Genomic DNA, 42,874 nt, shown 5'->3' on the forward strand with positions numbered 1-42,874 from the left:
CGCCGGGGCCCCCCGTTCGGGCCCGCGGGCCTCCCCCCCCGGCATACGGTGCGGCCCGCCCCACCGGTTCGGTGGGGCGGGCCGCGGACCGCGTGCTCAGGAGTGCCCGAGCTCCTCCGCCGGGGCGTCCGGCTCGACCGAGCCGGAGGCCCGGTCCGGGTGCAGCTGCAGCGGCTCGACCACCAGCTCGTCCAGGATCAGCTCGGACGGCGCCGGCGGGGCCGGGATGACGGCCGCCTCGGAGTGCCCGCCGCAGCCGTAGGCGAAGGAGACGATCTGGCCGTCGGCCGGGCCGAACTCGTTGCCGCACACGCCGAAGGCCTGACCGAGCGAGCCGCCGATCGGGATCAGGAAGCCGCAGCTGCCGCACGCGGCGGGCGCGGCCTGCGCCATCGGGGTCTGCGGGCCGTGGGCCTTCTCCCAGCGGTCGGCGGCCAGGTGCAGCCCCAGCCGGGAGAGCACCCGGCTGCGGCCCATGCCGAGCTCCTCGGCGACGGAGTTGATCTGCGCGCGGGCCGGCGCGGGCTGGATGCCCGGGTCGGTGACGACCAGGTCCTCCTCGGCCGCCAGGACGACCGCGGAGTTCGGCGCGGGCTCGTCCTCGCCGCTCCAGCCGGGCTCCAGACGGGCGTCGTCGGCGCCGGTCGGCAGCAGGTCGCCGGGGCCCATGTCGCCGGGGCGCAGCCGCTCGCTCCACGGCACCCACTCGGGGGCGAGGACGGCATCGGGGCCGGGCAGCAGCACGACCTCGTCGAGCGTGACGTTCTTGGCGCGCGGGGCGCGGGCGACGGTCACCGCCCAGTGCCAGCCGCGGTAGGCCGCGTCGAGGCACTCGAAGGTGTGGGTGACGACGCGCTCGGCGTCCGCCTGGGCACCGAGGTGCGGCCCGACGGTCTCCGGTCCGACGGCCTCCTCGGCTGCCTGACGGGCGAGTTCGACGGCGTCGGCACAGAGCCGGTCGGGGGTACGGCTTCGCATCGCAGCACTCACGGCGTCGATTCTCTCCCAGTTCTTCTGTCGCCCACGGCGTGTTGCCTGTCCCGTCGCGGCTCGGTAGTCCCTCGTCCATTCTGCGCGACCGGAGGCCGCCGCGGGTACCGGCCGCGCCGCCCGTCCGGGCCTGCAGGGGCCCTGGCGCCCGATGACCGGACCCTGGGCAGGCTACCCGTCGGTCGGTGCCGCGGCACAGTCCGGGGCGGTACCGGCCGTTCCGGAGAGCGTGCCGGGCCGCGCCGAACGGGGTCGAATCCCGCGTCACCACGGCGATTCTGGGGCAGGATGGGCAATGTGGCGGACGAGAACCCGTCGCAGCACCCACTGCGCGCCTCGCAGGCCGGCAGCCCCGACGAGGCGACCGCCGTGCCGCGACAGCAGCCCCAGGTCCTCGCTGCGGGCGAACCGCAGCCGGGGGGCCGTCCCGCGCCGCCCACCGCCGTCGTGAGCCTCCTGAAGACCGCTCCCGACCCCGGCCCCGGCCGGGGCGACGGGCCCGCCGGACACCCCGCGGACGACGCGGACGACACGGCGGTGCACACCCGGCACCTCACCGCCCTCGACGAGGACCTCGCCGAGGAGGCCGCCGAGCCGCACCGCAACCTGCTGGTCCGCACCGCCTCCGCGGCCGGCGCGCGCACCGGCCGGGTGGTGCACGGCACCGGCCGCCGGATCCGCAAGGCGACCTCCGCCGAGGGCGCCGGCGAGTCCGGCCTGGCGAAGCTGATCGAGCTGCACGCGCTGAACTCCTTCGGCGACATGCTGATCACCATCGCGCTGGCCTCGACCATCTTCTTCTCCGTGCCGACCGGCGAGGCCCGCGGCCGGGTCGCGCTCTACCTGCTGATCACGATGGCCCCGTTCGCAATCCTCGCCCCGGTGATCGGCCCGCTGCTGGACCGGCTGCCGCACGGCCGCCGGGCGGCGATGGCGATGTCGATGCTGGCCCGGGCGGTGCTGGCCTGGACGATGGCGGGGGTGATCGCGGGCGGCGGCCTGGCGCTGTACCCGGAGGCCCTGGGCGTGCTGGTGGCGTCCAAGGCCTACGGGGTGGTGCGCAGCGTCGTGGTGCCCCGGCTGCTGCCGAAGCAGCTGTCGCTCGTGAAGGCGAACTCCCGGGTCACCCTGGCCGGGCTGCTGGCCACCGGGGTGGCCGCCGGAGTGGGCGGCCTGCTGCACCTGATCGGGCCGGGCTGGCCGCTGCGCGGGGCCTTCCTGGTCTTCGTGATCGGCACCCTGATGGCCTTCCACCTGCCGCACGAGGTGGACTCGGCGAAGGGCGAGCAGCGGGCCGTCCTGCACGCCGAGGTCCACGGCGAGCACGCCCGGCCGGGAGCCAAGGCCCCGAAGGCCTCGCTGCGCACGGTCGGCCCGTCGGTGATCCTGGCGCTGCGGGCGATGTCGGCGCTGCGCTGGCTGGTCGGCTTCCTGGTGATGTTCCTGGCGTTCCTGCTGCGGGACGAGCCGATCGGCGGCCTGCAGCCGACGCTGGCGCTCGGCCTGGTGGCGCTCGCCGCGGGGACGGGCAACGCGCTGGGCTCGGTGCTGGGCTCCTGGCTGCGCACCCGCGGCCCGGAGGCGACGGTCACCGCGATGCTGCTGCTGGCGACCTGCGCCACCGCGGCGGCCGCGCTCTGGTACGGCGCGGTGACGGTGATCCTGGTCGCCGGCGTCGCCGGGGTGGCGGCCTCGCTGGGCAAGCTGGCGCTGGACGCGCTGATCCAGCGGGACGTCCCGGAGGCGGTGCGGACCTCGGCCTTCGCCCGTTCGGAGACGGTCCTGCAGCTGTCCTGGGTGGCGGGCGGCGCGGTCGGCATCGTGCTGCCGCTGAACGGGACGCTGGGGCTGTCGGTGGCCGCCGGGGTGGTCGGCCTGATGCTGCTGTGGACGGTCCACTCGCTCTTCCGGGTGGGCCTGCGCCGGCGCCCGGCGGCACCCCGGGTGGCGTGACCGGGCTCCGGGCAACACGCGGTGGCCGACCCCCGCGTAGCGTGATCGGCGAAGCCCGGTAGATTCTGACGCATGAGCCTCAATACCCGTGTCATCGCCGCCCTCGGCGCCGTCGTCGTGGTCGGTGTCGCCACGGTCGGCACCTCCGTCGCCATCGCGAGCGACCAGACCGAGCACAGCTCCCACCGCGCGACCATCACGGTCGGCAACTCCTCGATCGCCGCGGACCCGCTCTGCTTCAACGGCGGCAGCCCGATCACCGAGGACCTGCAGCAGGAGTGCCAGGACAAGGCCACCCAGGCCCTCAAGGACGGCACCCTGCCGACCTCCGACGTCGTGGTCAGCGACAACGTGGGCGTCGGCGTCTCCCCGAACGTGGCCGACCGCGGCTGGTGGGCCTTCACCAACGGCGGCTCGCAGGGCCAGGGCGGGCGCTACAGCCTGTTCTCGTACGCCAAGGGCGCGACCTACTCCGGCTCCCAGCAGGCCGCCAAGCTGCTGAACGCCTCCGGCAAGACCCTGGTCACCGTCGTCGAGGGCGACAAGAACTCGGACAACCCGGTCGCCGTCTGGTACTTCCAGCTGAACACCCAGGACAACTGACGGTCCTGCGATGACCGCGCACGCGCCCGCCGACGGGCGGAACGAGCAGTCGGGCCCCGGGCGGGCCCGGCTGCTCGTCGTCGTCGCGGTGCCCGCCGAGGCCGAGGCCGTCCTGCGCGGGCTGGGCGGCACGGCCGCCGCGCTGCCGCTGCCCGGCGGGGGCCTGCACCGCGCCCAGGACGCCCCGGTCGACGTGCTGGCCGGCGGGGTCGGCCCGGCGGCCTCCGCGGCCGCCACCGCCGCCGCGCTGGGGGCGCACGACTTCGCCCTGGTCGTCTCCGCCGGCATCGCCGGCGGCTTCGCCCCGCACGCCCCGGTCGGCGCCACCGTGCTGGCTTCGGCGATCGTCGCCGCCGACCTCGGAGCCGAGACCGGGGACGGCTTCGCCGACGTCACCGAGCTCGGCTTCGGCACCGTCCGGCACACCCCTCCCGCGGCGGCCGTCGCCCGCGCCGCCGGGGCGCTCGGCGCCCTCACCGGCCCGGTGCTGACCGTCTCCACCGTCACCGGCAGCGCGCGGCGGGCCGCCGAACTGGCCGCCCGCCACCCGGGCGCCCTCGCCGAGGCGATGGAGGGCTTCGGCGTGGCCGAGGCCGCCGCCCGGCACGGCGTGCCGGTGCTGGAGCTGCGGACCGTCTCCAACCCGGTGGGCCCGCGCGACCGGGCCGCCTGGCGGATCGGCCAGGCCCTGGGCGCCCTGGAGGCGGCCTTCGCCGCGCTGCCCGTCACCGAACTGATCGAGGAGGCCGGCCGTGGCTGAACGGCTGAGCATCGCGTACTCGCCCTGCCCGAACGACACCTTCGTCTTCCACGCGTGGGCGCACGGCCTGGTGGCCGGCGCGGACGCCCCCGAGGTGACCTTCGCGGACATCGACGTCACCAACGGCCTGGCCGAACGCGGCGAACTGGACGTGCTGAAGATCAGCTACGGCGCGCTGCCCTGGGTCCTCGACGAGTACGCCCTGCTGCCCTGCGGCGGCGCGCTGGGGCGCGGCTGCGGCCCGCTGGTGCTCACCCGGCCCGGGACCGCCGCGCCGGCGGACCTCACCGGGAGGACCGTGGCGGTGCCGTCCGAGCGGTCCACCGCCTACCTGCTGTTCCGGCTCTGGGCGGCCGGGGCGGTGCCCGGCGGGTTCGGCGAGATCGTCGTCCTGCCGTTCCACGAGATCATGCCCGCCGTCCGGGACGGCCGGGTGGACGCCGGCCTGGTGATCCACGAGGCCCGCTTCACCTACCGGCAGTACGGGCTGCACAGCCTGGCCGACATGGGCGAGGCCTGGGAGCGGGAGACCGGGCTGCCGATCCCGCTCGGCGCGATCGTCGCGCGGCGCTCGCTGGGCGCCGAACGGCTGCGCGAGCTGGCCGGGACGATCCGCGCCTCCGTCCGGCAGGCCTGGGACGACCCGGCGGCCAGCCGCGGGTACGTGCTGGCGCACGCCCAGGAGATGGACCCGGCCGTCGCGGACCAGCACATCGGCCTCTACGTGAACGAGTTCACCGCGGACCTCGGCGAGGAGGGCTACGCGGCCGTGCGCGCGCTGCTCACCCGGGCCGCCGCGGAGGGGCTGGTGCCCCCGCTCGACCCGGGTGCGCTGGCGTTCTGAACCCGGCCGCCACGGCCGGGGCCCGCGGGCCTCAGACGTCGAACTGGTCGGCCACCGCGCGCAGCAGGCCGGCCAGCTTCTGGCCCGTCGGCTTGGCCGGGTAGCGGCCGTGCTGCAGGCCCGGCAGCACCGCGTCCAGCGTGGTGATCAGGTCCTGGACGATCGGCGCCATGTCGTCGGCGCTCTTGCGCTGGGCGGCGGCCACCGACGGCAGCGCCTCCAGCAGCTGCACGGCCATCGCCTGGTCGCCGCGGTGGCCGGCGACCACACCGAACTCGACCCGCTGGCCGGGCTTGAGCACGGTGACACCGGCGGGCAGCGCCTTGGTGTGGACGAAGACGTCGCCGCCGTCGTCGCGCGACAGGAAGCCGAAGCCCTTCGTCTCGTTGAACCACTTGACCTGGCCGGTGGGCATCTCGAACAGTCCTCGAATGGGTGTGAGGGATCCCGGCCCTGGCCGGGGATCACTGGGTGGTGGGAAAGGCGGACGACCTCGGCTCGGCGCCCGCGGGCGCTCACGGTCGGCACGCTGTCAGGAGCAGACTAACGGTCCGTCACTGCCTCATCCGCGTTCCGCGGAAGATCCGCGACCGGGGCCCGGAGCGGGCGGTGCGGACGCGGCGATCTCGCTGTCGCGGGCGACCCGGCCCTGGCACGGCCGCGGCGCGACTCGGCGCGGTCCATCGGCTCACACCCCCGGGTCTGAGGACACGGGGCGCACCTGTCGCACCCCTCGGCACCCCCTGCATACCCCCGCTCAGCAGGGATCAAAACGTTCAGCTTCCGAGAAACTGCGCAACGTGACCGGACCGCTCCGGTGGGCGGGCCCGGCCGCCGCTCTGCCAGACTGGACGCCCCGCCGGGCACCGCGCCCGCCAGCCCCGAGGAGCGAGCAGACGTGAGCAGCCAGAGCGCCGACCCCGGCGACGTGTACGTCAAGGCCGGCACCGTGGTGTTCGGCCTGGGCGCGCTCGCCACCCTGGTCACCTTCGTCCCGCTGTTCCTGCACCTGACGCCGCTGCCGACGGCCGCGTACTGGCTGAGCATGCTGATGCCGGCCGGGTTCCTGTCCGCGCTGGTCGGGCTGCTGCGCAACGCGCGGGCCCAGCGCCGGCGGGCGGAGTCCGCCGCCTAGCGCGTTCCCGCGAGGTGGGCGGCGAGCCAGGCCGGGAACCCGGTGAGGTCCGCCAGGACCACGTCCGCGCCCGCCGCGCGCAGCTCGTCCGCGCCGTAGGGGCCGGTGGCCACGCCGACCGCGACGGCGTCCGCGTGCCGGGCGCCCCGGATGTCGCCGAGGTGGTCGCCGACGTAGACGCTCGCGCCGTGCTCGCGCAGCGCGTCGCCCTTGGTCTCCGCCCACAGGTCGCCGACCAGCGCGTCCGCGTGCAGGCCGGCGTGCTCCAGGTGGAGCCGGGCGTTCGGCTCGTACTTGCCGGTGATCACCGCGACCCGGCCGCCGTGGCTGCGGACCGCCTCGACGGCGGCGTGCGCGCCGGGCAGGGCGACGGTCGGGGCGAAGGCGTGGTCGCGGTAGAGCTCGCGGTAGCGGGCGGCGACGCGCTCCACCTCCTCCTCCGGGAACCAGTTGCGGATCTCGTCCAGCAGCGGCGGGCCGAGCCGGGTGACCACGAGGTCGGCGTCGATGGGGGTGCCGGTCTCGGCCGAGAGCGCCAGATAGGTGGCGTGGATACCCGGCCGGGTGTCCAGCAGCGTCATGTCGAGGTCGAAACCGACGGTGAGCGGGGCGGCGGAGGTCTCGGGCATGCCGCCAGGCTATCCAACCGCCGGCGCCCCCGACGAGGGGATTTGCCCCGGCTTCGCGACGGAACTTAGGTTTGCCTGAGTTGTCTGCGGAGAGGCCTCATGACCGACACCACCGACACCACCGACACCACCGCGCCGCCCGGCGCAGGACGGACGCCGCCCCGGCGAATACCGTGGCTCGCCGCCGCACTGGCGCTGCTGGCCGTCGCGGTGCTGCTGAGCCTGGCGGTCGGCAGCCGCACCGTCCCGCTCGGTGACACCGTCGACGCCCTGCTGCACGGCGGCGGCACGGCGGACGCCGTCGTCGTGCGCGAACTGCGGCTGCCGCGCACCGTCGTCGGACTGGCCGTCGGCGCCGCGCTCGGCCTCGCCGGCGCCGTCATGCAGGGCCTCACCCGCAATCCGATCGCCGACCCCGGCATCCTCGGGGTCTCCCAGGGCGCGGCCGCCGGCGTGGTCGTCGCCATCTCCGGGTTCGGCGTCTCCACCCTGACCGGGTACGTGTGGTTCGGCTTCGCCGGGGCCGTCGTCGCCACCGTGCTGGTGTACGGCCTGGCCGGGCGCGGCCGGGGCGGGGCCACCCCGGTCAAACTGGCGCTGGCCGGCTCGGCGGCGTCCGCCTTCATCGCCTCGCTCAACACCCTGGTGCTGACCACCGACGCCGCCACCATGGACCGGTTCCGCTTCTGGCACGTCGGCTCGCTCTCCGGGCGGACCTCGGACGTCGCCTGGCAGCTGCTGCCGTTCCTGGCGGTCGGCACGGTGCTGGTGGTCGCGGTCGCGCGCGGTCTGGACGCGCTGGCGCTCGGCGAGGACACCGCCAAGGGGCTGGGCGCCAGGACCGGCCTGGTCCGGGCGGTCGGCGCGCTCGGGGCGACGGTGCTGACCGGCTCGGCCGTCGCCGCGGCCGGGCCGATCGCCTTCGTCGGCCTCGCCGTCCCGCACGCGGCCCGGGCCGTCGCCGGGGCGGACCACCGCTGGGTCCTCGCCTTCTCGGCCGTGCTCGGCCCGGCCCTGCTGCTGCTCGCGGACACGCTCGGGCGGGTGCTCTTCCCGCCGTCCGAGGTCCCGGCCGGCGTGATGACGGCGCTTGTCGGCGTACCCGTCCTGGTGGCCCTGGTCCGGCGGCGGAAGGTGGTCGCCGCATGAGCTCCGTCTCCCTGCCGGGGTACACCGCGCTGCGGGCCGGACGGGCCTCCGTCCTGCTGCACCGCCGCTCGGCGGCGGTGGCGCTGGGCCTGCTGGTCGCCCTGGCGGCGGCCGCGGTGGCCTCGCTCTGCCTCGGCGAGTCCGCCGTGTCGCCGGTCGAGGTGGTGAAGGTGGTGCTGGGCCGGCCGAGTCCGCACGAGCTGGTGGTGGGCGAGTTCCGGCTGCCGCGGGTGGTGGTCGGGCTGCTGGTCGGCACGGCGTTCGGGCTGGCCGGGGCGCTGATCCAGACCGTCGCCCGGAACCCGCTGGCCAGCCCCGACGTGGTGGGCGTGACCTGGGGCGCGACCGCCACCGTGGTCGGCCTGACGGCCTACGGCGTGGTCGGCTCGACCGGGCAGGCGCCGTACGCGGCGGTGGCCGGCGGCCTGGCGGCCGGCTCCCTGGTCTACGCGCTGGCCTGGCGGCGCGGCCTGCACGCGCAGCGGCTCGTCCTGATCGGCATCGGGATCAGCGTGGCGCTCTCCTCGCTCACCTCGGTCTTCCTGACCAAGGGCGACGCCTTCCAGGCACAGGCCGCGAAGGTCTGGATGACGGGCAGTCTGAACGGCGCCGGCTACGACCAGGCCGGCTGGCTGGCGCGGGTGCTGCTGGCGGCCGTCCCGGTCGCCCTGTGGGCGGCGCGCGCCCAGCGCTCGATCTCCTTCGACGACGCGACGGCTGTCGGCCTGGGCCTGCGGCTGGACCGGATCCGGCTCGGCACGGCACTGCTGGGCGTCGTGCTGGCCTCCTGCGCGGCGGGCGCCGCCGGCCCGGTCGACTTCGTGGCCCTGATGGCGCCGCAGATCGCGCTGCGGCTGGCCCGGTCCGCGCGGGTCCCGCTGTTCTGCTCGGCGCTGACCGGCGCGCTGGTGGTGGTGCTGGCCGACCTGATCGCCCGGCGGCTGCTGGCACCCACCGAACTGCCGGTGGGCGTGGTGACCGGGCTGGTCGGCGCGCCCTACCTGATGTGGCTGCTGATCCGATCCCGTCGTGGAGGTTCCTGATGACCGCACACCGCCTGGAGGCCCGGGGCCTCACCCTGGCCTACGAGGCGCGCACGGTCGTCGACGGCCTGGACGTGAGGATCCCGGACGGCCGGGTGACCGTGATCGTCGGCCCGAACGCCTGCGGCAAGTCGACCCTGCTGCGCGCGCTGGGCCGGCTGCTCAAGCCGGTCCGGGGTGCGGTGCTGCTGGACGGCGAGGAGCTGGCGCGGATCTCGACCAAGCGGATCGCCCAGCGGCTCGGCCTGCTGCCGCAGTCGCCGACCGCCCCGGAGGGCATCTCGGTGGCGGACCTGGTCGCCCGCGGCCGGCAACCGCACCAGAGCTGGTGGCGACAGTGGTCGGCCGAGGACGAGGCGGCCGTCGCGGAGGCGCTGGAGCGGACGTCGACGGCGGACCTGGCCGCGCGCAGCATGGACGAGCTCTCCGGCGGCCAGCGCCAGCGCGCCTGGATCGCGATGGCACTGGCCCAGGGCACCGACATCCTGCTCCTCGACGAGCCGACCACCTACCTGGACATCGCGCACCAGGTGGAGGTGCTGGACCTGGTCCGCCGGCTGAACGTCGAACGCGGCCGGACGGTGGTGGCGGTGCTGCACGACCTCAACCAGGCCGCGCGGTACGCGGACCACCTGGTGGCGATGCGGGACGGCCGGGTGGTGGCGCAGGGCCCGCCCGGGGAGGTGGTGACGGCCGGGCTGGTGCGGGAGGTCTTCGGGCTGGACTCGGTGGTGGTGCCGGATCCGGTGACGGGCACGCCGCTGGTCGTCCCGGGCGCCCCCTGGGCGGCGACGGTGGACGCCTGACCGACCGGCGCAGGGCCCGGGGGCGGTCGGGCGGCCCGTTCGTGGCGGGGGGACGGCGGGGGACACGGCGGGGGGACGGCGGGCACGCCATCGGCACGGCGCGGGTACTTAACGGAAATCCAGCCATCAACCCGGACATAATCGACGCGCCCCCGAAGTCCGACCGTCCGAGGACCGCCGATGCACCGGATCACCCGCCGTTCGTTCCTCACCGGCCTCGGCGGGGCCGCCGTCGGCGCGACCGGCCTGACGGCCTGCACGACGGGCCGGCCGGCCCCGCCCACCACCGACAGCGTCGGCACCGACCCCTCCGCCTCCCCGACCCCGCCGCCACCCGTCACGGTGAACACCGCCACCGGCCCGGTGGTGGTGCCGGGCGCTCCGCTGCGGGTGGTCGTCCTGGACACGGACGCACTGGACTCGGCGCTGACCCTCGGCATCACCCCGGTCGGCGCCGCGCTCCCCGCCGCCGACACCCGGTTCCCGGAGTACTGGCCGGACTCCCGGGTCGCCGGGATCCGCCTGATCGGCCCGGCCGGCGCACCGGACCTGACCGCGGTCCGGGCGCTGCGGCCGGACCTCCTGCTGTCCAACCAGACCCGTGACGGCGACCGGTACGACCGGCTGCGGGAGATCGCACCGACCGTCCTCACCCAGACCAGCGGCGCGCCGTGGAAGGCGAACGTCCAGCTGCACGCCCAGGCGCTGAGCCGGGAGGACGCGGCGGCGGCCTTCGCCGGCGCCTACCAGAAGCACGCCGGGCAGGTGGCGCAGTCGCTGTCGGCGGCGAAGCTGTCGGGCCGCCGGGTGAGCCTGGTGCGGTTCGTCGAGGGCGGCGGGATCCGGATGTTCGGGAGGCAGAGCTTCCCCGGGACGGTGCTGGCCGACGCCCAGGTGGCGCGACCGGACGCCCAGAACGTCGACCAGTCCGACGTCGAGGTCCCGCTGGACCAGATCGGGCGGGCGGACGGCGACCTGCTGCTCTACGCCACGTACGGCGACCCGGAGCGGGCGGGCACCGCCGCGGCGCTGGCCAGCCCCGGCTGGCAGGCGCTCGGGGCGGTGCGGGCGCACCGGGCCTTCCCGGTGGACGACCAGCTGTGGTTCCAGGGCATCGGCTACACCGGCGCCAACTTCGTGCTGGACGAGCTGCAGCGCTTCCTGGGGGCCTGAGCCGCGCCCTGGCGCGGGGCGGCGGCGAGCGGCGGTCCAGCGCCGCGGTCGAGTGCGGCCGTTCAGCGCGGCGGTTCCCCGGCGGGGCCGGCCAGCGCCGCGCGCAGCCTCGCGTACAGCAGCCGGACGGCCGGCGAGTGCTGGTCGGGGCGGGCGGCCAGGCCGAGGCGGGAGCGCGTCGCCGCGTCGACGACGGGGACGGCCCGCAGGCCCTCGCCGTCCATGGACGACGGGCTCAGGACGGCGACGCCCGCGCCGCGCCGGGCGAGCAGGAGCAGGGTGGCCGGGGAACTGGCGTCGATGTCCACCCGCGGCTCCAGGCCGAGCAGTCCGCAGGAGTGCTCGTAGGCGGCACGGATGCCGGTGCCCGGGGAGAGGCAGAGGATCTTCTCGTCGCGCAGGTCGGCGAGCGTCAGCCCGTCCCGGTCCAGGCGGTGGCCGACCGGGACGACGGCGGCGACCGGCTCGTCGAGGACGACGGTGACGTCCAGGCCGGGGGCGGGGTCGCCGGCGAAGCCGATCAGGGCCAGGTCGAGGGCGCCGGCCAGCACCTGCGCCTGGAGGCGCTCCGAGTGGCCCTCGTGCAGGCTCAGTTCGATGCCGGGATGGGTGCGGCCGAGGTCGGCGACGACGTCGAGGAACGGCGGGATCGAGCAGCCCATGATCATCCCGAGCCGGACCCGGCCGCGGACGGCGTCGGCGAACTCGGCGGCGGTGTGCCGGATGGCGTCCAGGGTGGCGAGCGCGTCCTTGGCCAGCGGGAGGACCGCCTCCCCGGCCGGGGTGAGACGGACGCGACCCCGCCCGGAGCGGTCGACGAGCTGCTGGCCCAGCTCGCGTTCGAGCTTGGCGACCTGGGTGCTGACCCCGGACTGGCTGACGTGCAGACGCGTCGCGGCGGCCGTGAACGATCCCTCGTCGACGACGGCGGCGAAGTAGCGCAGCTGATGCATCTCCATAATCAGGAACGATAGTCGGCATCTGATCCATCTGTTGGACGGATCGATCGGGCGGGCAGAGGATGGATCCATGACGACGACGAGGACTGCACGCGAGATTTCCGAGACCTACTTCGCGGCCTGGGAGGCGGGCGACTTCGAGACGCTGCGCGGGCTGCTGGCGGAGGACGTCGACTTCGTGGGGACACTGGGCACCGCCTCCGGGGCGGAGGAGGCGCTGAACGGGCTGCGGCGGCTCGGACAGGTGCTGGAGCGGATCGAGGTGCACGGCCGGGTGGCGGAGGGCGACGACGTGATCACCTGGTTCGACCTGCACACCTCCGTCGCGGACCCGACGACGACGGCGAACTGGACGCACGTGGAGAACGGGCGGATCGCCCGGATCCGCGTCACCTTCGACCCGCGCGGACTGCTGGCGGGCTTCGACCGCTGACCGGGCCGCGGCGGCGGGCGGAGCGGCAGGCGGAGGCCGGTGCCCCACGGGGGCGGGCACCGGCCTCCGCGGTGCGGGCCCGGGATCGCGACCCCGGCAGTGATCCACAGAGCACTACCGGCTAGGCGACCGACCGGCCGGTCCGCCACAATGGGCGCGCTCCATCCGCACCACCTCGGGGGAATCAACAGAGTGTCAACTTCCATCGCCCCGGCCGCTCCCGCGCGCAAGGGCAAGGCCGCCGCGCTCGGTTGGCTGGTCAGCCTCACCTTCAACGTCGCGGCGCCGATCCTCATCTACAACCAGCTGCACGACCACGGCTACAGCGAGTCCGCCGCCATCCTGCTCTCGGGCCTCGGACCGGTGCTGGACACCGTCATCTACCTCGCCTGGCACCGCCGGATCGACGAGTTCGCCGTGGTCTCGCTGGTCTTCGTCGGGCTCTCGCTCGTCGTCGCGCTGATCGGGCCGCAGGACCCGAAGATGCTGCTGGCCAAGGACTCGTTCGTCTCGGGCCTGCTCGGGGTGTTCTACCTCGCCTCGCTCGCCGCGCCCCGGCCGATCATGTTCTACTTCGGCCGCAAGTTCGCCACCGACGGCACCCCGGAGATGGTCTCCTGGTGGAACGGCATGTGGCAGTACCCGGGCTTCCGCCGCGTCCAGCGCAACCTGACCATCGTGTGGGGCACCGCCTTCGTCCTGGAGGCGGTCCTGCGGATCGCGCTCGTCTACACGATGTCGCACGGCACCGTGGTGACCGTCAACAGCATCCTCCCGTACGCGGTGCTCGGCGGCCTGGTCTACTTCACGATCGCCTACGCCAAGCGGGCCGGCGCCCGCGGCCGGGCCCAGGCCGAGGCCGAGGCCCAGGCCCGGGCGGCCGCAGCCCCCGCCGCGGCCTGATCACGACGGACGACCCGCAGCGCCTCCCCGGCCCGCGCCGGGCGGGGCGCTGCGCGCATCGGGCGGTCCGGGCGCGGGCGTCCGGCCCGGAGCCGGACGGCCGGGCTAGAGCCGGCCGCCGGGCGCGGACGGGCGGAAGAGCTCGTCCAGGTGGTGGGTGAGGACGGCCAGCGCGGCGCGGCCGTCGCGCTGACCGCCGAGCACGCTCGACCCCAGGCCGTTGACCATCGCCAGCAGTCCGGCGGCCGTCATCCCGGCGTCCCGCTCCCGGTCGATCCCGCCGCTCTCCTGCGCCGCCCGGAGCTGCCGGGCGAGGAAGCCCTCCAGCAGGTCGGGCTGACCGGCCCCGGTACGGCCCATCACCTCGGGGTCGTCGAGCACCAGCGCGTAGTAGGCGGTGTAGGTCCGGGTGATCCGGCGGCTCTCCTCGTCCGTCGGCAGGATGCTCGACAGGATCGCCGTCACCACCTCCCGCGGGGCGCGCGCGTCGCCGATCCACCGCTGCATGCGGGCCTGGAGCTGGGTGCCGAGCCGGGCGAAGGCGTCGAGCAGCAGCCCCTCCTTCGTCGTGAAGTAGTACTGCACGAGGCGCAGCGAGACGCCGGCCTCCGTCGCGACGGCCCGCATGCTGGCCGACTTCAGGCCGTCGGTGGCCGCGATCCGCAGCAGCGCCTCGGCGATCTGCCGCCGGCGCTCCTCGTGGTCGGGCTTCGTGGTCATGGTGCGGCCTCCGCTCACCGACTCCTGGTACATCCGTATCATGCCTGTGATACATCTGTACCATGCGAATCAGCGAGTTCCGGAACACCAAGACCGAAGACCGCTTCCGCGCCGCCTACGAACGCGCCCTGGCCCAGCTCTGGCCGGGCCACCGCACGACCCTCGACCTGCCGACCGCCTTCGGCACCACCCGCGTCTACCGCACCGGCCCCGACCGCGGACGGCCGCTCGTGCTGCTCCCCGGCTCCGGCGGCAACGCCCTGATGTGGCACCGCTACGTCGCGCCGCTCGCCGAGCACCACCCCGTCATCGCCGTCGACACCGTCGGCGAACCCGGCGCCAGCATCCAGACCGCCCCGGTCCGCGACGGCCGCGACGGAGCCGCCTGGCTCGACGAACTCCTCACCGCCCTGGGGCTGTCCGACCCCCACCTGGTCGGCTGCTCCTACGGCGGCTGGCTGGCGCTCCAGCACCGGCTCCACCACCCCGGCCGCACCGCCGGCCTCACCCTCGTCGACCCGGCCGGCCTCGCCGACCCCGGCCGACGCTTCTACACCTGGCTGATCGCCGGCGGCCTCGCCGCCACCGCCCCGCGGCCCCTGCGCCCCCGACTGGCCCGCCTCGTCGACAACAGCACCATCCTGGAGACCGAGCTGATGACCCTCGTCCGCGCCTCCCTCGGCTTCCGCCGCGCACTCCCCCCGGCCACCACCCTCGACGACCGGGAGCTCGCCCGGCTCGCCGGCCTCCCGACCCTCGTCCTGCTCGGCGAACGCAGCGCCCTGCACGACGCCCACCGGGCGGCCGCCCGGCTCGCCCCGCACGCGCGGGTCGAGATCGTCCCCGGCGCCGGCCACGCCCTCCCCACCGACGCGCCCGGGCTCGTCGTCTCCCGGATCCTCACCTCGGCCGCCGGGCAGGCCGCCTGACCCCGCGCCGTCCCCGCCTCAGCCCTCCCCCGGACCGTCACCGCCTCGCTCGTCGGGTTCCTCGTCGGGGCCCTCGTCACCGTCCTCCGCGTCGTCGTCCTCCGGCGGCGGCGCGAGGACGATCGGCCGGTCGTCCCCGGCGGCGAGCGCCTCCTCGACCGGGGTGCCGGCCGCGGCCCTGACCACCAGCGTGCCCTCCCAGAGCCGGGCGGCGAGCTCCGGCCCGACGGCCGCCTCGGCGCGCAGCACCACGACGGCCCGCGGGTCGACGGCCGACCGGACGGGGAAGCCGGCCGGATCGACACCCACCTGCTCCAGCGCGAACGGGTACACCGCGACGTCCACGGCCAACCGGCCCCCCGCCCACGCGTGCTCGGCCCAGCCGTCGGTCTGCACCAGGTGGAACACCCCGTCGCCCTCGTGGCAGTACGACCCCAGCCGGTTCAGGGCGCGCTCGCCGGGGCCGCTCTCCGGGTCGACGAGCAGCACGGCCACCGGCACCAGCGGTGCGTCGGGGTACAGGCCGGAACGGACGGACAGTCGGGCCATCGGCCACCTCCACGGCACGGGAGCGGTTCGGACCGGTGCGGGCCACCGTCGGCACGGGCGGGTGCCGACACCGGTGCGGAGCCAGTACACACCGGCCCGCCGACACCCCGGCCGGCCCCGCGTCACGACTGCGCATCGGCAGCGCCGACGGGCCGCCCGGCGCACGCCCGGGCTGCGAGGATCGGTCGGGAACACGACCGGGGAGGGGACGGTGGCCGCACCGAACGGAACGCCGGCGGACGCCGACCGGTGGTCGGCCGCCGAGGCGGAGATCACCCGCCTGAACACCGCCGGGCTCTGGATGCCCGGCCCCACCACCGTGCTGGACGTCCTGGGGACCGACCGCAGGGAACGCTCGCACCAGCTGCTGATCGGCTGGCTGCTCGACCCCCGCCGCCCGCACGGCCTCGGCACCGCCGTCCTCGCCGGGCTGCTCGCCACCGCGGGACGCGCGGACCTCGCCGCCGCCGACGGGCTCCACCGGGCCCGGGTCGAGCTGGAGGTGGTGCGGGCGCGGTCGCGCGCGGACATCGTCGTCACCGCGCCCGCGTTCAAGCTGGTGATCGAGCTGAAGGTGGACGCCGCCGAGGGCCCCCGGCAGACCGAACGCCTCGCCGACGACCACGCCCAACCGCAGCCGCTCGTCCTGCTGTTCCTCACGCTCGACGGCGACGCTCCCGCCGACGGCCGCTTCACCGCGGTGTCGCTGCGCACCTTCGCGCGGGTGCTCCGCCGCGCCCTCGCCGACACCCCGCGCCCCGCGCACGCCCACCGCGGCCGGGAGACCGCCGCGGACCTCCTGGAGACCTTGGAGAGGATGACCGGCATGACTCCGGCGAACCAGGCGGCAGCCCGGCTCTGGCTCGGTCACGGCGAGCACCTGCTCGACGCCCGGGCGGCGGCCCGCGACGTGCTCACCCGGCTGCCCGCCGCCGTCGGCACCGCGCTCGGCGGGCTCGGCCTGGCCGGGCCGGTGCGGGTCGTCGCCCCGTTCGACTACCGGGCCGAGGGCCGCACCAGGACCGGCGGCGAGCCCGAGACCTACCCCGAACGCGCCGTCCTGCTGACCAGACCCACCTGGTGCACCGCCGACGGGAGGCCGCGCGCGGGCATCGGCCTCGGCTCCCGGGCCAAGCCCGACCCCTTCGAGAAGCGGGGGCAGTTGCGCCCGTTCCTGGGGATCCGGGCGACGGATCCGGCCGTCTACGACCACCTGGACGAAGCCTGCGAGCCCCTCGTGGGGGAGGCGCCCTGGGACTGGTGGCCGCGCTGGGAGTACCTCGACCTCGCGCTGCCGGCGGACGACGAGGACCTGGTCGAGGCCTACGCGATGCGGGCGGCCGTCCGCATCGCGGACTGGTGGGAACGCCACCACGCGCTGGTGGACCGGGCGCTGCGGGCGGCGGGGCCGGCGTAGCGCCCGGTCGGGTCGTGGTCGGTCGGGCCGCGTCGCGCTGGGGCGCAGCGCGCTCTGTCAGGCCGCGTCGTGCTCGGCCAGGTCGGCCGTCCGGTCCGCCTTCGGGCGGGTGACCAGGCCGCGGGCGGCGTGGACCGCCGCGGCGAGCGCGAAGCCGTAGACCGCCACCAGGCCGTGGCCGTTGTCCTGGGCGAGCCACATGGCCAGGCCGAGCACCGGGACGCCGACCGCCAGGGCGCGCTCCTTGGCGAGGCCCGTGCGGGTGAGCAGCGCGAGGGCGAGGGTGGCGCCGAGGAAGTAGGTGGCACCGGAGCTGCCGGCGAAGTTGCGCGGGTCGGTGCTGGGGCCGTCGCCGAAGCCGAGCAGGTCGTCGATCCGGCCGGGCAGCAGGATGCCGGCGAGGAAGAAGGAGAGGGTGAGCGGGCCGCCCCAGTACCACTGGGCGAGCGCGGCGACGGCGGCGAGGGTGGCGAGGTTCCAGAGGCCGCCGCCGAGGCCGCCGTTCTGCATGAACACCGAGGTGAACTCGCGCCACCAGCCGGACTTGGCGGGGTCCGCGTCGAGCGCGTCCATGGCACCGGACCAGAGCAGCTGGAGCAGGACGCCGCCGACGGCGATCGCCGTCAGCGCGACGGCCGCCCAGGGGACGGGCCGCCCGCGCAGGGTGTCGCGGCCGACGACGCCGAGCCCGCAGTTGACCATCATGACCATCAGTGCGGCCGTGGTCACGTTGAAGACGATCGCCTCCATGTCCTGGCCCTCCCCCCGGTTGCGGCGTTTTCCAACACCGTTCGAAACCTGCTGGCGCAAAGCTAGCACAGTTTTCGAACGGTGTTGGAAAAGGCTGTACGGTGGTCCCCATGAAGCTCACCAAGGAGCGCATCGTCGCCGCGGGCATGGCCGTCTTCGCCGAGGTCGGGTACCACAACCTGTCCATGCGTCAGGTCGCCGACCGCCTCGACGCCCACGCCGGAAGCCTCTACTACCACGTGCGCGGCAAGGACGAACTGCTCGCGCTGATGGCCGACCGGGTCTGCCGACAGGCCTACGACGCCGGCACCGAGGCCCTGACCTCCCTCCCGCCCACCGCCACCTGGCAGGACCGGATCGAGGCCCAGGCCACCACCCTGCGCCACGCCATCCGCCGGCACCCGGGCGGCGCGCTGCTGCTCGCCGAGAGCCCCGGCGTCCTCAGCACCGGCGGCCTGTCCCTGATGGAGCGCCTGCTGCGCACCCTCCTCGACGCCGGCCTGCCCGAAGCCCACTGCGGCATCGCCGCCGACACCCTGCTCAGCCACGCGACCGGCTTCGTCCTCCAGGAGCAGAACCAGCCGGCCTCGCCGCCCGCCGTCACCGCCGAGCGCTACGCCGACCTGTGCGCGCGGTTCCCGCTGATCATGGGCGGGGCGATGCCCCGGCTGACCCAGGACGAGAAGTTCACCCGGAGCATCCGCCAGCTCTGCACCGGCTTCGCCGCCCTCGTACCGAAGGACGGCACGGCCGACGGGTGACCGCCGGGCCCCCGGCTGACGAGCCAGCCTGCGGACGGCTGCCCGTCAGCCCTGCTGCGGCGGCCGGCGCCGCAGGCTGAGCAGCAGCAGGACCACCGCCGACAGCACCGCCGCCAGCCGCAGCACTCCCGGCGCCGCCGACCAGCTGATCTGCGTCAGCTGGGAGCCCGCCTGCACACCGGCACCGCCCTGGGCGCCCTGCTTGGCCTGCATGGCGTGCAGGGTGGCCGCGCTCATGGTGATCAGCGGCACCCCGAGGATGGCGAACTTGCGCATCAGATCCGAGAGTTGCCTGGACAGGTAACCCAGCGCCCACCCCACCAGCATGGCCGGGAAGAAGCTCGACACCGCACCGCCGACCAGCATCCCGCAGGAGAGCAGGATCAGCAGCGACGGCCGGCGCACCCCCGCCGCGGCGCCCGCACCCGGCTGGTCGGCGGGTGCCGGGCCCGCGGCCGGCTTGGCCTTGGCCTGCTCCGCGGCGGCCGCCTTCGCCCGGGCCTTCCGCTGCTTCCGCCCCTTCCCCGCGGCCGCGTCGGCCGTCCCGGCGGCCGCCCCGGCCCCCGCCGCGGGCTCGGCGCCGGCCCGCTGCTCGGGGACGGCCTTCGGCGGAGCCGGCGGCGCGTCCGAGAAGTTGAGCAGCACCAGGTCCCAGCCGTTGGCCCCCGAGCTGTACACCTGCGGTGGCGGGAGGGCGTCCGGGTCCTGCTCGGCCGCCGCCTCGAAGCGGGGCTTGTCCATCGACACCGGGGAGCTCGCGGCCGTCCGCGGCGGGTCCAGCGGCACCGACGGGGTCGCGCCGCCCGCGCCCCCGGTGGCCGGCACGTCGTAGACGCCGTCCCCGTCGGACGCCGCGGCGGCTCCCCCGGCGGCACCGGCGCCGTCAGCCGGCCCGGGCACGGCCGGGCCGCTCCCGGCCCCGCCCCCCGAACGGTCGCTCCACGGCCCGCTCTTGCGCCACCACTCGCCGTCCGTCATCACCGACACCCCGCCTCGCGCCCGAACCCCGGCCCACCGGACCACCCTCGGCCGTGACGCTACCCACCCCGCCCCCGACCACGCGAGTCCCCGCGACCGGAACCCCGCCCCGAGCCCCCGAGCGGAACCCCGGACCGGAGCACCCGGCCGACCCCCCGACCGGACCGGCGGCCCGCAACGCCCGGCCGGATGCCCGGCAGCCCCCGGCCTGACCCACCGAACAACCCCGGCTCCGCGGCCGCCGGACGGACACCCCGCCGCCCGCCCGCCCGACTAACCTAGGTCGAATGACCACACAGCAGGGACCTCAACGCCAGGGGCGGTCCGCCGCCGGCCCCCGCACCCTCGCCGAGGAGCTGCGCGCCCGCCCCGACGACGCGCTCGCCACCCTGCTCCGCTCCCGCCCCGACCTGCTCAACCCCGTCCCCGGCGACCTCACCCAGCTGTCCGCCCGGCTCTCCTCCCGGGCCTCGGCCCTGCGCGCCCTGGAGCGCCTGGACCGCTTCACCCTGCAGGTCGCCGAGGCCCTGGCCACCGCACCGGACGGCACCGGCCTGGCCGCCGTGCGCACCCTGCTGACCGGCCCGGCGAAGGTCCGGCCGCACCCCGGCGCGACCCCGCTGACCCCCGCCGACCGGTCCGCGGTGGCCGCCGCCCTGCCCCGGGCGGTCGCCACCCTGCGCGACCGGGCCCTGCTCTGGGGCCCGGACAACGGCCTGCGGCTGGTCCTCGCGGTGCGCGAGGCGCTCGCCCCGACCGCCGCCAACCCCGGCCGCACCGGCCTCGGCCCGACCCTCGCCGACGCCACGATCGGCATGTCCCCGGCCCGGCTGCAGCAGTTGCTCGCCTCCGCCGGGCAGCCCGCCACGCCGGACCCGGTCACCGCCGTCGCCGCGCTCACCGCGCTGCTGAGCGACCGGGCCCGCTGCTCGGCGCTGCTGGAGACCGCCCCCGAACCCGCACTGCGGCTGCTGGAACGGCTGGTCTGGGGCCCGCCGACCGGCACCGTCCCGGACGCCACCCGCCCGGTCACCGCGGCGGACGCCCAGAGCCCGGTCGAATGGCTGCTGGCCCGCGGCCTGCTGCTGCCCAGCGGCCCCGGCAGCGTGGTGCTGCCGCGCGAGCTGGCCCTGCACCTGCGCGGCGGCCGCACCCACCGCACCGTCGAACCGGTCCAGCCCGAGCCCGCGCCGGCCGCCCCCGCGCGCGATCCACAGGCTGTGGACAACGCCGCCGCCGGCCAGGCCCACACCGCCGTCAGAACCGTCGAGGAGCTGCTCGACGGCTGGGGCCTCACCCCGCCGCCCACCCTGCGCGCCGGCGGCCTCGGCGTCCGCGACCTCAAGCGGACCGCCCAGACCCTGGAGACCACCGAGCAGCAGGCCGCCTTCTGGCTCGAACTCGCCTACACCGCCGGGCTGCTGGCCCCCGACGGCGACGCCGACGAACGCTGGGCCCCGACCCCGGCCTACGACACCTGGCTCCAGCAGGACACCGCCGAGCGCTGGTCCCTGCTCGCCGGAGCCTGGCTCGCCGCCACCCGCGTCCCCGCCCTGACCGGCACCCCCGACGGCAAGGGCAAGCCCCGGGCCGCGCTCGGCCCCGAACTCGACCGCACGCTCGCCCCCTCCGTCCGCCGCGCCGCCCTCGCCCTGCTCGCCGAACTCCCGCCCGGCACCCCCGCCACCGCGGCCGACCTGCTGCCCACCCTGCGCTGGCAGCGGCCGCTGCGCGGCGGACCGACCGGCCCGGACGGCCACGAGCTGCGCGAGGACCTCACCACCTGGACCCTCGCCGAGGCCGAACTCCTCGGCATCACCGGCCGCGGCGCGCTCGCCGCCCCGGCCCGTGCGCTGCTCACGGCCGAGTCCGACCCGGCCGAGGTGCTCGCCCCGCTGCTGCCGCGCCCGCTCGACCACGTGATCCTCCAGCCGGACCTCACCGCGATCGCCCCCGGCCCGCTGCTGACCCCGCTCGCGCAGGCGCTCGCCCTCTGCGCCGACATCGAGTCCAAGGGCGGCGCCACCGTCTACCGGTTCACCCCGGTCTCGGTGCGCCGCGCCCTGGACGCCGGCCGCACCGCCGCCGACCTGCGGGCCTTCCTGGAGCAGCACAGCCGCACGCCCGTCCCGCAGCCGCTCGGCTACCTGATCGACGACGTCGCCCGCCGGCACGGCGTCCTGCGCGTCGGCGCCGCCTCGTCCTACCTGCGCTGCGACGACCCGTCCCTGCTGAACGAGGTCCTCGCCGACCGCCGCTCCGCCGACCTGCGCCTGCGGCTGCTCGCGCCCACCGTCCTGGCCGCCCAGGCCGCCCCGGACGTCCTGCTCGCCGCACTGCGGACGATGGGCTACGCCCCGGCCGCCGAGTCCGCGGAGGGAGACGTCCTGATCACCCGCCCGGACAGCCACCGCACGCCGCCGCGCGCCGCCCCGACCCCCGTCCCGGACGGCCCGCCCACCCCGGACGACGTGCTGCTCGCCGCCGCCATCAAGGCCGTCCGGGCCGGCGACCGGGCCGCCACCGCCAACCGTCGCGAACCCGCCCCCGACCCGCGCCAGCTGCCGCGCACCGCCGCCGCCGAGACGCTGGCCGCCCTGCAGACCGCCGTCCTGCTCGGCGAGCGGATGTGGATCGGCTACCTCAACGCCGAGGGCATCGCGAGCCAGCGCATCATCGACCCGGTCAAGGTCGAGGGCGGCTTCGTCACCGCCTTCGACCACCACGCCGACGAGCTCCGCACCTTCGCCCTCCACCGCATCACCGGCGTCGCCGAGCTGGACGAGTAGGCCCGGCGGGCGCCCCACGCTAGGGCGTGTCTTTCGGATCACGTCGGATCAGCGGGCGTCGTTGGGGTGCGTGCATCGGCGGCGCCGAGGAGGGAGTCCATGCGGAGCATCGGCGACTGACGAGAAGCCGGCGAGGTGCGTGCCCCGGCGGCGATCGCCTGGCGTGATCCGAAAGACACGCCCTAGTGCCCCTTCGCCTCCTTCACCTTCTCCTTGACGGCCTGGTCCGCCAGGGTGCCGATCTGCCCCTGCCCGACCGGCAGCTCCCCGCCGCTGACCACGTCCGCGAGCAGGAAGCCGGGCGCCGCCAACGGCCCGCCGGGCCCCTCCCCGATCCCCGCGAGGGCGTGCGCGGAGCCGGCGGAGGAGGCGGTGGCCGCGAGGGCTGAGCCCATCAGGGCGAGGGCGGTGAGGACACGCTTCGACTTGTTCATGACCGGCTCAACGAGCGATGCGCGGGCGGGTCACCCGGCGCGATTGCCCACCGCGCACACCCGGCGCAGGCTGGAACCGGGGGATGGCGAGAGGAGGCATCATGCTCGGCGAGCAGATAGCGGAGTTGACCACCACCGAGACCGGCCGGCGCGTCCTGGCGACCGTCGGCGGCCCCGCCGTCGAGGTCTCGATGACCGGCACGGGACAGCTGCTGGGCGTCCCGGTCCGGGAGTTCGTCACCTACGAGTCGGAACTGCGGCCGGACGGCTCGCTGTTCGGCGAGGGCCAGGGCGTCGGCATGACCGAGAAGGGCGAGACCTACAGCTGGCACGGCAACGGCATCGGCCACTTCACCGAGGGCGGCGCCGTCAGGTGGCGCGGCAGCATCTACTTCGAGAGCGGCGCCGACACCTTCCAGCGCCTCAACGACCTCGTCGGCGTCTTCGAGTTCGAGAACGACCCCACCGGCGCGGGCCGGTCCGTGCTGTACGAGTGGAAGTAGCCCGTCCCCGTTCCGCGCGGAATGCGCGACACTGGAGGGTCTGCGTCAGTCCAGCCTGTCAGCCAGTGGAGGGCACCCCCGCGTGAACGACGGACCGCTCATCGTCCAGAGCGACAAAACTCTTCTCCTGGAGATCGACCACCCCAGGGCCGCCGACTGCCGCCGTGCGATCGCGCCGTTCGCCGAGCTGGAGCGCGCGCCCGAGCACGTGCACACCTACCGGGTGACGCCGCTCGGGCTGTGGAACGCCCGCGCGGCGGGGCACGACGCCGAGCAGGTGGTGGACGCCCTGGTGACGTACTCGCGCTACCCGGTGCCGCACGCGCTGCTGGTGGACGTGGCCGACACGATGGGGCGGTACGGGCGGCTCCAGCTGCTCAAGCACCCGACGCACGGGCTGGTGCTCGCCACCACCGACCGGCCGGTGCTGGAGGAGGTGCTGCGCTCGAAGAAGATCGCCCCGCTGGTGGGGGCCCGGGTGGACCCGGACACCGTGGTGGTGCACCCGTCCGAGCGCGGCCAGATCAAGCAGGTGCTGCTCAAACTCGGCTGGCCCGCCGAGGACTTCGCCGGCTACGTGGACGGTGAGGCGCACCCGATCGACCTGGACGAGGACGGCTGGCAGCTGCGCCCGTACCAGGCGCAGGCCGTCGAGGGCTTCTGGCACGGCGGTTCGGGCGTCGTGGTGCTGCCCTGCGGCGCCGGCAAGACGCTGGTCGGCGCGGCCGCGATGGCGCACGCCAAGTCGACCACGCTGATCCTGGTGACCAACACGGTGTCGGCCCGGCAGTGGAAGCACGAGCTGGTCAAGCGCACCTCGCTCACCGAGGACGAGATCGGCGAGTACAGCGGCACGCGGAAGGAGATCCGCCCGGTCACCATCGCCACGTACCAGGTGATGACGACCAAGCGGAAGGGCGTCTACGCGCACCTGGAGCTGTTCGACGCCCGCAACTGGGGCCTGGTGGTCTACGACGAGGTGCACCTGCTGCCGGCGCCGGTGTTCAAGTTCACCGCCGACCTGCAGGCCCGCCGCAGGCTCGGCCTGACCGCGACGCTGGTGCGCGAGGACGGCCGCGAGGGCGACGTGTTCAGCCTGATCGGCCCCAAGCGCTTCGACGCGCCGTGGAAGGAGATCGAGGCGCAGGGCTACATCGCGCCCGCCGACTGCTGCGAGGTGCGGGTCACCCTGACCGACTCGGAGCGGCTGGCCTACGCGACCGCCGAGCCCGAGGAGCGGTACCGCTTCTGCGCCACCACGGCGACCAAGCGCCGGGTGGTGGAGGCGCTGGTGAAGAAGCACGAGAAGGACCAGACGCTGATCATCGGCCAGTACATCGACCAGCTGGACGAGCTCGGCGAGGTCCTGGACGCGCCGGTGATCAAGGGCGAGACCAGCAACGCCCAGCGCGAGAAGCTGTTCGACGCGTTCCGCAACAAGGAGATCGGCGTGCTGGTGGTCTCCAAGGTCGCCAACTTCTCGATCGACCTGCCGGAGGCCACGGTGGCCATCCAGGTCTCCGGGACGTTCGGCTCCCGCCAGGAGGAGGCCCAGCGGCTGGGCCGGGTGCTGCGCCCCAAGGCGGACGGCCACGCGGCGCACTTCTACTCGGTGGTCGCCCGGGACACCGTGGACCAGGACTTCGCGGCCCACCGGCAGCGCTTCCTGGCCGAGCAGGGCTACGCGTACCGCATCATCGACGCGGACGACGTGCTGTAGTCGGGGCCCCTCGGGGCCCGCGGGACTCAGTAACGGACACCGTCGCGCCCGAGGAAGACCACGCGCGCGGCGGTGTCCAGGGCGATGCCGAGGTTGCGGACGGCGGTGGCCAGCGGGTTGCGGTGCCGGCCGGGGACGGCGGTCGCGCCGGCGGGGGAGGCGGGGGTTCGGTTCGCTGTGCTCATGTGTTCCACGGTAGGCACCCGAACGGCCGAGGTCATCACTCCAAAGGCCGCATCCGCCGGGTCACGGGTCGTCCTGCGGGTGTACGGCCGCCCCCGAGACCTGCGGGGGCGGACCCCTGAGACCCGGCGGGGTCGCCCCCCCGGGTACCGCCGGTCCGGGGCCCCTGGGACCCCCGGGACCTGCGGGGCTGGAACCCCGGGGCGCGCGGGTCTAAGATCGTCCGTCTGCCCCCTCCCGAACCGTGGTACCTGCTGAAGTCGCGCAGGCAGCCGGGGGAGGCGCCGACCGGACGAAGGGCCCCTCCTGCCCGTCGCCGGGCAGGAGGGACGGTCGGCTGTCCCCACCGTGAGCTCCATCGATCCGCTGTGCCCGTCCGGGGCCAGCCGGGAAGGTTCGCCGTGCCCGCCACCCCCACCACCGACCCCCTCCAGCGCGAACGCGACCACCTGGCCGCGTCCCGGTCCGCGCTGCGCGCGATGCGCGAGGACGTCCAGGCACTGGACCTGCGCGACGTGACCGGCACCTGGGTGTCCGCCGTCGTCCTCCAGAACCAGATCGAGGCCCGGATCGCCGCCCTGGCCGACCTCGCGCACACCCCGCTGTTCTTCGGCCGCCTGGACTACCTGCACGCGATCAGCGAGGAGCTGAGCGAGGGCGGCGGCGGGGAGAGCTTCTACATCGGCCGCCGGCACGTCCACGACGCCGACGGCGACCCGATGGTGATCGACTGGCGCGCGCCGGTCTCCCAGCCGTTCTACCGGGCCAGCCGCACGGAGCCCCTGGACGTCGAGCGCCGCCGCCGCTTCGGCTACACCGGCGGCGAGCTCACCGCGTACGAGGACGAGCACCTGAGCGACCCGGCCGAGACGGACACGGCCTCCGCCCTGCTCGCGGCCGAGATCGAGAAGCCCCGCGTGGGCCCGATGCGCGACATCGTGGCCACCATCCAGCCGGAGCAGGACGAGATCGTCCGCTCGGACGTCACGGGCACCATCTGCGTCCAGGGCGCCCCGGGCACCGGGAAGACGGCCGTCGGCCTGCACCGCGTCGCGTTCCTGCTGTACGCGCACCGCGAGCGGCTGGCCCGCACCGGCACGCTGGTGATCGGGCCGAACAACGCGTTCCTCTCCTACATCGAGCAGGTGCTGCCGGCGCTGGGCGAGCTGGACGTCGCCCAGGCCACCGTGCAGCAGCTGGTCGGGCACGTCGAGGTCCGGGGCGAGGACACCCCGGAGGCGGCCCGGCTCAAGGGCGACGCGCGGCTGGCCGAGGTGCTGCGCCGGGCGGTGCGGGCCGGGATCACGCTGCCCACCGAGCCCTGCGTGGTGGTCCGCGGCTCCCGCCGCTGGCGCGTCCCGGCGTACGAACTCGTTGAGATCATCGAGGAGTTGAAGGGCCGCGAGATCCGCTACGGCGCCGCCAGGGACGCCCTGCCGCAGCGGATCGCGCACGCGGTGCTGCTGAAGATGGAGCAGGGCGGCGAGGCGCCGGACGACCGGGTGCAGGACGCGGTGGCCCGCAACGCCGCGGTCAAGGCGGTGGTGAAGGAGTGCTGGCCGGCGGTCGACCCGGCCAAGCTGGTGCTGCGGCTCCTCTCCGAGCCGGCGTTCCTGGCCGAGTGCGCGGAGGGCCTGCTGACCCCCGAGGAGCAGCTGGCGGTGCTCTGGCCCAAGCCGGGCCGCTCGGTGCGGACCGCCCGCTGGACGCCGGCCGACGCCGTCCTGGTCGACGAGGCGACGGACCTGGTGCAGCGCACGCCCTCGCTCGGCCACGTGGTGCTGGACGAGGCGCAGGACCTCTCCCCGATGCAGTACCGCGCGGTCGGCCGCCGCTGCACCACCGGCTCGGCGACCGTCCTCGGCGACCTCGCCCAGGGCACCACCCCGTGGGCGACGGCGAGCTGGCCGGACGCGCTGCGCCACCTGGGCAAGCCGGACGCCCACGTCGAGGAGCTGACCAAGGGCTTCCGGGTGCCCGAGGAGGTCATCGCGTACGCCTCGCGGCTGCTCCCGGCGATCGCCCCGGGGCTGGCCCCGGCGTCCTCCGTCCGCGAGGCTCCGGGCTCCCTCGTGGTGCGCCGCGTCGAGGAGGACGGCTCGACGGAGGCCGTGCTCGCGGCCTGCCGGGAGGCGCTGGAGCACGAGGGCTCGACCGGGCTGATCGCCGCCGACGCCCGGATCCCGCGGCTGGCCGAGGCGCTGACCGCGGCCGGGCTGCCGCACCTCTCCCCCGGTGAGGAGACCAGCGAGCAGGCCCGGCTGACCCTCGTGCCGGCCTCGCTCGCCAAGGGTCTGGAGTACGACTACGTGGTGCTGGACGAACCGGCCGCGGTGGTCGCCGGCGAGCCGGACGAGCGGACCGGACTGCGCCGGCTGTACGTGGCGCTGACCCGTGCCGTCTCCGGCCTGACGGTGCTGCACAGCGAGCCGCTGCCCGAGCAGCTGCGCTGACGGGGCGGGGTCGGCCCCGCCGGGGCCGACCCCGGTGCCCGCTCAGGCGTCGATCAGCGCCCGCCACTCGGCCACCTTGGCGGCGTCGACCGGCGTGTCCCAGCCGGCGACCCGTACCGCGCCGCCGACGTGGAAGGCGTCGAAGCCCTCGGCCCGCAGGCCCTTGAGGTGCTCGGCGCGCAGGCCGCCGCCGATCAGGATCCGCTGCCCGTACCCGGGCTCGCCGGCCCGGGCGGCTTCGGCCCGCAGCACCTCCCGCCCGGCGTCCACCCCGGCGGCCGCGCCGGAGGTCAGGAAGGTGTCCAGTCCGGGCAGCGAGCCGACGGCGGCCCGCAGGGCGGCCCGGTCGGCGCTGTGGTCGATCGCCCGGTGGAAGGTCCAGCGGCAACCGGCGACGGCCTCCGCGACGGCCTCGGTGGCAGCCCGGTCGACGGTGCCGTCGGCGTCGAGGAAGCCGAAGACGAACTCCTCGGCTCCCTCGGCGCGCAGTGCGGCGGCCCGGGCGGCCAGCGCGTCGAGGTCGCCCGGGGCGAAGCCGTCCCTGATCCGGAGCATGACCCGCAGCGGGATGCCGACCGCGGCCCGGATCCGGGCGAAGTCCTCGACGGACGGGGTGAGCCCGTCCGCGGCCATGTCGGTGACCAGTTCGAGGCGGTCGGCGCCGCCCGACTCGGCGGCCTGGGCGTCCTGGGGCGTCAGCGCGATGACTTCGAAAATTGGTCTAGACATGCCGGACAGCCTGCCACATCGCCCGGCCCCCGGCGAGACCCGGGCGCCCTCCCTGCGACGGGACCGGGGCGCCCCCTCAAGGGGCCGCCCGGCCCCCGGTGGTCACGCCAGGCCGGGCCGCTCCTCGACCCCGTCGCCACCACCCACGCCGCCACCCTCGCCGTCACCGGGGCCGGCGCCCCGGCCACCACCACGGCCGGCCGCACGCACGGCCACCGCCACCAGCACCAGCAGGCCCGCCGCCGGCGCCACGACCGGCAGCACCTGCGAGATCCCGCGGCCCTCGCGCCAGATGTTGAACAGGCCCGCGAAGGTGGTCAGCGACAGCACCGCGACCCCGATCGCGGCCGGCACCACCCGGCCGCGCAGCACGGTGAACGTCAGCAGCAGCGGCACGAGCAGCAGCAGCACGAACCACTGGACGTCCAGCGGGAAGTTCGTGTCGTCCCAGCGCTGCAGCGCGACCAGCAGCCCTCCCCCGGCCACCGAGGCCAGCACCACGCCCCGGGTGCGCCAGTCGGGTGCGGGCAGCAGCGCGGTCGGCGCCGCCAGCAGCAGCACCGCGGCCACCGCGGCCGGCAGGGTCGCCATCCCGACGTACCCGGCCCACCAGAGGTCGAACGCCGGCCGGACGAGCGCCTGCGCCAGGACGCCCAGCCCCATGACGGCCTGCACCACCGCGATGACCCGCACCGCCGTCCAGCGCCCCAGCAGCGCCGCCACCGCGAGCAGCAGCGCGACCACCGGAGGCGCGATCGTCTGGGCGTAGGTGCCGTACGAGTGGTCCCAGGTCAGCTTCCAGGCGGCCCGGTCCGGGTCGAGCACCCACGGCACCAGCCCGGCCCCGGCCAGCGCGCCGGCGACCATCGGCGCGGCCAGCGCGAGCACCCGCCCCAGCACCGAGGAGCCGGTCAGCCCGAGCCGCACCCGCAGTCCGTACAGCGCGAGGTCGAACACCTCGCGGGCGACGGCGGAGCGGCCGGCCTCCGCCGTGGTGTCGGCGAAGACCGCGGCCATCTCCTCGCCGCGCTCCCGGCGGTAGTGCGCCGGGTAGAGCTGCAGCGCGGCCCGCAGCGCCGCCGAGGGCGCCCCCAGGATCGGTGTGGTCATGCGAAACGCCCCCTCTTCGTGGACCTCCCCGGCGACTCCGCCGGCTTCCCCTGCAGCATCGAGCGGACCGCCGAGAGCCGGCGCTCCGCCTCGGTGGCCACCGCCCGCAGCCGCTCGGCCTCGGTGGCGAGCGCGGTCCGACCGGCGGCGGTCAGGGCGTAGCTGCGCCGGGCCCGGCCGTCCACCACCTCCTCGGCCGCGACCTCGATGAGCCCCTGCTGCAGCAGGCGGTCGAGCGCGCCGTAGAGCGTGCCGGTGCGCATCGTGACCCGGCCGCCCGAGATGGCGGCGATCTCCTGGATGAGCGCGTAGCCGTGTCTGGGGGCGTCGGCGAGTGCGGTGAGCAGCAGCAGCGTGGGCTCCTGCATCGAGCGTTCAGTCATGTGACTACATATATCGTCGATCTACCTATCGGTCCAGTGCGACGGCACCGCGAGAATGGCCCCCATGCCCATCACCGAGGAACGCGCCGGGGACCACACCGACGACCGCGCGGACGCCCTGCTCGCCGACTGGACCGCGCTGCTGCACCGCTGTGCCGCCACCGAGGACCCCGAGCCGTACGGCCGGGAGCTGCTGCGCCGCTGGGCCGAACCGCAGCGCCGCTACCACACCCCCGAGCACCTGCGGGCCGTGCTGCGGCACGTCAACGAGCTCGCCGGGCACGCCGCCGACCCGGACGCCGTCCGGCTCGCGGCCTGGTTCCACGACGCCGTCTACCGGCCCGACCGCTCCGAGAACGAGGAGCGCAGCGCCGCCCTGGCGGTCCGCGCGCTCACCGCCGCCGGCCTGCCCGCCGCGCGGGTGGCCGAGGTCGAACGGCTGGTCCTGCTCACCGTCACGCACCGCCCCGAGCCGGGCGACCGCGACGGCGAGGTGCTCTGCGACGCGGACCTCGCCGTGCTCGGCGGCAGCCCCGGGGCGTACGCCGCGTACGCGGCCGCCGTCCGGGAGGAGTACGCCTTCGTCCCGGAGCCCGACTTCCGCGCCGGCCGGGCGGACGTCCTGCGCCGGCTCCTCGCGCTGCCCGCGCTCTACCGCACCCCGGCCGCCCTGGCCCGCTTCGACGCCCCGGCCCGCGCCAACCTGGCGGCCGAACTGGACCGGCTGGCGTCCGGCGGGGCCTGAGAACGGCACCCGGCCACGGCGTGTCCGACAAGACACGCCCCAGGGCGTGTCTTTCGGATCACGTCGGATCAGCGGGCGTCGTTGGGGTGCGTGCATCGGCGGCGCCGAGGAGGGAGTCCATGCGGAGCATCGGCGACTGACGAGAAGCCGGCGTGGGGGTACCCCCGGCCGAAGGCTGGGGGAGTGCGTGCCCCGGCGGCGACCGCCTGGCGTGATCCGAAAGACACGCCCTAGGCGAGTCCCCCGACCGGCGCGACCACCGCACCGTGCTTGCCGCACACCCAGTGCGGCTCCGGCCCCAGCTCGGGCTCCACGCTGAGCGCGTGCGGGTCGCCGTCGGCGGCGCAGTCGGCGCACAGCGGCCAGCGGCCGTAGGCCTCCAGCAGCGCGTCCTGGACGTCCTGGGCGACCAGCCCGAGCACGTACTCGGTGCCGTCCGGCCACTGCTCGAGCCACCAGCGGCGGTGGGTCACGGCCTGTTCCACCAGGGAGACGACGGCGGCGTCCGCCACGTCCCGCGCGGTGAGGTCGGCCAGGATCAGGGCCCGCGCGTTGTGCAGGGCGGTCTCGATGTCGTCGGAAGCCATCTGTCCATTCTCCGGTAGTGCGCCGCTGGAACGCCGTGTGGGCGGCCCCCCGAAGGGGACCGCCCACACGATCGGGATTCGACCGATCCGATCTCAGGAGATCAGGATCAGAAGTCCATGTCACCGCCCGGCATGCCGCCGCCGGCGGCCGCGGCGGCCTTCTCCGGCTTGTCGGCGATGACGGCCTCGGTGGTGAGGAACAGCGCCGCGATGGAGGCGGCGTTCTGCAGCGCGGAGCGGGTGACCTTGGCCGGGTCGATGATGCCCGCGGCGACCAGGTCGACGTACTCGTTGGTGGCGGCGTTCAGGCCGTGACCGGCGGGGAGGTTGCGCACCTTCTCCACCACGACGCCGCCCTCGAGGCCGGCGTTGGTCGCGATCTGCTTGATCGGGGCCTCGAGCGCGACCTTGACGATGTTGGCACCGGTGGCCTCGTCGCCGTCCAGCTCCAGCTTGTCGAAGGCGACACCGGCCTGCAGCAGCGCGACGCCACCACCGGCGACGATGCCCTCCTCGACGGCGGCCTTGGCGTTGCGGACGGCGTCCTCGATGCGGTGCTTGCGCTCCTTGAGCTCCACCTCGGTGGCCGCGCCGGCCTTGATGACGGCCACGCCGCCGGCCAGCTTGGCGAGGCGCTCCTGGAGCTTCTCGCGGTCGTAGTCCGAGTCGCTGTTCTCGATCTCGGCGCGGATCTGGTTCACGCGGCCCGCGACCTGCTCGCTGTCGCCGCCACCGTCGACGATGGTGGTCTCGTCCTTGGTGATGACCACCTTGCGGGCGGTGCCCAGCAGGTCGATGCCGGCGTTCTCCAGCTTGAGGCCGACCTCCTCGGAGATCACGGTGCCACCGGTGAGGATGGCGATGTCGCCGAGCATGGCCTTGCGGCGGTCGCCGAAGCCCGGGGCCTTGACGGCGACGGACTTGAAGGTGCCGCGGATCTTGTTCACGACCAGGGTCGACAGGGCCTCGCCCTCGACGTCCTCGGCGATGATGACGAGCGGCTTGCCGCTCTGCATGACCTTCTCCAGCAGCGGCAGCAGGTCCTTGACCGAGCCGATCTTGGAGTTGGCGATGAGGATGTACGGGTCCTCGAAGGTCGCCTCCATGCGCTCCAGGTCGGTCGCGAAGTAGGCGGAGATGTAGCCCTTGTCGAAGCGCATGCCCTCGGTGAGCTCGAGCTCCAGACCGAAGGTGTTGCTCTCCTCGACGGTGATGACGCCTTCCTTGCCGACCTTGTCCATGGCCTCGGCGATCAGCTCGCCGATCTGGGTGTCGGCGGCCGAGATGGAGGCGGTGGAGGCGATCTGCTCCTTGGTCTCCACGTCCTTGGCCTGGGCCAGCAGCTGGTCGGAGACGGCGGCGACGGCCTTCTCGATGCCGCGCTTCAGGGCCATCGGGTTGGCGCCGGCGGCGACGTTGCGCAGACCCTCGCGAACCAGGGCCTGGGCGAGCACGGTGGCGGTGGTGGTGCCGTCACCCGCGACGTCGTCGGTCTTCTTGGCGACCTCCTTGACGAGCTCCGCGCCGATCTTCTCGTACGGGTCCTCGAGCTCGATCTCCTTGGCGATGGAGACACCGTCGTTGGTGATCGTGGGGGCGCCCCACTTCTTCTCCAGCACGACGTTGCGGCCCTTGGGGCCGAGCGTGACCTTCACTGCGTCGGCGAGCTGGTTCATGCCACGCTCAAGGCCGCGGCGAGCTTCCTCATCAAAGGCGATGATCTTGGCCATCAGAAGTGGTCCTCCGGGACACGGTCGACTGCTCGGACCAAGGGGTGCCCGCGACGGACGGCCCTGGTGTGCGGGGGTCTTTTCCCCTACCGCTCCCGGGGGCCTCACCGACCCGGTCCGCTGTCACTCTCACGCTGTGAGTGCTAACGCCAATGATTAGCACTCCGGGTGGTCGAGTGCAAGCCCAATCGCGATCCCGCGAGCCGTCCGGCGCGATCCCGGGGGCCCCCGCAACTCCCCGCCCGGGAACGCCGACGGGCCCGCACGACGCGTGTCGTACGGGCCCGCCGAGAAGCGAGTGGTCACCAGCCGTGGGCCGCGCCGAGCTCCTGGAGCCGAAGAGGTCAGACCGAGCGGACCATGTCCGCCTGCGGGCCCTTCTGTCCCTGGGAGATCTCGAACTCGACCCGCTGGCCCTCCTCGAGGGTGCGGTAGCCGTCCATCTGGATCGCGCTGTAGTGGACGAAGACGTCCGCACCACCGTCGACCGCGATGAAGCCGTAGCCCTTCTCCGCGTTGAACCACTTGACGGTGCCCTGAGCCATTCCGAACTCCCCTAGTGCTGTGCTGGCCCTTCACGCGCCCGCAGGTCGCGGGCCCGGGTCTGGTTTGGAGGCCGGCCCGGGGAACCCCCCCTGGGCGCAGCCGTGCACGCCGCAATCCTCCGCCGGGGCGCCTGACGGCATCCTGTGAGCGGCTGACTACGTCGACCGCCGCTGAATGTATCCGGATCGACGCCCTCTGCAACAGGGTCAACTGCGGGGAATTCCGGGTGCGCACCAGGGGACACTGCGGGCGGAATCGGAATGAACTCGGCATTTGACGCCGGACATAGCGGACGAATTACTACAGATCACCGCGCGAATTCTGACATCGGCCTGACATGTTTCGCAGCGCCGGGGCCCAGCGGGTCTCAACGGCCGGACGGCGGTCCGGCGAATCGCGGGGGAGGATGAAGAGAATCCCTTTTCCCAGCCGAGCCACACTCTACTCCGACTCCACCGGGATATATTCCCGCCGAAATGCGCACGGCCGCCCACGCGCACGGAGAGCGGAATTCCGTGCGCGCGGGCGGCCGGCCCGGGCGGGTGCGGCTCAGCAGCCGCCGGCCACCGCCGGGATGATCGAGACGCCGGCCCCGTCCGCGACCTCCGTCGCCAGGCCGTCGGCGAAGCGCACGTCGTCGTCGTTCACGTAGACGTTGACGAAGCGGCGCAGCTTGCCGGTGTCGTCCAGGATGCGGGCGGAGATGCCCGCGTGGTTCTTCTCCAGGTCGGCGATGACCTCGCCGAGGGTGGCGCCCTCGGCGCTCACCTCGGCGGCGCCGCCGGTGTAGGTGCGCAGGATGGTGGGGATGCGGACGTTGACGCTCATGGCTCTCCTAGCGGGGGTGCGGCCCAGCGGGTGGGGGTGGTTCAGGCGGACGCGAGGCCGGCGTCGCGGAAGGACGCCAGGGTCGGGCGGATGACGGCGGTCATGCCGGCCCCGGCGACGGCGTCCAGGGTCTTCAGGCCGTCGCCGGTGTTGATCGCGACGGTCTCCTTGGCCGGGTCGAGCTGGCCGGTCTCCACCAGCTTCTTCAGCACGCCGACGGTGACCCCGCCCGCGGTCTCGGCGAAGATGCCCTCGGTCCGGGCCAGCAGCCGGATGGCGTCCACCACCTCGGCGTCGGTGACGTCCTCGACGGCGCCGCCGGTGCGCCGGGCGATGTCCAGCACGTACGGGCCGTCCGCCGGGTTGCCGATCGCCAGCGACTTGGCGATGGTGTCCGGCTTGACCGGCCGGATCACGTCCTGGCCGGCCTTGAACGCGGCCGACACCGGCGAGCAGCCCGCCGCCTGGGCACCGAAGACCTTGTACGGCCGGTCCTCGACCAGGCCGAGCCTGATCAGCTCCTGCAGACCCTTGTCGATCTTGGTCAGCTGGGAGCCCGAGGCGATCGGGATGACGATCTGCTCCGGCAGCCGCCAGCCGAGCTGCTCGCAGATCTCGTACGCCAGCGTCTTGGAACCCTCCCCGTAGTAGGGGCGCAGGTTGACGTTGACGAAGCCCCAGCCCTCACCGGCCGGGTCGCCGATCAGCTCCGAGCAGAAGCGGTTCACGTCGTCGTAGTTGCCCTCGATGCCGACCAGCTCGCCGCCGTACACCCCGGCCATGACGACCTTGCCCTGCTCCAGGTCGTGCGGGATGAACACGCAGGACCGGAACCCGGCCCGGGCCGCCGCCGCACCCACCGCACCGGCCAGGTTGCCGGTCGACGAGCAGGACAGCGTGGTGTAGCCGAAGGCCCGGGCGGCCTCGATGGCGCAGGCCACCACCCGGTCCTTGAAGGAGTGGGTGGGGTTGCCCGAGTCGTCCTTGACGTGCAGCGGGGCGGTGAAGCCGAGCTCGCGGCCCAGGTTGTCCGCCTTCACCAGCGGGGTCCAGCCGGGGTTCAGGTTGGGCTTCGAGGCGACGTCGGCCGGCACCGGCAGCAGCGGGGCGTAGCGCCAGATCGAGGTGGGGCCGGCCTCGATCCGCTTGCGCAGCTCCTCGGCCCGCTCGCCGCCGAACTCGTAGGCGATCTCCAGCGGGCCGAAGCACTCCAGGCAGGCGAAGCTCGGACCGAGCGGGAAGCGGGTGCCGCACTCCCGACAGGACAGGGCGGCGGCGGGGCCGAGGTCCACGGATGCGGGTGCGACGGTGTCGATAGCCATGATGGCGAGGCCTCTCTCCTCATCTTCCCCGTGGCGCGGTCGCGCCACAGGCCGGAATTGGCACCTGTCCCGCCGGGGCCTGTACGACGACAGCCGAGCGAGAAGGTTGCCGGGACGTCAACGGGCCGTTCCCTCAGTCCCTCTGGATGAGCTTGTGAAATTGTGGTGGCGCTCAACGGTGACCCCGGCGTGCAAAGGTCCGACCGCTGTACGAAGACTGTATCCGAAGGCGTCAACGCCGAACGGGACCGTCCGCCACGCGAGATGACGCGTCCCACCCGATCCCGCCGAGGAGAGTCACGTGCCCGCCGAACCGATCCCCGCGCTCCTCCCGCAGGCGGCGTCCTGGCTGCGCCGCCGCTCGTGGAGCGCGGCCGACCGGCCGGTGCGCACCCTGCTGGAGGCCAAGCGCCGCACCGGTCACACGGTCAGCGTGGTGCTCCCCGCCCTGGACGAGGAGGCCACCGTCGGCGACATCGTCCGGACCGTCCGGCGCGAGCTGATGGAGCGCGTCCCGCTGGTCGACGAGCTCGTCGTGGTCGACTCCGGCTCCACCGACGCCACCGCCGCCGTCGCGGCGGGGGCGGGCGCCCGGGTGGTGCACCGCGACGCCGTCCTGCCGCGGATCCCGGCCGTCCCCGGCAAGGGCGAGGTGCTCTGGCGCTCACTGTTGGTGACCCGCGGCGACATCGTCTGCTTCGTCGACGCCGACCTGCGCGAGTTCGACCCGGCCTTCGTCTCCGGCATCCTCGGCCCGCTGCTCACCGAACCGGACATCCAGCTGGTCAAGGCCATGTACGACCGCCCGCTGGAGGTGTCGCTCGACGGCTCGGCCACGGGCGGCGGCGCCGTCGTGCCGTCCGGCGGCGGCCGGGTCACCGAACTGGTCGCCCGCCCGCTGCTGAACCTGCACTGGCCGGAACTCGCCGGTTTCGTCCAGCCGCTGGGCGGCGAGTACGCCGCGCGCCGCTCGCTGCTCGAACGGCTCCCGTTCCCGACCGGCTACGGCGTCGAGCTCGGACTCCTGGTGGACGCACTGGAGGCGGTCGGACTGGACGCCCTCGCCCAGGTGGACGTCGGGGTCCGGCACCACCGGCACCAGGACGGCCAGGCGCTGGGCCGGATGGCCGCCACCATCTACCGCACCGCCCTGGAACGGCTCGACCGCACCCACCGGCTGAAGGCCTCCGCCGACCTGGTCCACCCGCTGCTGACCCAGTTCACCCGGGACCCGCGGACCCGGGAGTTCACCGCCCACACCCACCCGGTGACGGCCGTCGAGCGCCCCCCGATGCACACCGTGCCCGAGTACGCGACCCGGCACTGAGGGGTTTGCCACCCCGGGGCCACGGCAACGTACCAACCATGGGCGATCTCACGACCGAACGTTCGAGCGCGACCGGCACCGCCCCCGTCCTGGTGGCCTCCAACCGGGGACCGGTGTCGTTCGGAACCGCTGACGACGGCACGCTGACCCTCCGGCGCGGTGGCGGGGGCCTGGTCTCCGGCCTCTCCGCCATCGACGACCCGAACGCCGTCTGGGTCTGCGCCGCCCTCGGCGCGGCCGACCGCAGAGCAGCCGCCGAGGCCCCGGACGGCCGCCTCGACCGCGCCGGGCACGACGTCGGCGGACAGGCCGTCCGGATGCTCGACATCGACCCGGACACCTTCGCCCGCGCCTACAACGGCGTCGCCAACTCCACCCTCTGGTTCGTCCACCACCTGCTGTACGCGACCCCGACCGCCCCCTCCTTCGACGCGGACTTCCGCACCGAGTGGGCCGCCTACACGGCGTACAACACCGCCTTCGCCGAGGCCCTCGCCGCCGAGGCGGCCCCCGGCGCCGCCGTCCTCGTCCAGGACTACCACCTGTCGCTGACCCCGGCCCTGCTCCGCGCCGCCCGCCCCGACCTGCGGATCGGCCACTTCTCGCACACCCCCTGGGCGCCGCCGGACTACTACCGGCTGCTGCCCGACGACGTCGCCCGGGCCGTCCTGACCGGCATCCTGGGCGCCGACCGGGCCGGCTTCCTCACCCGGCGCTGGGCGCTCGCCTTCGCCGACTGCTGCGAGGAGCTGCTGGGCGCCGTCGTCGACCGCGAGGCCCTCACCGTCACCCTCACCGGGCCCTCGGCCGGGGAGACCCGCACCACCCGGCTCGGCGTCCACGCGCTGGGCGCCGACGCCGACTTCCTGCGCGAGCGCGCCCACCGCCCCGACGTGGACGAGCGCCTGGCCGTCCTGCGGGAGGCCGTCGGCGGGCGCCGCACCATCGTCCGGGTCGACCGCACCGAGCTGAGCAAGAACATCGTCCGCGGCCTCCAGGCCTACCGGCACCTGCTGCGGACCCGCCCCGAGTGGCACGACCGGGTGGTGCACATCGCCTTCGCCTACCCGTCCCGCACCGACCTCGCCGAGTACCGGGCCTACACCGCCGAGGTCCGGCGGCTCGCCGGGGAGATCGACGCCGAGTTCGCCACCGACACCTGGAAGCCGCTGATCCTGCACGTCGACGACGACTTCCCGCGCTCCCTGGCCGCCTACCGGCTCGCCGACGTCGCCCTGGTCAACCCGATCCGGGACGGCATGAACCTGGTCGCCAAGGAGGTCCCGGTGGTCTCCGACCACGGCTGCGCCCTGGTGCTCTCCCGCGAGGCCGGCGCGCACGCCGAGCTCGCCGAGGACGCCCTGACGGTGAACCCCTACGACGTCATCGCCACCGCGGACGCCCTGCACGCGGGCCTCACCATGGCGGAGGAGGAGCGCGCCGACCGCACCAAGCGCCTCGCGGCGGCGGCCACCGCACTCCCCCCGCAGCAGTGGTTCCTGGACCAGCTCAGCGCGCTGTGAGCGACCGGCTCGACGCGCCGTGAGCGACCGGCTCAGTGCGCCGTGAGCGCCAGGGCCAACCCTTCGAGCAGCTCCACCACGCCGGCCGGGCCCGGGACCACCAGGTCCGCCCGGTCGGCGAGTTCGCGCACCGGCGCGTCCCCCACCGCGCCGCTGCACACCAGCAGGCCCGCCAGACCCTCGCCGCGCAGCTCCTCCACCGCCGCGAAGGCCGCCACGTCCCCGAGGTCGTCGCCCGCGTACAGCACCGACCGCGCCGCGCGCTCACGCAGGAAGCCGGTCAGCGCCGCCCCCTTGTCGACCCCGGGCGGCCGCAGCTCCAGCACCAGCCGCCCGGGCTCCACCACCAGCCCGAGCCCCGCCGCGAGCTCGCCGACCGGCCCGCGCAGCAGCTCCAGCGCCTCCTCGGGCGCGTCCGTGCGCCGGGTGTGCACCGCCAGCGAGCGCCCCTTGTCCTCCACCCACGTCCCGTCGGGCGCCCCCGTCTCCGCCAGCAGTCCGGGCAGCGCCGCCCTGGCCCGCACCACCCCGGGGTGCACCGGCGGCGCGCTCACCTCGCCGTCCTCCCAGCGCTCGGCGCCGTAGTGCCCGAGCACCACCACCCCGGGGAGCCCGGCCAGGCCCCCGTACTCCACCGCCAGGGCGGCCGGGCGGCCGGTCACCACCACCACGGCCCGCACCTGCGGGCCCAGGGCCCGCAGGGCGGCCACCACGCCGGGATGCGCCCTGGCCCGGTCCGGGTCCGGCACGATCGGCGCCAAGGTCCCGTCGAAGTCCAGGGCGATCACCGCGCCCCCGGGCGCCTCCAGGATCGCCCGCACTCCGTCCCGCCCGGCCGCAGTGACCGGCGTCCACGTCTCTTCGAAGCCCATGCCCGAGCCATACCCCGCTGCCCGACTCCCACCCAACCCGTCCGGCGGCACCCACCGCGAGCGGCGCGACGCGACCGGCGCGACGCGGCCCGGCCCGGCCCGGCCCGGCCCGCAAGGTTCAGCGCGCGGCCCGGCGGGCCTCGCGGATCCGCCGCAGCCGGTTCACCAGCACCGGCGCGTGCGCCAGGGCCTCCGGCCGGTCCAGCATCGCGTTCAACAGCTGGTAGTACCGGGTGGAGGAGATCCCCAGCTCCTCCCGGATCGCCCGCTCCTTCGCCCCGGCCGTGCGCCACTGCCGCCCCTCCAGCGCCAGCACCGCCACGTCCCGCTCACTCAGCTCGCCCACCAGGACACCTCCGCCCTCACTACGGAGTGTCATTCTCGCGCGGAACCCCGACACACTCTGCGTCCTCCGCGCACCCCGCACCCCGGATAGCGTCGGAACCATGACCACGCCCAGCTTCGCCGTGCACATCCCCACCGCCGACCTCGAACCCGACCCGCTCGACCCCGCGCAGATCGTCTCCGGCTCCCCGGAGGTCTCCGGGAGGGTCCTCGCCGAGTCCCCCGACGGCCGCCAGCTGCGCGGCATCTGGCAGATCACCCCGGGCGTGGTCACCGACGTCGAGGCCGACGAGATGTTCGTGGTGCTCAGCGGCCGGGCCACCATCGAGGTCGAGGGCGGCCCGACCCTGGAGGTCGGCCCGGGCGACTGCGCGGTGCTGCGCGAGGGCGACCGGACCACCTGGACCGTCCACGAGACCCTCCGGAAGGCCTACGCCATCACGCTCCCGTAGGGCCCGTCCTCGAACCCGCGCCCGCGGGGCGGTTCCCCCACCGGCCCGGGTTCACTTGCGGACCCGGGCCGCCTCCTTGACCGCCGCGTCCTGCAGGCCGGTGAGCACCTGCTTCGGGTCCCCGGTGACGGCCTGCCCGATGCCGGCCTTGATCCGGTTGCTGACGTCGCCCCAGGCCGGGTCCCCGAAGGGGTAGAAGCTGGCGTTGCCGAGCCCGGCGGCGAACTGCTTCAGGTCCTCGTGCTTCGGGTCCGAGGTCATCTGCGCGAACGCGTCCTGGGTGACCGGCAGCAGGTTGTACTGCTCGTCGAACTTCAGCTGGTACTCGCGGGTGTAGGCGAAGGACAGGAACTTCTTGATCTCGTTCTTGTGCCCGTTGGCCTTGAACGCCATCATCCAGTCCGCGACGCCGAGGCTCCCGGTCTTGGTCACGCCGTCCTTCTTCGGGATCGGCGCGGTGCCGAAGTCGATCTTCCCGGCGGTCGCCATCCGCAGCAGCGTCGGGTGCCCGTTCAGCATCGCGACCTTCCCCGCCGCGAAGTCCTGGAACACCGGGGTGCGGTTCATCCTGCCCGGGTCGGCGTAGGTCAGCCCGGTGGCCACCAGGTTGCTCTTCAGCCAGCCGAAGGTGGCCTGGTTCTGGTTGCTGTCGATGGTGTAGTTGCCGACGTCGTCGGAGAGGCTGCCGCCGCCGCTGAGCGTCCACAGCATGGACTCGGCCGGGGCCTCCTCCGGTCCGAGCGGCAGCCCGTACGGGGTCACGCCCGGCACCTTGGCCTTGATCTTCTCGGCGGCCTGGCGCAGCTCGTTCCAGGTGGCCGGCGGCTGGGTGATGCCGGCCTGGCGGAAGACCGCCTTGTTGTAGAAGAGCACCCGGGAGGACGAGACGAACGGGATGCCGTACTGGGTGCCGAGCACCTGGCCGGCGTGCGAGAAGGTGTCCAGGAACTTGGCCTGGGTGTCCATCGAGAGCACGTCGCCGGCCGGGTAGAGCCGGTCCGCGGCGACCTGGTCGGCGAAGCCGCCGGTCTGCAGCAGGTCGGGGGACTTGCCGGCCGCGATCATGTCGTCGACCTTCTTGCCGATGTCGGTCCAGCTGTCGACCTCGACGTCCACCTTGATCCCGGGGTTCGCCGCCTCGAAGCCGCGCGCGACCTCGTCCCAGTACCGCTTGGAGCCGGTGTCGGCGTTCTCCCCGTAGTCGGCGGCGACCAGCTTGAGGGTGACCGTCCCGTCGCCCTGCCCGCCGCACGCGCTGACCGCGGTGAGCACCAGCGCGCCGGCCAGCGCGGTGCCGAGGACACGGGTGGGAACGTGGGCGCGCCTGTTCAACGCGGGTACCGCCTTCGGGGGGAGGACTGCGGCCGAACGGGGGAATCCGGCAGGGGGGAGGCGGCAACACTGCCAAATCGAGCGGGCGGTGGTCCACACCACTACCCCGAGCCCGCCGAGTAGTTATCGAAGTGCGGAGGTCGTTGCACGATGCGCAACAGGAGGTGACCGCGCGCCGCCCGGCGCAAAGCCCCGCACACCGCCCGCAGCTGCGACAAAGCTCACCCGTTCTGGACCAGACCAATCCGACAACTGGACTAGACCTCTTCTACCAGCCAGGGGAAACTGTCCTCCGTGAAGCACGTCATCGCACTCGATGTAGGCGGCACCGGCATGAAGGCCGCGCTGCTCGCCCAGGACGGCTCCGTGCTGTTCGAAGCACGCCGACCGACCGGGCGGGAGCACGGCACGGACGCCGTGGTCGCCGCCATCCTCGACTTCGCCGCCGACCTCGCGGACGAGGGGCGCAGCCGCTTCGGCGTCGCCCCGCTCGCCGCCGGCGTCGCCGTCCCGGGCACGATCGACGAGAGGAACGGCATCGCCGTCTACTCCGCCAACCTCGGTTGGCGGGACCTCCCGCTGCGCAGCCTGCTGGGCGAGCGGCTGGCCGGCCCCGACGGCTCCGCGATGCCCGTCGCGCTCGGCCACGACGTGCGCTCCGGCGGCCTCGCCGAGGGCCGGATCGGCGCCGGCCGCGGTGTCGACCGCTTCCTGTTCATCGCCCTGGGCACCGGCATCGCCGGCGCCATCGGCATCGGCGGCCGGATCGAGGCCGGCGCGCACGGCTACGGCGGCGAGATCGGCCACGTCGTGGTCCGCCCCGGCGGACCGCAGTGCGGCTGCGGCGCCCGCGGCTGCCTGGAGACGCTCGCCTCCGCCTCCGCCGTCTCCCGCGCCTGGGCCGAGGCCTGCGGCGACCCCGACGCCGACGCGGCATCCTGCGCCGCCGCGGTGGACGCCGGGGACCCCCGCGCGCTCGCGGTCTGGCAGCGCGCCGTCGACGCCCTCGCCGACGGCATCGTGCTCGCCCAGAGCCTGCTCGACCCGTCCACGGTGATCGTCGGCGGCGGGCTGGCCGAGGCCGGCGACACCCTCCTCACCCCGCTGCGCGCGGCGGTCACCGAGCGCCTGACCTTCCAGATGCCCCCGAAGGTCGTACCGGCCATGCTCAAAGACACCGCCGCGTCCCTGGGCGCCGGCCTGCTCGCCTGGGATCTGCTCACCTTGGAGGTGACCGCGTGACCGCGGACCGCATCACTCTGGCCGGCGCCCGGCTGGTCCTGCCCGGCGGCGTCGTCGAGGGCGGCCGACTCACCGTCGAGGGCACCGCCATCGCCGGCCTCGGCGGCGAGCCCGAGCCCGGCGACCTCGACCTCACCGGACACACCCTCGTCCCCGGCTTCGTCGACCTGCACGTCCACGGCGGCGGCGGCGCCTCCTACGCCTCCGGCATCGCCGAGGAGGCCCTGCACGCCGC

At 74.7% G+C, this 42,874-nt stretch carries 44 protein-coding genes, 1 pseudogene and 1 riboswitch; of the genes and pseudogenes, 24 read left to right on the top strand and 21 right to left on the bottom strand.

Annotated features, from left to right (window positions below; translation table 11 throughout):
• Positions 1-96: 96 nt before the first annotated feature.
• Positions 97-978, bottom strand: coding sequence for a DUF3027 domain-containing protein (locus AB0N04_RS23970; protein ID WP_360212590.1), 882 nt, complete (start codon positions 976-978; stop codon positions 97-99).
• 663 nt (positions 979-1,641) lie between these two features.
• On the opposite strand from AB0N04_RS23970, the gene AB0N04_RS23975 reads away from it, so the two are divergent.
• The 4 genes from AB0N04_RS23975 (at position 1,642) to AB0N04_RS23990 (ending at position 5,150) form a co-directional block, all read left to right on the top strand.
• Complete coding sequence (locus AB0N04_RS23975; RefSeq protein ID WP_360212664.1) at positions 1,642-2,943, top strand: MFS transporter; 1,302 nt, start codon at positions 1,642-1,644, stop codon at positions 2,941-2,943.
• A gap of 72 nt (positions 2,944-3,015) precedes the next feature.
• Positions 3,016-3,546, top strand: a complete 531-nt coding sequence (locus tag AB0N04_RS23980) for a hypothetical protein (protein WP_360212592.1) — start codon at positions 3,016-3,018, stop codon at positions 3,544-3,546.
• Between the two features lie 10 nt (positions 3,547-3,556).
• Entirely contained in the window at positions 3,557-4,306 is a 750-nt protein-coding gene (locus AB0N04_RS23985; RefSeq protein WP_360212594.1) for a futalosine hydrolase, read from the top strand.
• Positions 4,299-5,150: a 1,4-dihydroxy-6-naphthoate synthase gene (locus AB0N04_RS23990; protein ID WP_360212596.1), complete on the top strand. Its 852-nt coding sequence runs from the start codon at positions 4,299-4,301 to the stop codon at positions 5,148-5,150. Before AB0N04_RS23985 ends, AB0N04_RS23990 begins: the two co-directional genes overlap by 8 nt.
• A 31-nt stretch (positions 5,151-5,181) precedes the next feature.
• Here AB0N04_RS23990 and AB0N04_RS23995 read toward each other — a convergent pair whose 3' ends face one another.
• The gene (locus AB0N04_RS23995; protein WP_360212598.1) at positions 5,182-5,565 is read right to left on the bottom strand and encodes a cold-shock protein; all 384 of its coding nucleotides are present in this window, start codon (positions 5,563-5,565) and stop codon (positions 5,182-5,184) included.
• 483 nt (positions 5,566-6,048) lie between these two features.
• Here AB0N04_RS23995 and AB0N04_RS24000 point away from each other — a divergent pair, with 483 nt between their 5' ends.
• Positions 6,049-6,285 carry a hypothetical protein gene (locus tag AB0N04_RS24000; RefSeq protein WP_360212600.1) on the top strand — a complete coding sequence of 79 codons (237 nt, stop codon included), beginning with the start codon at positions 6,049-6,051 and terminating at the stop codon, positions 6,283-6,285.
• Here the strand turns inward: AB0N04_RS24000 and AB0N04_RS24005 are convergent.
• A complete protein-coding gene (locus AB0N04_RS24005; protein WP_360212602.1) occupies positions 6,282-6,914 on the bottom strand; it encodes an HAD family hydrolase in 633 nt (210 codons plus the stop codon). The genes AB0N04_RS24000 and AB0N04_RS24005 overlap by 4 nt on opposite strands.
• A 99-nt stretch (positions 6,915-7,013) precedes the next feature.
• On the opposite strand from AB0N04_RS24005, the gene AB0N04_RS24010 reads away from it, so the two are divergent.
• From AB0N04_RS24010 to AB0N04_RS24025, 4 genes are all read left to right on the top strand, one after another.
• Positions 7,014-8,063, top strand: coding sequence for an iron ABC transporter permease (locus AB0N04_RS24010; protein ID WP_360212604.1), 1,050 nt, complete (start codon positions 7,014-7,016; stop codon positions 8,061-8,063).
• Positions 8,060-9,106 (top strand): iron ABC transporter permease, encoded by a 1,047-nt coding sequence (locus AB0N04_RS24015; protein ID WP_360212606.1) that lies wholly within the window; start codon positions 8,060-8,062, stop codon positions 9,104-9,106. Before AB0N04_RS24010 ends, AB0N04_RS24015 begins: the two co-directional genes overlap by 4 nt.
• A complete protein-coding gene (locus AB0N04_RS24020) occupies positions 9,106-9,912 on the top strand; it encodes an ABC transporter ATP-binding protein (protein ID WP_360212608.1) in 807 nt (268 codons plus the stop codon). The genes AB0N04_RS24015 and AB0N04_RS24020 overlap by 1 nt, the downstream gene beginning before the upstream one ends.
• 180 nt (positions 9,913-10,092) lie before the next feature.
• Entirely contained in the window at positions 10,093-11,085 is a 993-nt protein-coding gene (locus AB0N04_RS24025) for an iron-siderophore ABC transporter substrate-binding protein (protein WP_360212610.1), read from the top strand.
• A gap of 62 nt (positions 11,086-11,147) precedes the next feature.
• Here AB0N04_RS24025 and AB0N04_RS24030 read toward each other — a convergent pair whose 3' ends face one another.
• Complete coding sequence (locus AB0N04_RS24030) at positions 11,148-12,044, bottom strand: LysR substrate-binding domain-containing protein (RefSeq protein WP_360212612.1); 897 nt, start codon at positions 12,042-12,044, stop codon at positions 11,148-11,150.
• Positions 12,045-12,114: 70 nt separating this feature from the next.
• Between AB0N04_RS24030 and AB0N04_RS24035 the strand changes: the two genes are divergently transcribed.
• Together AB0N04_RS24035 and AB0N04_RS24040 are read left to right on the top strand one after the other, a co-directional pair.
• Positions 12,115-12,477: a nuclear transport factor 2 family protein gene (locus AB0N04_RS24035; protein ID WP_360212614.1), complete on the top strand. Its 363-nt coding sequence runs from the start codon at positions 12,115-12,117 to the stop codon at positions 12,475-12,477.
• 192 nt (positions 12,478-12,669) lie between these two features.
• Positions 12,670-13,380 (top strand): VC0807 family protein, encoded by a 711-nt coding sequence (locus tag AB0N04_RS24040; RefSeq protein WP_360212616.1) that lies wholly within the window; start codon positions 12,670-12,672, stop codon positions 13,378-13,380.
• 105 nt (positions 13,381-13,485) lie between these two features.
• Here the strand turns inward: AB0N04_RS24040 and AB0N04_RS24045 are convergent, their stop codons facing one another.
• Positions 13,486-14,100 carry a TetR family transcriptional regulator C-terminal domain-containing protein gene (locus tag AB0N04_RS24045; RefSeq protein ID WP_360212618.1) on the bottom strand — a complete coding sequence of 205 codons (615 nt, stop codon included), beginning with the start codon at positions 14,098-14,100 and terminating at the stop codon, positions 13,486-13,488.
• Between the two features lie 62 nt (positions 14,101-14,162).
• Between AB0N04_RS24045 and AB0N04_RS24050 the strand changes: the two genes are divergently transcribed.
• Positions 14,163-15,029, top strand: coding sequence for an alpha/beta fold hydrolase (locus AB0N04_RS24050; protein ID WP_360212620.1), 867 nt, complete (start codon positions 14,163-14,165; stop codon positions 15,027-15,029).
• Positions 15,030-15,047: 18 nt separating this feature from the next.
• Here the strand turns inward: AB0N04_RS24050 and AB0N04_RS24055 are convergent, their stop codons facing one another.
• Positions 15,048-15,578 (bottom strand): hypothetical protein, encoded by a 531-nt coding sequence (locus tag AB0N04_RS24055; protein WP_360212622.1) that lies wholly within the window; start codon positions 15,576-15,578, stop codon positions 15,048-15,050.
• A 211-nt stretch (positions 15,579-15,789) separates the two neighbouring features.
• On the opposite strand from AB0N04_RS24055, the gene AB0N04_RS24060 reads away from it, so the two are divergent.
• Positions 15,790-16,995 carry a PD-(D/E)XK nuclease family protein gene (locus AB0N04_RS24060; protein ID WP_360212624.1) on the top strand — a complete coding sequence of 402 codons (1,206 nt, stop codon included), beginning with the start codon at positions 15,790-15,792 and terminating at the stop codon, positions 16,993-16,995.
• 57 nt (positions 16,996-17,052) lie between these two features.
• Here the strand turns inward: AB0N04_RS24060 and AB0N04_RS24065 are convergent, their stop codons facing one another.
• On the bottom strand, positions 17,053-17,745 hold the full coding sequence (locus tag AB0N04_RS24065; RefSeq protein WP_360212626.1) for a hypothetical protein: 693 nt from the start codon (positions 17,743-17,745) through the stop codon (positions 17,053-17,055).
• Positions 17,746-17,855: 110 nt separating this feature from the next.
• Between AB0N04_RS24065 and AB0N04_RS24070 the strand changes: the two genes are divergently transcribed.
• On the top strand, positions 17,856-18,506 hold the full coding sequence (locus AB0N04_RS24070) for a TetR/AcrR family transcriptional regulator C-terminal domain-containing protein (protein WP_360212628.1): 651 nt from the start codon (positions 17,856-17,858) through the stop codon (positions 18,504-18,506).
• Between the two features lie 45 nt (positions 18,507-18,551).
• Here AB0N04_RS24070 and AB0N04_RS24075 read toward each other — a convergent pair whose 3' ends face one another.
• Positions 18,552-19,484 (bottom strand): hypothetical protein, encoded by a 933-nt coding sequence (locus AB0N04_RS24075; protein ID WP_360212630.1) that lies wholly within the window; start codon positions 19,482-19,484, stop codon positions 18,552-18,554.
• A 287-nt stretch (positions 19,485-19,771) separates the two neighbouring features.
• On the opposite strand from AB0N04_RS24075, the gene AB0N04_RS24080 reads away from it, so the two are divergent.
• Positions 19,772-22,273 (top strand): helicase C-terminal domain-containing protein, encoded by a 2,502-nt coding sequence (locus tag AB0N04_RS24080; protein WP_360212632.1) that lies wholly within the window; start codon positions 19,772-19,774, stop codon positions 22,271-22,273.
• 182 nt (positions 22,274-22,455) lie between these two features.
• Here the strand turns inward: AB0N04_RS24080 and AB0N04_RS24085 are convergent, their stop codons facing one another.
• Positions 22,456-22,707: a hypothetical protein gene (locus AB0N04_RS24085; RefSeq protein ID WP_360212634.1), complete on the bottom strand. Its 252-nt coding sequence runs from the start codon at positions 22,705-22,707 to the stop codon at positions 22,456-22,458.
• A 101-nt stretch (positions 22,708-22,808) separates the two neighbouring features.
• Between AB0N04_RS24085 and AB0N04_RS24090 the strand changes: the two genes are divergently transcribed.
• Together AB0N04_RS24090 and AB0N04_RS24095 are read left to right on the top strand one after the other, a co-directional pair.
• The gene (locus AB0N04_RS24090; RefSeq protein ID WP_360212636.1) at positions 22,809-23,210 is read left to right on the top strand and encodes a hypothetical protein; all 402 of its coding nucleotides are present in this window, start codon (positions 22,809-22,811) and stop codon (positions 23,208-23,210) included.
• Positions 23,211-23,292: 82 nt separating this feature from the next.
• Entirely contained in the window at positions 23,293-24,930 is a 1,638-nt protein-coding gene (locus tag AB0N04_RS24095) for a DNA repair helicase XPB (RefSeq protein WP_360212638.1), read from the top strand.
• 26 nt (positions 24,931-24,956) lie between these two features.
• On the opposite strand, the gene AB0N04_RS24100 is transcribed toward AB0N04_RS24095, so the two are convergent.
• Positions 24,957-25,115, bottom strand: coding sequence for a hypothetical protein (locus AB0N04_RS24100; RefSeq protein WP_360212640.1), 159 nt, complete (start codon positions 25,113-25,115; stop codon positions 24,957-24,959).
• A gap of 399 nt (positions 25,116-25,514) precedes the next feature.
• Between AB0N04_RS24100 and AB0N04_RS24105 the strand changes: the two genes are divergently transcribed.
• The gene (locus AB0N04_RS24105; protein ID WP_360212642.1) at positions 25,515-27,566 is read left to right on the top strand and encodes an ATP-binding domain-containing protein; all 2,052 of its coding nucleotides are present in this window, start codon (positions 25,515-25,517) and stop codon (positions 27,564-27,566) included.
• Positions 27,567-27,608: 42 nt separating this feature from the next.
• Here AB0N04_RS24105 and AB0N04_RS24110 read toward each other — a convergent pair whose 3' ends face one another.
• The 3 genes from AB0N04_RS24110 to AB0N04_RS24120 all read right to left on the bottom strand — a co-directional run bounded on the left by AB0N04_RS24110 (position 27,609) and on the right by AB0N04_RS24120 (position 29,788).
• The gene (locus AB0N04_RS24110; RefSeq protein WP_360212644.1) at positions 27,609-28,295 is read right to left on the bottom strand and encodes a copper homeostasis protein CutC; all 687 of its coding nucleotides are present in this window, start codon (positions 28,293-28,295) and stop codon (positions 27,609-27,611) included.
• 102 nt (positions 28,296-28,397) lie between these two features.
• Positions 28,398-29,405, bottom strand: coding sequence for a hypothetical protein (locus tag AB0N04_RS24115; RefSeq protein WP_360212646.1), 1,008 nt, complete (start codon positions 29,403-29,405; stop codon positions 28,398-28,400).
• Positions 29,402-29,788 carry a PadR family transcriptional regulator gene (locus AB0N04_RS24120; RefSeq protein ID WP_360212648.1) on the bottom strand — a complete coding sequence of 129 codons (387 nt, stop codon included), beginning with the start codon at positions 29,786-29,788 and terminating at the stop codon, positions 29,402-29,404. The genes AB0N04_RS24115 and AB0N04_RS24120 overlap by 4 nt, the downstream gene beginning before the upstream one ends.
• A gap of 64 nt (positions 29,789-29,852) precedes the next feature.
• On the opposite strand from AB0N04_RS24120, the gene AB0N04_RS24125 reads away from it, so the two are divergent.
• Complete coding sequence (locus AB0N04_RS24125; RefSeq protein WP_360212650.1) at positions 29,853-30,533, top strand: hypothetical protein; 681 nt, start codon at positions 29,853-29,855, stop codon at positions 30,531-30,533.
• 230 nt (positions 30,534-30,763) lie between these two features.
• On the opposite strand, the gene AB0N04_RS24130 is transcribed toward AB0N04_RS24125, so the two are convergent.
• From AB0N04_RS24130 to thrC, 5 genes are all read right to left on the bottom strand, one after another.
• The gene (locus tag AB0N04_RS24130) at positions 30,764-31,120 is read right to left on the bottom strand and encodes a hypothetical protein (protein ID WP_360222922.1); all 357 of its coding nucleotides are present in this window, start codon (positions 31,118-31,120) and stop codon (positions 30,764-30,766) included.
• Between the two features lie 107 nt (positions 31,121-31,227).
• Positions 31,228-32,850 carry a chaperonin GroEL gene (gene groL, locus AB0N04_RS24135; protein ID WP_045692318.1) on the bottom strand — a complete coding sequence of 541 codons (1,623 nt, stop codon included), beginning with the start codon at positions 32,848-32,850 and terminating at the stop codon, positions 31,228-31,230.
• 344 nt (positions 32,851-33,194) lie between these two features.
• Positions 33,195-33,395 carry a cold-shock protein gene (locus AB0N04_RS24140; RefSeq protein WP_360222925.1) on the bottom strand — a complete coding sequence of 67 codons (201 nt, stop codon included), beginning with the start codon at positions 33,393-33,395 and terminating at the stop codon, positions 33,195-33,197.
• 550 nt (positions 33,396-33,945) lie between these two features.
• Positions 33,946-34,224: a MoaD/ThiS family protein gene (locus tag AB0N04_RS24145; RefSeq protein ID WP_360222928.1), complete on the bottom strand. Its 279-nt coding sequence runs from the start codon at positions 34,222-34,224 to the stop codon at positions 33,946-33,948.
• A 41-nt stretch (positions 34,225-34,265) separates the two neighbouring features.
• On the bottom strand, positions 34,266-35,546 hold the full coding sequence (thrC, locus tag AB0N04_RS24150; protein ID WP_360222931.1) for a threonine synthase: 1,281 nt from the start codon (positions 35,544-35,546) through the stop codon (positions 34,266-34,268).
• A gap of 16 nt (positions 35,547-35,562) precedes the next feature.
• Positions 35,563-35,699, bottom strand: a riboswitch (SAM riboswitch).
• 148 nt (positions 35,700-35,847) lie between these two features.
• Here thrC and AB0N04_RS24155 point away from each other — a divergent pair.
• Entirely contained in the window at positions 35,848-36,873 is a 1,026-nt protein-coding gene (locus AB0N04_RS24155) for a glucosyl-3-phosphoglycerate synthase (protein ID WP_360222934.1), read from the top strand.
• 38 nt (positions 36,874-36,911) lie between these two features.
• Complete coding sequence (locus AB0N04_RS24160) at positions 36,912-38,396, top strand: trehalose-6-phosphate synthase (protein WP_360222937.1); 1,485 nt, start codon at positions 36,912-36,914, stop codon at positions 38,394-38,396.
• A gap of 32 nt (positions 38,397-38,428) precedes the next feature.
• Here AB0N04_RS24160 and otsB read toward each other — a convergent pair whose 3' ends face one another.
• Both otsB and AB0N04_RS24170 read right to left on the bottom strand, forming a co-directional pair.
• On the bottom strand, positions 38,429-39,268 hold the full coding sequence (gene otsB, locus AB0N04_RS24165) for a trehalose-phosphatase (protein ID WP_360222940.1): 840 nt from the start codon (positions 39,266-39,268) through the stop codon (positions 38,429-38,431).
• Positions 39,269-39,386: 118 nt separating this feature from the next.
• Positions 39,387-39,647, bottom strand: a complete 261-nt coding sequence (locus AB0N04_RS24170; RefSeq protein ID WP_360222943.1) for a DUF3263 domain-containing protein — start codon at positions 39,645-39,647, stop codon at positions 39,387-39,389.
• Positions 39,648-39,714: 67 nt separating this feature from the next.
• On the opposite strand from AB0N04_RS24170, the gene AB0N04_RS24175 reads away from it, so the two are divergent.
• On the top strand, positions 39,715-40,065 hold the full coding sequence (locus AB0N04_RS24175) for a cupin domain-containing protein (protein ID WP_360222946.1): 351 nt from the start codon (positions 39,715-39,717) through the stop codon (positions 40,063-40,065).
• 51 nt (positions 40,066-40,116) lie between these two features.
• Here the strand turns inward: AB0N04_RS24175 and AB0N04_RS24180 are convergent, their stop codons facing one another.
• A complete protein-coding gene (locus tag AB0N04_RS24180) occupies positions 40,117-41,397 on the bottom strand; it encodes an extracellular solute-binding protein (RefSeq protein ID WP_360222949.1) in 1,281 nt (426 codons plus the stop codon).
• A gap of 294 nt (positions 41,398-41,691) precedes the next feature.
• Here AB0N04_RS24180 and AB0N04_RS24185 point away from each other — a divergent pair, with 294 nt between their 5' ends.
• Together AB0N04_RS24185 and AB0N04_RS24190 are read left to right on the top strand one after the other, a co-directional pair.
• Positions 41,692-42,639, top strand: a complete 948-nt coding sequence (locus AB0N04_RS24185) for an ROK family protein (RefSeq protein ID WP_360222952.1) — start codon at positions 41,692-41,694, stop codon at positions 42,637-42,639.
• Positions 42,636-42,874, top strand: a pseudogene (locus AB0N04_RS24190) (N-acetylglucosamine-6-phosphate deacetylase); the annotation flags it as partial. The gene AB0N04_RS24185 and the pseudogene AB0N04_RS24190, both read left to right, overlap by 4 nt.

Source organism: Kitasatospora sp. NPDC051702 (genome assembly GCF_040681575.1).
Classification (GTDB): domain Bacteria; phylum Actinomycetota; class Actinomycetes; order Streptomycetales; family Streptomycetaceae; genus Kitasatospora.

What these genes read in the sequence shown, in the direction of transcription:
- AB0N04_RS24020 (WP_360212608.1), top strand. Translation starts at nt 9,106, where the DNA reads ATGACCGCACACCGCCTGGAGGCCCGGGGCCTCACCCTGGCCTACGAG.
- AB0N04_RS24065 (WP_360212626.1), bottom strand. Translation starts at nt 17,745, where the DNA reads ATGGAGGCGATCGTCTTCAACGTGACCACGGCCGCACTGATGGTCATG.
- AB0N04_RS24005 (WP_360212602.1), bottom strand. Translation starts at nt 6,914, where the DNA reads ATGCCCGAGACCTCCGCCGCCCCGCTCACCGTCGGTTTCGACCTCGAC.
- AB0N04_RS24115 (WP_360212646.1), bottom strand. Translation starts at nt 29,405, where the DNA reads ATGACCACACCGATCCTGGGGGCGCCCTCGGCGGCGCTGCGGGCCGCG.
- AB0N04_RS24030 (WP_360212612.1), bottom strand. Translation starts at nt 12,044, where the DNA reads ATGGAGATGCATCAGCTGCGCTACTTCGCCGCCGTCGTCGACGAGGGA.
- AB0N04_RS24175 (WP_360222946.1), top strand. Translation starts at nt 39,715, where the DNA reads ATGACCACGCCCAGCTTCGCCGTGCACATCCCCACCGCCGACCTCGAA.
- AB0N04_RS24100 (WP_360212640.1), bottom strand. Translation starts at nt 25,115, where the DNA reads ATGAGCACAGCGAACCGAACCCCCGCCTCCCCCGCCGGCGCGACCGCC.
- AB0N04_RS23980 (WP_360212592.1), top strand. Translation starts at nt 3,016, where the DNA reads ATGAGCCTCAATACCCGTGTCATCGCCGCCCTCGGCGCCGTCGTCGTG.
- AB0N04_RS24010 (WP_360212604.1), top strand. Translation starts at nt 7,014, where the DNA reads ATGACCGACACCACCGACACCACCGACACCACCGCGCCGCCCGGCGCA.
- thrC (WP_360222931.1), bottom strand. Translation starts at nt 35,546, where the DNA reads ATGGCTATCGACACCGTCGCACCCGCATCCGTGGACCTCGGCCCCGCC.
- AB0N04_RS24110 (WP_360212644.1), bottom strand. Translation starts at nt 28,295, where the DNA reads ATGTCTAGACCAATTTTCGAAGTCATCGCGCTGACGCCCCAGGACGCC.
- AB0N04_RS24045 (WP_360212618.1), bottom strand. Translation starts at nt 14,100, where the DNA reads ATGACCACGAAGCCCGACCACGAGGAGCGCCGGCGGCAGATCGCCGAG.
- AB0N04_RS23970 (WP_360212590.1), bottom strand. Translation starts at nt 978, where the DNA reads ATGCGAAGCCGTACCCCCGACCGGCTCTGTGCCGACGCCGTCGAACTC.
- AB0N04_RS24170 (WP_360222943.1), bottom strand. Translation starts at nt 39,647, where the DNA reads ATGACACTCCGTAGTGAGGGCGGAGGTGTCCTGGTGGGCGAGCTGAGT.
- AB0N04_RS24070 (WP_360212628.1), top strand. Translation starts at nt 17,856, where the DNA reads ATGAAGCTCACCAAGGAGCGCATCGTCGCCGCGGGCATGGCCGTCTTC.
- otsB (WP_360222940.1), bottom strand. Translation starts at nt 39,268, where the DNA reads ATGGGCTTCGAAGAGACGTGGACGCCGGTCACTGCGGCCGGGCGGGAC.
- AB0N04_RS24140 (WP_360222925.1), bottom strand. Translation starts at nt 33,395, where the DNA reads ATGGCTCAGGGCACCGTCAAGTGGTTCAACGCGGAGAAGGGCTACGGC.
- groL (WP_045692318.1), bottom strand. Translation starts at nt 32,850, where the DNA reads ATGGCCAAGATCATCGCCTTTGATGAGGAAGCTCGCCGCGGCCTTGAG.
- AB0N04_RS23985 (WP_360212594.1), top strand. Translation starts at nt 3,557, where the DNA reads ATGACCGCGCACGCGCCCGCCGACGGGCGGAACGAGCAGTCGGGCCCC.
- AB0N04_RS24145 (WP_360222928.1), bottom strand. Translation starts at nt 34,224, where the DNA reads ATGAGCGTCAACGTCCGCATCCCCACCATCCTGCGCACCTACACCGGC.
- AB0N04_RS24130 (WP_360222922.1), bottom strand. Translation starts at nt 31,120, where the DNA reads ATGGCTTCCGACGACATCGAGACCGCCCTGCACAACGCGCGGGCCCTG.
- AB0N04_RS24055 (WP_360212622.1), bottom strand. Translation starts at nt 15,578, where the DNA reads ATGGCCCGACTGTCCGTCCGTTCCGGCCTGTACCCCGACGCACCGCTG.
- AB0N04_RS24015 (WP_360212606.1), top strand. Translation starts at nt 8,060, where the DNA reads ATGAGCTCCGTCTCCCTGCCGGGGTACACCGCGCTGCGGGCCGGACGG.
- AB0N04_RS24085 (WP_360212634.1), bottom strand. Translation starts at nt 22,707, where the DNA reads ATGAACAAGTCGAAGCGTGTCCTCACCGCCCTCGCCCTGATGGGCTCA.
- AB0N04_RS24125 (WP_360212650.1), top strand. Translation starts at nt 29,853, where the DNA reads ATGCCCATCACCGAGGAACGCGCCGGGGACCACACCGACGACCGCGCG.
- AB0N04_RS24160 (WP_360222937.1), top strand. Translation starts at nt 36,912, where the DNA reads ATGGGCGATCTCACGACCGAACGTTCGAGCGCGACCGGCACCGCCCCC.
- AB0N04_RS24080 (WP_360212632.1), top strand. Translation starts at nt 19,772, where the DNA reads ATGACCACACAGCAGGGACCTCAACGCCAGGGGCGGTCCGCCGCCGGC.
- AB0N04_RS24025 (WP_360212610.1), top strand. Translation starts at nt 10,093, where the DNA reads ATGCACCGGATCACCCGCCGTTCGTTCCTCACCGGCCTCGGCGGGGCC.
- AB0N04_RS24035 (WP_360212614.1), top strand. Translation starts at nt 12,115, where the DNA reads ATGACGACGACGAGGACTGCACGCGAGATTTCCGAGACCTACTTCGCG.
- AB0N04_RS24090 (WP_360212636.1), top strand. Translation starts at nt 22,809, where the DNA reads ATGCTCGGCGAGCAGATAGCGGAGTTGACCACCACCGAGACCGGCCGG.
- AB0N04_RS24050 (WP_360212620.1), top strand. Translation starts at nt 14,163, where the DNA reads ATGCGAATCAGCGAGTTCCGGAACACCAAGACCGAAGACCGCTTCCGC.
- AB0N04_RS24120 (WP_360212648.1), bottom strand. Translation starts at nt 29,788, where the DNA reads ATGACTGAACGCTCGATGCAGGAGCCCACGCTGCTGCTGCTCACCGCA.
- AB0N04_RS23995 (WP_360212598.1), bottom strand. Translation starts at nt 5,565, where the DNA reads ATGCCCACCGGCCAGGTCAAGTGGTTCAACGAGACGAAGGGCTTCGGC.
- AB0N04_RS24075 (WP_360212630.1), bottom strand. Translation starts at nt 19,484, where the DNA reads ATGACGGACGGCGAGTGGTGGCGCAAGAGCGGGCCGTGGAGCGACCGT.